This is a genomic window from Leisingera thetidis (assembly GCF_025857195.1).
Taxonomy (GTDB): Bacteria; Pseudomonadota; Alphaproteobacteria; order Rhodobacterales; family Rhodobacteraceae; genus Leisingera; species Leisingera thetidis.
The window spans coordinates 75,001-122,500 of sequence record NZ_CP109787.1 but is presented as its reverse complement, the minus strand read 5'-3'; the positions used below and the strand labels follow the sequence as shown (position 1 = coordinate 122,500).

Annotated in this window: 35 protein-coding genes, 1 tRNA gene, 2 rRNA genes and 1 pseudogene (2 of these 39 running past the window's edge); 8 read left to right on the top strand and 31 right to left on the bottom strand. The window is 62.0% G+C overall.

What is annotated here, in order from left to right; translation table 11 throughout:
• Positions 1 to 1,468, bottom strand: partial view of an NADH:flavin oxidoreductase gene (locus tag OKQ63_RS00555; RefSeq protein WP_264212057.1) — the 5' portion only. Its footprint begins 578 nt before the window's first position; only the first 1,468 of its 2,046 coding nucleotides appear in the window; it begins with the start codon at positions 1,466 to 1,468; its stop codon lies beyond the left edge, outside the window.
• Between the two features lie 126 nt (positions 1,469 to 1,594).
• Between OKQ63_RS00555 and OKQ63_RS00550 the strand changes: the two genes are divergently transcribed.
• A complete protein-coding gene (locus tag OKQ63_RS00550) occupies positions 1,595 to 2,209 on the top strand; it encodes a TetR/AcrR family transcriptional regulator (RefSeq protein ID WP_264212056.1) in 615 nt (204 codons plus the stop codon).
• A gap of 298 nt (positions 2,210 to 2,507) precedes the next feature.
• Here OKQ63_RS00550 and fdhF read toward each other — a convergent pair whose 3' ends face one another.
• From fdhF to ehuR, 25 genes are all read right to left on the bottom strand, one after another.
• Positions 2,508 to 5,282, bottom strand: a complete 2,775-nt coding sequence (gene fdhF, locus OKQ63_RS00545) for a formate dehydrogenase subunit alpha (RefSeq protein ID WP_264212055.1) — start codon at positions 5,280 to 5,282, stop codon at positions 2,508 to 2,510.
• A 3-nt stretch (positions 5,283 to 5,285) separates the two neighbouring features.
• Positions 5,286 to 6,974 (bottom strand): NAD(P)H-dependent oxidoreductase subunit E, encoded by a 1,689-nt coding sequence (locus OKQ63_RS00540; protein ID WP_264212054.1) that lies wholly within the window; start codon positions 6,972 to 6,974, stop codon positions 5,286 to 5,288.
• A gap of 95 nt (positions 6,975 to 7,069) precedes the next feature.
• The gene (locus OKQ63_RS00535; protein WP_264212053.1) at positions 7,070 to 7,978 is read right to left on the bottom strand and encodes a LysR family transcriptional regulator; all 909 of its coding nucleotides are present in this window, start codon (positions 7,976 to 7,978) and stop codon (positions 7,070 to 7,072) included.
• Positions 7,979 to 8,021: 43 nt separating this feature from the next.
• Positions 8,022 to 8,546, bottom strand: a complete 525-nt coding sequence (locus OKQ63_RS00530; RefSeq protein WP_264212052.1) for a winged helix DNA-binding protein — start codon at positions 8,544 to 8,546, stop codon at positions 8,022 to 8,024.
• 482 nt (positions 8,547 to 9,028) lie between these two features.
• Positions 9,029 to 11,659 carry a nitrate reductase gene (locus OKQ63_RS00525; protein ID WP_264212051.1) on the bottom strand — a complete coding sequence of 877 codons (2,631 nt, stop codon included), beginning with the start codon at positions 11,657 to 11,659 and terminating at the stop codon, positions 9,029 to 9,031.
• Positions 11,659 to 11,991 carry a nitrite reductase small subunit NirD gene (nirD, locus tag OKQ63_RS00520; RefSeq protein WP_264212050.1) on the bottom strand — a complete coding sequence of 111 codons (333 nt, stop codon included), beginning with the start codon at positions 11,989 to 11,991 and terminating at the stop codon, positions 11,659 to 11,661. Before nirD ends, OKQ63_RS00525 begins: the two co-directional genes overlap by 1 nt.
• Positions 11,988 to 14,429, bottom strand: a complete 2,442-nt coding sequence (nirB, locus tag OKQ63_RS00515; RefSeq protein WP_264212049.1) for a nitrite reductase large subunit NirB — start codon at positions 14,427 to 14,429, stop codon at positions 11,988 to 11,990. The genes nirD and nirB overlap by 4 nt, the downstream gene beginning before the upstream one ends.
• 4 nt (positions 14,430 to 14,433) lie before the next feature.
• On the bottom strand, positions 14,434 to 16,116 hold the full coding sequence (locus OKQ63_RS00510; RefSeq protein ID WP_264212048.1) for an ABC transporter ATP-binding protein: 1,683 nt from the start codon (positions 16,114 to 16,116) through the stop codon (positions 14,434 to 14,436).
• A 5-nt stretch (positions 16,117 to 16,121) separates the two neighbouring features.
• The gene (locus tag OKQ63_RS00505; RefSeq protein WP_264212047.1) at positions 16,122 to 17,195 is read right to left on the bottom strand and encodes an ABC transporter permease; all 1,074 of its coding nucleotides are present in this window, start codon (positions 17,193 to 17,195) and stop codon (positions 16,122 to 16,124) included.
• 94 nt (positions 17,196 to 17,289) lie between these two features.
• Positions 17,290 to 18,657 carry a CmpA/NrtA family ABC transporter substrate-binding protein gene (locus OKQ63_RS00500; protein ID WP_264212046.1) on the bottom strand — a complete coding sequence of 456 codons (1,368 nt, stop codon included), beginning with the start codon at positions 18,655 to 18,657 and terminating at the stop codon, positions 17,290 to 17,292.
• A gap of 266 nt (positions 18,658 to 18,923) precedes the next feature.
• Positions 18,924 to 20,102: a CmpA/NrtA family ABC transporter substrate-binding protein gene (locus tag OKQ63_RS00495; RefSeq protein ID WP_264212045.1), complete on the bottom strand. Its 1,179-nt coding sequence runs from the start codon at positions 20,100 to 20,102 to the stop codon at positions 18,924 to 18,926.
• Positions 20,099 to 20,683, bottom strand: a complete 585-nt coding sequence (locus OKQ63_RS00490) for an ANTAR domain-containing response regulator (RefSeq protein WP_264212044.1) — start codon at positions 20,681 to 20,683, stop codon at positions 20,099 to 20,101. The genes OKQ63_RS00495 and OKQ63_RS00490 overlap by 4 nt, the downstream gene beginning before the upstream one ends.
• 322 nt (positions 20,684 to 21,005) lie before the next feature.
• Positions 21,006 to 22,379 carry an aspartate aminotransferase family protein gene (locus tag OKQ63_RS00485; protein WP_264212043.1) on the bottom strand — a complete coding sequence of 458 codons (1,374 nt, stop codon included), beginning with the start codon at positions 22,377 to 22,379 and terminating at the stop codon, positions 21,006 to 21,008.
• 28 nt (positions 22,380 to 22,407) lie between these two features.
• On the bottom strand, positions 22,408 to 23,883 hold the full coding sequence (locus tag OKQ63_RS00480) for an NAD-dependent succinate-semialdehyde dehydrogenase (protein ID WP_264212042.1): 1,476 nt from the start codon (positions 23,881 to 23,883) through the stop codon (positions 22,408 to 22,410).
• A 114-nt stretch (positions 23,884 to 23,997) separates the two neighbouring features.
• Positions 23,998 to 24,477: an Lrp/AsnC family transcriptional regulator gene (locus OKQ63_RS00475; RefSeq protein WP_264212041.1), complete on the bottom strand. Its 480-nt coding sequence runs from the start codon at positions 24,475 to 24,477 to the stop codon at positions 23,998 to 24,000.
• A 24-nt stretch (positions 24,478 to 24,501) separates the two neighbouring features.
• Positions 24,502 to 25,494 (bottom strand): N(2)-acetyl-L-2,4-diaminobutanoate deacetylase DoeB, encoded by a 993-nt coding sequence (gene doeB, locus OKQ63_RS00470; RefSeq protein WP_264212040.1) that lies wholly within the window; start codon positions 25,492 to 25,494, stop codon positions 24,502 to 24,504.
• Between the two features lie 3 nt (positions 25,495 to 25,497).
• Positions 25,498 to 26,685: an ectoine hydrolase DoeA gene (gene doeA, locus OKQ63_RS00465; protein ID WP_264212039.1), complete on the bottom strand. Its 1,188-nt coding sequence runs from the start codon at positions 26,683 to 26,685 to the stop codon at positions 25,498 to 25,500.
• 19 nt (positions 26,686 to 26,704) lie between these two features.
• A complete protein-coding gene (locus tag OKQ63_RS00460; protein ID WP_264212038.1) occupies positions 26,705 to 27,694 on the bottom strand; it encodes a cyclodeaminase in 990 nt (329 codons plus the stop codon).
• Positions 27,687 to 28,694 (bottom strand): hydroxyectoine utilization dehydratase EutB, encoded by a 1,008-nt coding sequence (gene eutB / locus OKQ63_RS00455; RefSeq protein WP_264212037.1) that lies wholly within the window; start codon positions 28,692 to 28,694, stop codon positions 27,687 to 27,689. The genes OKQ63_RS00460 and eutB overlap by 8 nt, the downstream gene beginning before the upstream one ends.
• An 18-nt stretch (positions 28,695 to 28,712) precedes the next feature.
• Positions 28,713 to 29,477, bottom strand: coding sequence for an ectoine utilization protein EutA (gene eutA / locus OKQ63_RS00450; protein ID WP_264212036.1), 765 nt, complete (start codon positions 29,475 to 29,477; stop codon positions 28,713 to 28,715).
• Between the two features lie 11 nt (positions 29,478 to 29,488).
• Positions 29,489 to 29,926 (bottom strand): universal stress protein, encoded by a 438-nt coding sequence (locus tag OKQ63_RS00445; RefSeq protein WP_264212035.1) that lies wholly within the window; start codon positions 29,924 to 29,926, stop codon positions 29,489 to 29,491.
• Positions 29,927 to 29,938: 12 nt separating this feature from the next.
• Entirely contained in the window at positions 29,939 to 31,225 is a 1,287-nt protein-coding gene (locus tag OKQ63_RS00440) for a TRAP transporter large permease (RefSeq protein ID WP_264212034.1), read from the bottom strand.
• A gap of 10 nt (positions 31,226 to 31,235) precedes the next feature.
• On the bottom strand, positions 31,236 to 31,802 hold the full coding sequence (locus OKQ63_RS00435) for a TRAP transporter small permease (RefSeq protein ID WP_264212033.1): 567 nt from the start codon (positions 31,800 to 31,802) through the stop codon (positions 31,236 to 31,238).
• 69 nt (positions 31,803 to 31,871) lie between these two features.
• Positions 31,872 to 32,888 (bottom strand): TRAP transporter substrate-binding protein, encoded by a 1,017-nt coding sequence (locus OKQ63_RS00430; protein ID WP_264212032.1) that lies wholly within the window; start codon positions 32,886 to 32,888, stop codon positions 31,872 to 31,874.
• Positions 32,889 to 32,985: 97 nt separating this feature from the next.
• On the bottom strand, positions 32,986 to 34,350 hold the full coding sequence (ehuR, locus tag OKQ63_RS00425; RefSeq protein WP_264212031.1) for a MocR-like ectoine utilization transcription factor EhuR: 1,365 nt from the start codon (positions 34,348 to 34,350) through the stop codon (positions 32,986 to 32,988).
• A gap of 530 nt (positions 34,351 to 34,880) precedes the next feature.
• Here ehuR and OKQ63_RS00420 point away from each other — a divergent pair.
• Entirely contained in the window at positions 34,881 to 36,452 is a 1,572-nt protein-coding gene (locus OKQ63_RS00420; protein ID WP_264212030.1) for an SGNH/GDSL hydrolase family protein, read from the top strand.
• Between the two features lie 218 nt (positions 36,453 to 36,670).
• Here the strand turns inward: OKQ63_RS00420 and OKQ63_RS00415 are convergent, their stop codons facing one another.
• Positions 36,671 to 37,564: a LysR family transcriptional regulator gene (locus OKQ63_RS00415; protein WP_264212029.1), complete on the bottom strand. Its 894-nt coding sequence runs from the start codon at positions 37,562 to 37,564 to the stop codon at positions 36,671 to 36,673.
• A 102-nt stretch (positions 37,565 to 37,666) separates the two neighbouring features.
• Here OKQ63_RS00415 and OKQ63_RS00410 point away from each other — a divergent pair, with 102 nt between their 5' ends.
• From OKQ63_RS00410 to OKQ63_RS00390, 5 genes are read left to right on the top strand one after another with little or no spacing between them, the layout of a single operon-like run.
• Positions 37,667 to 38,515 (top strand): HTD2 family dehydratase, encoded by an 849-nt coding sequence (locus tag OKQ63_RS00410; protein ID WP_264212028.1) that lies wholly within the window; start codon positions 37,667 to 37,669, stop codon positions 38,513 to 38,515.
• Entirely contained in the window at positions 38,512 to 39,675 is a 1,164-nt protein-coding gene (locus OKQ63_RS00405; RefSeq protein ID WP_264212027.1) for an acyl-CoA dehydrogenase family protein, read from the top strand. Before OKQ63_RS00410 ends, OKQ63_RS00405 begins: the two co-directional genes overlap by 4 nt.
• Entirely contained in the window at positions 39,675 to 40,850 is a 1,176-nt protein-coding gene (locus OKQ63_RS00400) for a CaiB/BaiF CoA transferase family protein (RefSeq protein WP_264212026.1), read from the top strand. The genes OKQ63_RS00405 and OKQ63_RS00400 overlap by 1 nt, the downstream gene beginning before the upstream one ends.
• Positions 40,850 to 41,743 carry an HpcH/HpaI aldolase/citrate lyase family protein gene (locus tag OKQ63_RS00395; RefSeq protein WP_264212025.1) on the top strand — a complete coding sequence of 298 codons (894 nt, stop codon included), beginning with the start codon at positions 40,850 to 40,852 and terminating at the stop codon, positions 41,741 to 41,743. Before OKQ63_RS00400 ends, OKQ63_RS00395 begins: the two co-directional genes overlap by 1 nt.
• A gap of 35 nt (positions 41,744 to 41,778) precedes the next feature.
• Positions 41,779 to 42,741, top strand: a complete 963-nt coding sequence (locus OKQ63_RS00390) for a DctP family TRAP transporter solute-binding subunit (protein WP_264213854.1) — start codon at positions 41,779 to 41,781, stop codon at positions 42,739 to 42,741.
• 71 nt (positions 42,742 to 42,812) lie between these two features.
• Here OKQ63_RS00390 and OKQ63_RS00385 read toward each other — a convergent pair.
• A pseudogene (locus tag OKQ63_RS00385) lies at positions 42,813 to 43,385 on the bottom strand (transposase); the annotation flags it as partial.
• An 81-nt stretch (positions 43,386 to 43,466) separates the two neighbouring features.
• Here OKQ63_RS00385 and OKQ63_RS00380 point away from each other — a divergent pair.
• Positions 43,467 to 44,072 (top strand): hypothetical protein, encoded by a 606-nt coding sequence (locus OKQ63_RS00380; protein WP_264212024.1) that lies wholly within the window; start codon positions 43,467 to 43,469, stop codon positions 44,070 to 44,072.
• 256 nt (positions 44,073 to 44,328) lie between these two features.
• Here OKQ63_RS00380 and OKQ63_RS00375 read toward each other — a convergent pair.
• From OKQ63_RS00375 to OKQ63_RS00365, 3 genes are all read right to left on the bottom strand, one after another.
• Positions 44,329 to 44,405 (bottom strand) — tRNA-Met (locus tag OKQ63_RS00375).
• Between the two features lie 46 nt (positions 44,406 to 44,451).
• Positions 44,452 to 44,566, bottom strand: a 5S ribosomal RNA gene (rrf, locus tag OKQ63_RS00370).
• A gap of 199 nt (positions 44,567 to 44,765) precedes the next feature.
• A 23S ribosomal RNA gene (locus OKQ63_RS00365) occupies positions 44,766 to 47,500 on the bottom strand (it continues 96 nt past the right edge of the window).

Here is a 47,500-nt window from a genome sequence, read left to right as displayed (position 1 = left end):
CGGTTTCATGCAACATCATGCAAGGCGTCCCGCCTGTCGCTACAATCACCACGTCCGGATCCAGCGCCATCACATCTTCGGTCTCGGCCCAGGTATTGAAGCGGAACGCAACATCCCGGGCGGCGCATTGCGCCATGCGCCAGTCAATGATGCCGATCATCTCGGATCTGCGCGGGTTCTGTGCCGTCAGGCGCACCTGGCCTCCCGGCTCTGCGGCGGCTTCAAACACGGTCACTTCGTGGCCGCGCTCTGCCGCTATCCGCGCGGCTTCCAGTCCGCCTGGGCCGGCGCCGATGACGACAACCTTCTTGCGGATCGTTGCCGGGGCAATTTCGTGCGGCATGGTGAGTTCGCGGCCAGTGGCTGCGTTGTGGATGCACAGCGCCTCGCCGGCCTGATAGATCCGGTCCAGGCAATAGGTAGCACCAACGCAGGGGCGGATATCAGCCTCGCGCCCCTCACGGATCTTCCTCACCACATGCGGATCGGCCATGTGCGCCCGGGTCATTCCAACCATGTCCAGCAAGCCGCTGGCGACCGCGTGGCGGGCGGTGGCCACATCCGGAATGCGAGCCGCATGAAAAGTCGGCATGCCGGTTGCCTTCTTCACCTCACCGGCAAAGTCCAGGTGCGGCGCCGATTTCATGCCCTGAACCGGAATCACATCAGTCATTGCCGGATCGGTGTGAATGCGGCCGCGGATCACGTTAAGGAAATCCACCATGCCGCAGGCCGCCAGCCTCTTGGAGATCTCGATCCCTTCCGCAGGGGTAATGCCGCCCGCCTGCGTCTCATCCGCCGTATAGCGCAGGCCAACAATGAACTCACTGCCGACCCGGTCCCGCACCGCTTGCAGCACATCCATCGGGAATTTCATCCGGCTCTCCAGCGTCTGGGCGCCGTAAGGCCCGTCCAGATCATTGGTCAGCGGCGACCAGAACTGATCCAGCAGATGGCCATAGACCTGCAATTCTATGCCGTCCATGCCGCCTTCCTTCATCCGCTCCGCCGCATCGGCAAAGTCTGAGGTGATCCGGGCAATGTCCCAGTCTTCCGCCAGCTTTGGAAAAGACCGGTGCGCAGGTTCCCGGTGCCGGGAAGAGCTGACCGACGGCAGCCAGTCGCCCTTGTTCCATCCGGTACGGCGGCCCAGATGGGTCAGCTGGATCATCACAGCCGCGCCATGTTCATGCACCGCGTCTGTCAGGCTGCGAATCCAGGGCACGACCTCGTCCTTGTAGGCGAGGATGTTGTTGAACACCGGCGGGCTGTCACGGCTGACCGCCGCAGATCCGGCCGTCATCGTCAGCGCCACTCCCGCCTTGGCCCGTTCGGCATGATAGGCCGCATAGCGGGCCTTGGGCATTCCCTCCTCGGGATAGGCCGGTTCATGGCTGGTCGTCATGATCCGGTTGCGAAGCGTCAGGTGCTTCAACTGATAGGGCTGCAGCAGCGGATCCTTGGACATGGCCGTCTCTCCTGGGGCGGGTCTTGGTGGTTGCTACGGGACAATATCTTGACACACGTGTCAAGTAAAGGTTCATGCATGTCAGGAAAAGTTGCCCGCCCGGCGCCCCGGTGCTAAGGCTGCTGCATGAACACACAGGACATTCCCCGCGCACGGGTGAGCGAAGACGATTGGCTTGCCGCCGCCTACGAAGTACTGACGGAAAGCGGCGTGGAAGCCGTCAAGGTGATGCCGCTGGCCAAGCGTCTGGGCGTGTCGCGCACCAGTTTCTACTGGCACTTCAAGGACCGCGAAGCGCTGCTCGAGGCAATGATCCGGCGCTGGGAGGACAAAAATACCGGCAACCTTGTGGCCCGCACCGAAGCCTATGCCGAGAGCATCGCCGAAGCGCTGTTCAATCTTTTCGACTGCTGGATCGATCCCGGCCTGTTTGACGCCCGGCTCGACCTGGCGATCCGAAACTGGGCCCGCAACGATACTGGCCTGCAGGCTAGGCTGGACCGGGCCGACACCCGGCGCGAGCAGGCGGTGACGGCGATGTTCACCCGGTTCGGCTATGCGGCAGATGATGCGCTGATCCGGGCGCGCACGATGATCTATACCCAGATCGGCTATATCTCGATGCAAGTGCGCGAGAGCACCGAATACCGGATTTCGCTCATGCCCGGGTGGGTCAAGGTGTTTTCCGGCCTGCCGCCGTCCAAGCGGGATTTGGACCGGTTCCTGTCTCGCCACGCCTGAGCAACCTTTGCTGCTATCCCTGCCCGAACTTCCGGATCAGGCAGCGGGCGGCTCCCACCTGCGGCACAGCCATCAGAGATGCCCGTCCGCAGTTGGGCCGGGCGCCGCGCCCAAGGGCGCGGCGCGGATCGCTTCGGGCAAGGCCCGAAGCGAAAAACCTCAGCAACACCGGCGGGCTCATGCCCCGACTTTGCCTGGCGCTGCCGCGCCGGGCGCCAGCCCGGCGCCACCAGAAAAAACGGGCGCGGAACCCTTAGGTTCCGCGCCCGCCCTGTTTGCTGCAGCCGCTCTGCCGTGATTATTCGGCTGCGATCTGGTTTTCGATCTTTTCGACCTTCACCGCCGAGAACTTGAACTCGGGGATCTTGCCATAAGGGTCCAGCGCCGGATTGGTCAGGATGTTGGCTGCCGCCTCCACATAGGCGAACGGCACAAACACCATGTCCTCGGCAATGGCCCGGTCGGCACGCGCCATGATCTCGATCGAGCCGCGGCGGGTCGACAGGCGGATCATCTCGCCCGGCTCGATTCCCATCAGCTTGAGGGTGCGCGGGTTGAGCGAGCAGTTCGCCTCCGGCTCTACCGCATCCAGCACCAAAGAACGACGGGTCATCGACCCGGTGTGCCAATGCTCCAGCTGGCGGCCGGTGGTCATGATCATCGGATAGTCCGCATCCGGCGCCTCATCCGGCGGGATCACCGATGCCGGGGTGAACCGTGCCCGGCCCTCGGGACGCGGGAAGCCATCGCCGAACACGATCGCCTGACCTGGGTCGGTCTCATGCAGCGACGGATAGGTGATGGTCTCGGTCTCCAGACGCTCCCAGGTAATGTTGTCGAGCGACTTCATGTTCAGCTTCATCTCGGCAAAGACTTCGCTGACATCCTTGTAATCCCAGGGGAGGCCAATGCGCTGCGCCAGTTCCACGGTGATTTTCCAGTCCTCGCGGGCTTCGCCCGGAGGCGCCACCGCGGGGCGAACCCGCTGCACCTGACGGTTGGTGTTCGACACCGTGCCGTTCTTTTCATACAGCGCCGAGGCCGGAAGGATGATGTCGGCATAGTTCGCCGTCTCGGTCAGGAAGATGTCCTGCACGATCAGCAGATCCAGCTTGGCAAAGGCCTCGCGCGCGTGGTCGGCATCCGGGTCGGACATCGCCGGGTTCTCACCCTGGATATACATGCCCTTGATGTTGCCGGCATACGCCTGGTCTACGATCTCGGTCACCGTCAGGCCCTTCTCGTTCGAAAAGTCGCCGCCGCCCCAGACATCCGTGAAGCTCCTGCGCACATCATCCGAAGTCACCGTCTGGTAATCCGGCAGGAACATCGGGATCAGGCCCGCGTCAGAGGCACCCTGCACATTGTTCTGGCCGCGCAGCGGGTGCAGGCCGGCACCCGGCTTGCCGACGTTGCCGGTCATCAGGGCCAGCGAGATCAGGCAGCGCGAGTTGTCGGTGCCGTGAATGTGCTGGGAAATCCCCATGCCCCAGAAGATCAGGCCGGCCTTGCCGTTCGCAAACGTGCGCGCGACACGGCGCAGCTGCTCAGGCGAGATGCCGCAGATTTCCGACATCTTCTCGGGCGTGAACTGGCGCAGGTGCTCTTTCTCGGCTTCCCAGTTTTCGGTCCAGCGGTGGATGTACTGGCTGTCGTAGAGCTCCTCCTCGACGATCACGTTCATGATCGCGTTCAGCATCGACACGTCCGCACCGGGGCGGAACTGCACCATCTCGGTCGCAAACCGGCGCAGGCCGACGCCGCGCGGATCCATCACGATCAGCTTGCCGCCGCGCTTGGTGAACTGCTTGAAGTAGGTCGCGGCCACCGGGTGGTTTTCGATCGGGTTGGAGCCGATCACGATCGCCACATCGGCGTTTTCGATCTCGTTGAAGGTCGCGGTCACCGCGCCGGAACCGACGTTCTCGATCAGCGCCGCAACAGAAGATGCGTGGCACAGTCGAGTGCAGTGGTCGACGTTGTTATGCTTGAAGCCCTGGCGGATGAACTTCTGGAAGAGATAGGCCTCTTCGTTGGTGCATTTCGCCGAACCGAAGCCCGCAATCGATTTCGGGTTTTCTTCCCGCAGCTTGATCAGGCCCTTGGCGGCCAGATCCATCGCCTCTTCCCAGGTCGCTTCGCGGAAGTGGGTCGACAGGTTGCCGGGGTCCACGTTCAGCCCCTTGGCCGGCGCGTCATCACGGCGGATCAGCGGCTTGGTCAGGCGGTGCGGGTGGTGGATGTAGTCGAAGCCGAAGCGGCCCTTGACGCAGAGGCGGCCTTCGTTCGCAGGACCGTTGATGCCCTCGACGTATTTGACCTTGTTATCCTTGACCTTGAGCGACACCTTGCAGCCAACGCCGCAGAACGGGCAGACGCTTTCGGTCTCGGAATCATAGTCCTTGCTGTCGCCGACCTGATTGTCATCCATCACGGTTGCGGGCATCAGCGCGCCGGTCGGGCAGGCCTGCACACATTCGCCGCAGGCGACACAGGTCGACTGCCCCATCGGGTCGGCGATGTCGAAGGTCGGATAGGCGTTGTGGCCGCGGCCCGCCATGCCGATCACGTCGTTGACCTGCACTTCACGGCAGGCACGCACGCACAGACCGCAGGAAATACAGGCGTCCAGATTCACCTTCATCGCAACGTGGCTGTCGTCCAGCAGCGGAATGCAGCCTTCTTCCAGCTTGGGGAAGCGGCTCTCGGTGACACCGTTCAGCTCCGCCATGTCCCACATATGCGAAGACTTGTCGTGCGCCTCTTCCTTCTTGGGCTGGTCGGCCACCAGCAGCTCCATCACCATCCTGCGGGCATTTTCGGCACGCGCGTTGTTGGTGGTGACAACCATGCCTTCGGCGGGTTCGCGGATGCAGGACGCGGCCAGCGTGCGCTCGCCTTCAATCTCGACCATGCACGCCCGGCAGTTGCCGTCGGGACGGTAGCCCGGCTGCGGCTTGTGGCACAGGTGCGGGATCTTCAGACCGCGGCCGTTGGCCACTTCCCAGATGGTCAGGCCCTTCTCCGCCGTGACCTGCTCGCCATCAAGGGTAAAAGTAATCTTGTCGCTCATGGCTCAAACCTCCTCGGGGAAGTGTTTTATGGTCAGACGGATCGGGTTCGGCGCAGCCTGGCCCAGACCGCAGATCGAAGCATCAACCATCGCGGTGCTCAGTTCTTCCAGCAGGCCCTGATCCCACTTCTTCTCGCTCATCAGCTTCACAGCCTTCTCGCAACCGACCCGGCAGGGGGTGCACTGGCCGCAGCTTTCGTCCTCGAAGAAGCGCAGCATGTTCAGCGCCGCGTCGCGGGCCGAATCCTGGTCCGACAGCACGACAACGGCAGCGGAGCCGATGAAGGTGCCATGCGGCTGCAGCGTGTCGAAGTCGAGCGGAATATCGTTCATCGACGCAGGCAACAGGCCCGAGGAGGGGCCGCCCGGCTGGTACGCCTTGAAGGCGTGGCCATCCAGCATCCCCCCGCAGGCTTCGATGATGTCGGTGATGGTGGAACCGGCGGGCAGCAGGTGCACGCCCGGGTTCTTCACCCGGCCCGATACCGAGTAGCTGCGCAGGCCCTTGCGGCCGTTCTTTTCAACCGAGTTCAGGCACTCCGGTCCTTCGCGGCAGATCTTGGCGACCCAATAGAGGGTTTCGACGTTGTGCACGAGGGTTGGACGCCCGAAGATACCCACCTGCGCCACAAAGGGCGGGCGGTGGCGCGGCTCGCCGCGCTTGCCTTCGATCGACTCGATCATTGCGCTTTCTTCGCCGCAGATATAGGCCCCTGCCCCGCGGCGCAGATCGATGTAACCCTGCTCTACGATACCGGCCTCTTCCAGCGCCCTGATCTCGGTAGCGAGGATTTCCAGCACGGCCGGGTATTCATCCCGCATGTAGATAAAGGCTTTCTCGGCCTCGACCGCCCAGGCGCCGATCAGCATGCCTTCGAGGAAGAGATGCGGCGTGCGCTCCAGATAGTAGCGGTCCTTGAAGGTTCCGGGCTCGCCTTCGTCGCCGTTCACGGCCAGGTAACGCGGCCCTTCGTTGGCGCGGACAAAGCCCCATTTGGTGCCCGAAGGGAAGCCTGCGCCGCCCAAGCCGCGCAGGCCGGCTTCTTTGACCTTGGCCTGAACCGCTTCCCAGTCGCCATTGGCACGCAGGTCTTTCAGTGTAGCATAGCCGCCTTCAGCCGTGTAGGCGGCGAAGGTTTCGTACTCGGGGATATGCGCATGCGTGTCGTCTGCCGCAATCGCTGCCTGCACCTTTTCCGGAGTCGCGTGGTCGATGTGGTTGTGGCCGATTTCCAGCACCGGCGCGGTGTCGCAGCGGCCCATGCAGGGCGCGCGCAGAACGCGGACCTGCGAGGCATCGAGACCGTCCTCGAGCGCCTTTTGCAGCTGCGCAGCGCCGGCCAGTTCGCAGGACAGCGAGTCGCAGACCCGGATGGTCAGCGCCGGCGGCGGCGTCTCGCCTTCTTTGACCACATCGAAATGGGCATAGAAGGTGGCAACCTCATAGATTTCCGCCTGCCCGGTGCGCAGTTCTTCTGCCAGCGCCCGGATATGCGCCGCGCTCAGGCAGCCGTACTTGTCCTGAATCAGATGCAGGAATTCGATCAGAAGATCCCGGTTGCGCGGGCGGTCACCCAGCAGTTCCTGAACCTCGCTCAGCGCAATGTCGTCGACCTGGCGGCCTTTGGGCGTTTTGCGGCCCTTGCCTTTGCCGGACTTCCATACGCCCTTGCTATCATCCAATGGTGCCATGGGGTCCTCCAGTCAGCACGTAATTCAGTCCGAAATGCCATCAAGAAAGAATATCGTCAAATCTAGAAAACCGAATGCACGATAAGATTTTATTATCACGCCATTTGCGTCATTTCATCGTCAACAAACGTCGCAACTACCCCTTTCAATGCCTGAATCGTGGTCAGCTCCGGTGTCCGGTCCAGAGTCGCGATACAGATCGGCCGCGATTGCTCCGGCTCAACCAGTGCCAGCACCCGGGTGCCGCCCAGGTCTCCCAGGGCCTGCATCAGGGCCCGCGGCAGAATCGTTGCCGCCGACCCTTCGCGCGCCAGAACCATCGACGCCATGAAACCGTTGGATTCGGAAACGATCTCAGGCTTCAGCTGCAAGTCGGCAAAGATCCGGTCCAGAATCCGCCGGTTCTGCATCTGCTGATCCAGCAGGCTCAGCGGCAGATCTGCCGCCTCGGCCCAGCTGATAGCGTCGCCGCGGCCGGCAACCATGGCTTCCGGAGCCAGCAGAACGTAGCTTTCCTCGTACAGCGGCTGCACCGTTACCAAGTCGCGGCCCATGCTGTCGGCATAGGTAATTCCGGCGTCGATTGTACCATCATAGAGCCGCTGCTGAATAGCCAGAGATGTGGTGACCTCCACCCGGGCCAATATCCGCGGATAGGCATGGTGCACCTGATCCACCAATTGCGCGGCCCAAGCGGTGGCCGTCGGCACCACACCCAGCACCAACGTTCCGGTCACCTCGCCGCGGGACGCCGCGATCTCCTGCTCCAGCGCCTTGGCATCATCGAGGATCGAACGCGCCCGGCGCACGATCATCATGCCTTCCTCTGTCAGGCCCTGGAACCGGTTGGCACGCCGTACGATGGACAAACCCAGCCGTTCTTCCAGATTGCGGATCCGCATTGAGAAGGCAGGCTGAGACATGCCGCAGTCGGCAGCGGCCTTGGCAAAATGCTGATGCCTGGCCAAGGCGGTCAGCAGCGCGAGGTCCTTGAGCTCTATCATGGCTGCATCTTATGCCGCCGCCGCCGGACCGTGCAATGGGACTTCAGAGCTGGCGCTGCGTGTCTGCTTCGCGCAACGCAGATTCATAAAGTTCGCTCAGCTGTTCCAGTGCGTCGGCCGCACTGTCTAGCTGCCCAGCCAGTCCCGGACGCCCAGCCAGCACCCGCTCCAGAAGGCGCTCCCGTTTGGCTTGCATCCTCTCGGCCACCCGGCAGCCGTCGTCAGTCAGGCTATAGGTGACGCCGGAGCGGCCGGCTCCCTGCTTGCGAGTCAGCCCGGCGGCTGCCAGCTTTCGCAGTGAATACTGGATATTGGGAATATCAACCCGATTGGTGGATCGGGCCAGTTCCTTGATTGTTTTCGACTGCCCGCCGTTGCCAATCAGCAGCAGCAAGGTGATCTCAGCCCCTGCCAGCGGCAGGTTGCTCACTTGTGCAAAGCACTCAGCCTGCCACCGGGTCAGGCCTTCGTCAGCACACTGCACCGCCAGTTCCAGCCGGTGCAGCCGATCGGCAGCCGGTTCAGCGGCCTGGCAGGTTAACGGGGTGGGATCGACTTTATTATCCAACGAACAACTCCGGTAAAACTAAACTTTGGGGCCCGCGAGGAGCACAAAAACTGCAGATCAGAATATGGAAGACACCAGAACGCCCGACCTGGCCAAGAACGCAAGCGTGCTTGCGGCACACGGAAGCGCCCGGCCCCTTCCTGAAAACCCAACTCAAATTACTCACAACATATCCAACCAATCCCACAGGACTTCAATACCCGGCTGAGCGATCCGTTACGAATCTGCAGGACTGCGGGAAAAGCTGGCAGGCTTTGCGTCTGGACGAGCGCGCCATGCCGCACCATCAGCATCCTGAAATTTTCCGGGGGGGATCATGCAGCCGCTGGCTCACCCAAACCGGAGTTGGTGAGCGGTTCCTGCGTTGGGAGGCTGGACACGCTCCGCTGCCGACAGCAATGCGCCAACCGGTTCCAACCGATGCATCTGCCCCTGGCCGCCGACCTGGTGCCACGGTATGGAAGCCGCCCCAAACAACTCATTTACTCAGCCGCTTGCCGGGTTGGGAAATTTTCCAGCAGCGAGGCGATTTCCGGGCGGCAGGACCCGCAGTTTGTTCCGGCATTGAGCGCGGCACCAATCTGCTCCACACTCATCAAGCCATCGCTTTCGATCGCATCAAGTATCGTATTCACCCCGACATTGAAGCAAGCGCACAGCGTCGGGCCTGGGTCCGATTTTTCTGCCGGTACACGGCCGGTCAAAACCCAGGGCGCACTTTTTCCGGGCAGCCCGGAAAGGTAGTCGCGCATCACGGCAACGGGTTCCGGGGAAAGGAACAGGGCAGCTTGCAGCTTTCCGTCCTCAAGAAACGCCAATCGCGAAATCCCTCGACGGCTGTCGGTCATCATTTGCAGTTTGGCGTCAGCCATGCCGAACATACCGCGTGCGGCGGCCTCCAGGTCGCGGATTTGGGAAAGGCCGGCCAGTTCGGCCCGGTACCCTGCTGCAGTTCGCGACTGCGCCCAGTAATCCGCCTGCGGAGCCATTGGCCGGCTAGAGACCGCAAAGCCGAACCAAGCGGCCTGCACGCGTTCCGCGGCAACCACGCTGGCTTTGCTTTCCGGCTGCCCTGATACCGGGTCGGTACTGGCAGACACCAGTGTACCGATGCACGCCGAGGGCGCCGTTTCACCAGTCCAGTGGATCGGCACGAACAGGTCTCCCGGCTGCACATCGGTCGTAATGCGCGCGCGCAGGATCGCCTGGCCGTGCGGGCTGTGCAGCCGCAGCAGGTCCGCAGGCCGTATCCCTAGATTATCCGCATCGGCCGGATGAATTTCGGCAAAAGGCTCCGCGAGATGCCCGGACAGGCGCGGAGAGCGCGCGGTGCGGGTCATGGTATGCCATTGGTCACGAATGCGGCCAGTATTCAGGCGGAATGGATACTGACGCCCCGGTGTCTCTGCCGGCGGCTGGTGGCGGACTGGCAGCATCCGCGCCTTGCCATCCGCGTGGAAGAACTGACCGTCTGCAAAGAAACGCCCGCCGCGGCGCCGGCGGCTGACCGGCCATCGGTGCGGTTCGAGGGCGCCATATGCGTCATCCGACACATCAGCCAGCCCCGAGATATCAAAATCGCGGCCCAGGTCCGCCGCAATACCCGAGAGGGCTGCGTGTTCGCGGAAAATCTGCGCCGGGCTCTGATAGTCAAAGGCGGACAGCCACCCCATCCGGCGGCCCGCGTCCGCCAGAATATCCCAATCCGGACGGGCTTGGCCCGGCGGCGGCAGGGCTGCTCTCTGGCGGCTGATGGTGCGGTCGGAGTTCGTGACGGTGCCATCTTTCTCGGCCCAGGCCGCGGCGGGCAGAAGCACATCCGCCAATCGCGCGGTATCGGTGGCAGCGGTTATGTCGCTTACGACGGTGAAGTCGCAGGCCTCGATCGCGGCACGCACGGCACCTGCCTCCGGCATGGTCACTGCAGGGTTTGTGTGAATAATCCACAGCGCCTTGATCCGGCCGTCACCCGCTGCACGGAACATGTCGACGGCTTTCAATCCGTGCTGCCCGGGCATTGCGGGTGCCCCCCAGAACGCCCGCACAGCCGCCCGGTGGGCCGCATCTTCGATGTCCAGATGACAGGCCAGCACATTGGCCAGCCCGCCCACCTCGCGCCCGCCCATGGCATTGGGCTGGCCGGTCACCGAAAACGGCCCGCAGCCGGGTTTGCCGATCCGCCCGGTTGCCAGGTGGCAATTCAGGATCGCATTCACCTTGTCGGTGCCTGTGGTGGATTGGTTTACCCCCTGGCTGAAGATGGTCACCACCTTTTCGGTGCTGCGCCACAGATCGCAGAATTCCGCGGTTTCCTCCTGCGTCAGCCCGGTGACCGAAGCATCGGAGGCGAAGGCGGCTTCCAGCGTCTCGCCCAGCCCTTCGACATGGCGCAAGTATTCCGCATCCAGTGCACCGCCGTCATAGAGCGCGGCCAGCAGCCGGTTGAACAGCGCCACATCGCTGCCCGCGCGCAGTTTCAGATGCATGTCCGCCTGATCGCAGCTGGCGGTGCGGCGCGGGTCAATCACTACCAGCTTTGTGCCGCGCTTTTCCCGGGCAGCCAGAATGCGCTGGTAAAGCACAGGGTGGCACCAGGCGAGATTGGAGCCTGTCAGCACGATCAGGTCAGCCTGTTCCAGATCGTCATAGGTGCCGGGCACCGTGTCAGTGCCGAAGGCCCGGCGGTGTCCGGCGACAGACGAGGCCATGCACAGCCGCGAATTGGTGTCGATATTGGCCGAGCCGAGGAAACCCTTCATCAGCTTGTTGGCCACATAATAGTCTTCGGTCAGCATCTGACCCGAGACATAAAAGGCCACGCTGTCCGGACCATGATCCCTGATTGCCTGCCGGAATTTGCCGGCGACCAGATCCAGGGCACTGTCCCAATCGGTATCCAGCCCGTTCACCCGCGGGGCCAGCAGGCGGCCCTCCAGCCCCAGGGTTTCTCCCAGCGCCAGCCCCTTGGAGCACAACCGCCCGCGATTGGCCGGATGGTCCGGGTCACCGCGCACCGCCAGGCCGCCGTTTCCGTCGGGGCGCAGCAGCACGCCGCAGCCGACACCGCAATAGGCACAGGTGGAGCGGATCTCATCCGGTGCGGGGCTGCTCATCAGGCTGCGCTCCGCTTGCCGGCGGTGATGCCGCCGATCAGAATACGGTCCGCTTCGACGCGCACCGGGTAGGTCTCGATCCGGCCCTCATCGGCTCCCTGCGCTTCGCCGGTGTTCAGGTCGAACACCCAGTTGTGCAGCGGGCAAGTCACGCTTTGTCCGTGAACGATGCCTTCAGACAGCGGTCCGCCCTTGTGCGGGCAGCGGTCGGCGGCGGCAAAGACCTCCGCCGGGCCGGTCCGGAACAGGCCGACACAGCCCGCGGGGGTCTTGATCACCCGGGCACCGCGCAGGGGGATGTCGTCAATATGGCCGATATCGATCCAGTTCATTCGGCAGCCTCCAGGGTGAGATTGGCAAGCGGCGCGTATTGCGCCCGCGCGGGGCTTTCCTGCGCGTGTTCGGCCCAGGGGTCTTTGCGGTAGACGGATTGCGACAGGGCGAACCGGTCTGCCAGCGCCCGGCGGTTCCTGATGTCGTGAACGATCTGCGCCTTGACCCAGTCCAGCCCGACGCGGTCCAGCCATTTGTAGATCCGGTCCAGATACCTGGCGTTCTCGCGGTAGATCTGGGTCATCGCCGAGATGACCTCGATCGCCTCTTTTTCGGTCGCGACCTTGCACAGGAGCTCGGTGCCCTTGATCTCCATGCCGGCCGCGCCGCCCACGTGGATCTCAAAGCCGCTGTCGACGCAGACCACGCCGATGTCCTTGCAGGTCGCCTCGGCGCAGTTGCGCGGGCAGCCGGAGACCGCCAGTTTCAGCTTGTGCGGCGTCCACGATCCCCACAGGTGCTTTTCCAGCTTGATGCCCAGTCCGGTACTGTCCTGGGTTCCGAACCGGCAATGGTCGGTGCCGACGCAGGTCTTTACGGTGCGCAGCCCCTTGGAATAGGCATGGCCCGATACCAGCCCGGCCCGGTTCAGATCGCCCCAGATTGCAGGCAGGTCCTCGCCCCTGACGCCCAGCAGGTCGATGCGCTGCCCGCCGGTCACCTTGACCGTCGGCACGTCATACTTGTCGGCGGCATCGGCAATCGCGCGCAGTTCGTCAGGCGTGGTGATGCCGCCCCACATGCGCGGCACCACCGAAAAGGTGCCGTCCTTCTGGATGTTGGCGTGCTTGCGCTCATTGACAAAGCGGCTTTGCGGGTCGTCTCGGTATTCCAGCGGCCAGTCCGCCAGCAGGTAATAGTTCACCGCCGGGCGGCAGACATGGCAGCCATTGGGGGTGGTCCAGCCCAGTTCCTGCCAGACCGCGGCCTGACTTTTCAGTTCCCGGCCTTTGATCAAGCGGCGCACGTCCTCGTGGGTGTGGCTGGTGCAGCCGCAGACGGGCTGCGCCTGGGGGGCCGCGTAATCACCGCCGAGCGTCACCGACAGGAGCTGTTCGACCAGCCCGGTGCAGGTGCCGCAGGAGGCCGAGGCCTTGGTCTCAGCGCGGATCGCGCCGAGGTCCGTTGCGCCGCCTTCGATGGCGCTGGTGATCTGTCCCTTGCAGACGCCGTTGCAGCCGCAGATCTCCGCCTCAGGCGGCAAGGCTGCAACGGCTGACAGAGGGTCCGCGGAGGCGCCCCCCTGGAAGGCTGGGCCGAAGATCAGCGTCTCGCGCATGTCCTCGATATCCGTGCCGTCCTTGATCAGACCGAAGAACCAGCTGCCGTCAGCGGTGTCGCCATACATCACGGCGCCGACCAGCCGGTCGTCTTCAATGACCAGCCGCTTGTAGACCCCGCGGGAGGGGTCGCGGAAGACGATGTCCTCGCGCCCCTCGGCTTCCGCGAAGTCCCCGGCGCTGAACAGATCGCAGCCGGTCACCTTCAGCTTGGTGGCCAGCTCCTTGACCACGAAGGCATTCGGCAGGTCCAAAAGGCTGTCCGCCAGCACTTTGGCCTGATCGTATAGCGGCGCGACGAGGCCAAACAGATGACCGCCGAACTCCACGCATTCGCCGACCGCATAGACATCCGGGTCCGAGGTCTGCATCTGCGCGTTCACTTCGATGCCGCGCGCAACCTCCAGATGCGCGTCATTGGCCAGTCGGGTCTCTGGGCGGATGCCCACAGCCATCACCACCAGATCGGCCCCCAGAGTCTCGCCGCTGTCCAAGAGCACGGCTTGCGCGCGATCCTCGCCCAGTACCGCCTTGGTCGAGGCCTGGGTTTTTACTGTGATGCCGCGCGCCTCCAGATCCTTGCGCAGCAGGTATCCTGCGGCCTCGTCCAGCTGGCGCTCCATCAGGTGGCCCATCAGGTGCAGCACGGTCACGTCCATGCCGCGCTCCTTGAGCCCCGCCGCCGCCTCAAGCCCCAACAGGCCGCCGCCGATCACCACCGCCTTGCCGCCCTTGGCGGCGGCGGCGATCATCGCGTTGGTGTCGTCCAGATCGCGGTAGGAGATCACCCTCGGCAGATCGTGGCCCGGCACCGGGATGATGAAAGGGGCGGAACCGGTGGCGATCACCAGCTTGTCATACGGCACATGGCCGTTCTCGCCTTCGACAACCTTCATCTCGCGGTCGATCTTCACCACATGCTCGCCGAAGCGGCAAGTGATGCCGCGCTCCGCGTACCACGCGTCCGAATGTGTGACGATGTCCTCATAGGTCTTGTCGCCCGACAGCACCGGGCTCAGCATGATGCGGTTGTAATTGCCGCGCGGCTCGGCATTGAACAGGGTAATGTCATAAGCACTTGGGTCCGCGTCGAGCAGATGCTCGATCACCCGGCCAGAGGCCATGCCGGCCCCGATGATGACGAGTTTCTGGGTCATGGTCTCACTCCGCTGCAATCTTGTCTGCGGCCGGTTTGGGGGCCGGCTTGGCCCCGTGCTCGTATTCCTCCAGGAAATCGAGCACCTCCTGCCGGTAGGTGTAGTAATCCGGGTGCTCCAGCAGCGCCTTGCGGGTACGCGGGCGCGGCAGGTCCACCTTTGTGATCTTGCCGATGGTGGCCTGCGGGCCGTTGGTCATCATCACAACCCGGTCGGCCAACAGGATCGCCTCGTCGACGTCATGGGTGACGCAGATCGCGGTGACCTTGGTGCGGGACCAGACCTCCATCAACACCTCCTGCAGCTCCCAGCGGGTCAGGCTGTCGAGCATGCCGAAGGGTTCATCGAGCAGCAGCAGCTTGGGCGACAGCGCAAAGGCGCGGGCGATGCCAACCCGCTGCTGCATGCCGTTCGACATCGCATGCGCGGGCTTTTCCATCGCATCCCCCAGGCCGACGCGCTCGAGATAGTGTTCCACCACATCCTGCCGCTCTGCCTGAGATGCCTTGGGATAAACCTTGTCCACACCGATGGCGCAATTCTCGCGCGCGGTCAGCCATGGAAACAGGTTCGGCGACTGGAACACAACGGCACGCTCCGGATCAGCACCTTCGACGTGGCGGCGGTCCAGCTTGATCGCCCCCTGGGAGATGGAGTTCAGCCCCGCCGCCATGGTCAGCACGGTGGACTTGCCGCAGCCCGAGTGGCCGATCAGCGAGATGAACTCTCCCTTGTCGATCTTGAGATCGAAATTTTCGACCACCGTCAATGGCCCCTTGGGAGTCGGGTAGACCTTGTAAAGCTGAGAAAAGTCGAGATAGCGTTCGTCAACCATCGACTTTCTGGCCTCGGCGACAGCAGCAGGCAGGCCGTGAACCGGCGTCACATTTGGCAGTAATTTGGTATCCCCGGCCCGGGACTTGATGCCTGCGTCCATCAGGTACCCGGTGACCTCAGCGCGCAAAGCCTTGAAGGTCTTGTCATGGTTCATGGCGCTGCGGTCGCGCGGACGGGACAGTGAAACCTTAAACTCCCTCCCCAGCGATCCATCCGGGTTCAGCGCGATGATGCGGTCCGCCAGCAGAATTGCCTCATCCACGTCATTGGTGATCAGCACGCAGGTCTTCTTGTCCGCCTCCCAGATCATCTCGATCTCATCCGCCAGATTGGCGCGGGTCAGCGCATCCAGCGCCGACAGCGGCTCGTCCAGCAGCAGGACCTCCGGATCCATCGCCAAGGCGCGGGCCACGTTGACCCGCTGGCGCATGCCGCCGGAGAGTTCAGCCGGGCGGCGATGAGTGGCGTGGCTCAGGCCGACCATCCTGACGTAACGGTCCACCTTGGCCTGTTTTTCACCCTTGGGCAGGCCGGGAAAGATGGTGTCCACCGCCAGCCCGACGTTGCCCGCCACCGTCAGCCAGGGCATCAGCGAATAGCTTTGAAAGATTACGCCGCGTTCGGGGCCGGGGCCGGTGATTTTCTGCCCCTTGAAGGTGACGCTGCCGGAGGTCGGCCTCTCCAGCCCGGCCATCAGGTTGACCAGCGTCGTCTTGCCTGTTCCGGAGAAACCGAGAAGCACCAGGAATTCGCCCTCCTGAACGCTGAGGCTGATGTTCTTCAGCACATCACTGCGGTGTGCGCCTTCGCCGAAGCTTTTGCAGACATTGGTGAATTCTAGAATGCTCATGACGGTCACCGGTTGTTCGAGAAGGTGAACAGCGACTGCAGCGCGAACATCACCCGGTCCAGCAGGAAGCCGATGATGCCGATGGTCAGCACCGCAACAATGATCTTGGCCAGCGACGAGGAGGAGCCGTTCTGGAATTCGTCCCAGACGAATTTGCCAAGTCCGGGATTCTGCGCCAGCATCTCGGCAGCGATCAGCACCATCCAGCCAACCCCCAGCGAAAGCCGCAGCCCGGTGAAGATCAGCGGCAGGGCCGAGGGCAGCACCAGCTTGGTCACCTTGGCATAGGTGTTCATTTTCAGCACCTTGGAGACGTTGACCAGATCCTTGTCGATCGAAGCAACGCCCAGCGCCGTGTTGATCAGAGTCGGCCACAGCGAGCACAGGGTGACGGTGATGGCAGACACCAGGAACGACTTGGCGAACAGCCCGTCGCCCGAGGCTGCAACGGCCGAAACGATCATTGTAACGATCGGCAGCCAGGCCAGCGGCGATACAGGCTTGAAGATCTGCACCAGCGGGTTGATGGCGGCATTGGCGACAGGCGAGAGCCCGGCGAGGATGCCCAGCGGGATCGCCACCGCAGAGGCTATCAGGAAGCCGAAGAATACGGTCTGGATCGAGGTCCAGATCTGATCATAAAAGCTCGGCGCGCCGGTATAGGGGATATGCTTGGCCTGGTCGGCCTTGCCCTGCCTGATCAGCCTCTCATTGCGCTGCTCCACCCGCTCATAAAAGGCCGCTTCCTTGACGGCCTTGGCCTGCGCGTCCTGATGCAGACTGACGGCTTCCTCCCAGACTTGCCCCGGGCCGGGAATGGCGCCCAGCGAGGTCTGAACCCGTGGCGCCAGCGCACCCCAGAGCAGCAGGAACGCGATGATGGCCAGCAGCGGCACTGCCAGCAGGCGCCAGATTTCCTTGATCTGGGCCTTGGGGTTGTCGCCGGCAGCGGCTTTGATGAGCGGCGTGATCCAGGCCAGGCCCAGAACCTGGAACCAGGCGTCGGCCCTATTGATGCGGGTGAAAAGCCGCGCACGGCGGGCTTCGGAACTGAGCGATGCGGGGTCGGTGGCGGTCATGGCGGGATCCTTTGGTAAGGGTCAGCATTGAGAAGAAGGGCGGCGGCGGCGCGCGGCAGAACTTTGGCCGCTCTCCCTTCCTGCAGCGGGCAGGTCAGCCCTGAACGGCGTTGCCGGTCACGGTCTGCTTGCCCTTGAGGCCGATCGGCAGGCTTTCGAGATATGCGTTGGGATGTTTGCCGTCGTAGGGGATGCCGTCGATGATATCTGCGGCCGGGGTCGGCACCTTGTAACCGTCGCTGTCCCAAGGAAAACCGGCCTCATTTGCCAGCCCTTCCTCGACCAGCAAGCGGGCGGCCTCCAGGTAAATGTCCGGCTTGTAGACGGATCTGGCGATCTCATCGAACCAGCTGTCGGGCTTGGGGTCCGGGATCTGACCCCAGCGGCGCATCTGGGTCAGATACCAAACCGCATCCGAGTAATAGGGATAGGTCGCGTTGTAGCGGAAGAAGACGTTGAAGTCCGGCACCGCGCGCTTGTCGCCCTTTTCATACTCGAAAGTGCCGGTCATCGAATTGGCAATGACCTCGGGATCGGCGCCGACGTATTCCGGTCGGCTTAGAATCTCCACCGCAGCCGGGCGGTTCGCATTTTCGCTCTCGTCCAGCCACATTGCAGCGCGGATCAGCGCCTTGACGACGGCCAGCGTGGTGTTGGGGTATTCCTCGGCAAACTCGGCGGTAATGCCAAAGACCTTTTCCGGGTTGTTCTTCCACAGCTCGTAGTCGGTGATGACCGGCACGCCGATGCCCTTGAACACCGCCTGCTGGTTCCACGGCTCGCCCACGCAGTAGCCGGAGATGGTGCCGGCCTCCAGCGTGGCGGGCATCTGCGGCGGCGGGGTCACCGACAGAAAGGCCTCGGCGGCGATCTGGCCTGTCACATTTTCCGGGCTGTAGTAGCCAGGGTTGATGCCGCCCGCTGCCAGCCAGTAGCGCAGCTCGTAATTGTGGGTCGAGACCGGAAACACCATGCCCATGTTGAAGGGTTTGCCCTTGGCGTTGAAGTCCTCGATCACCGGCTTCAGATAGGAGGCAGAGATCGGATGCGCGATCTTGCCGTCCGCATCGGTCGGCAGGTTCGGCTTCATCATCTCCCAGACCTCGTTGGACAGGGTGATGCCGTTGCCGTTCAGATCCATGGAAAACGGCGTGATGATATGCGCCTCGGTGCCATAGCCGATGGTCGCCGCCAGTGGCTGCCCCGCCAGCATGTGGGCGCCGTCCAGGGTGCCGTCGATGACGCCGTCCAGCAGCACTTTCCAGTTGGCCTGCGCTTCCAGCGTGACAAACAGGCCTTCATCGTCGAAAAACCCCTGCTCGTAAGCAACCGCCAGCGGCGCCATATCCGTCAACTTGATAAAGCCGAAGGTCAGCACATCCTTTTCCAGATCAAGCGTTCTGGCCACTGCCGGTCCGGTCAGTGCGGTGGAGGCCGCAAGCGCCATGATGAGTGTCTTCATCGGGTTGTTTCCTTTTCCTTGCTGTGTCCGGCCCAGGGGGCGGAACAGAAAAAAGCCGCTGACACGCACCGCCTGGAGGAGTGGCGGCGGGTCGAGCGGCTTTGCTCAGTGAAACCCGGTCTTCGGGAAAATCTGTCAGGCGGGCGCCATTGCCTGCCTGACCTCAGTTTGCCTTCCGGGCCGCCGCGCGCCAAAGAATTCTTTCGCACTTGCGGCACAAAATGCCGCATTGCGGCATCAGCCTGCGGCGGGTGCCTGCTTTTTCATCAGCATTCCGCCTGTGGATCAAAAACACGGCCATCAAAGAACCGGTTGGTCAGAAGATTGAACGGGCCCGATTCCCCCGCCACGACAATTTCGCCCGCCAGAGCGCCTTCCAGTTTGGAGGATGCCGAGGGTAAATCTGCCCCGGTCCGGCTAAGCGCGGCCCGGTAGACATCGCTGCGGAACACCCGCCCGGCGGCTTCCACCGCCTTGCTGCGGTCAATCCCGTTGCGTTCGGCAAGCTGCAGCGCGATCCATTGCGCCTGGCTTTGCCATGGGAATCCAGCAGCGCCGCTATGAAATTCGACGAATCCGGCGGTCTGACGCTGCTGCCCCTGCGGCGTAACTGTGAACTTTCCCGAAAAAGCGCGCTCGATTATCTCGGCCGGAAGATCAAGATACCGAGGGGAGGAAAGGATCTCAGCCGCCAGTCCGCGCGAAGACGGGTCTGACAACCACCGTCCCGCGCGCCACAGTACCCGGATCAGCCGCGAAGAAAGGTCACTTTCGGTTTCGGCCCATGTGCTGCGGACGGCCAGCACCTTTTCCGGTGCAAAAGACCAGATCGCCCGCCCGGGCAGCAGCAGCACAGCAGCCCCCTGTTCGACCGCCATCGACCCCCAAGGCTCTCCGACACAAAATGCGTCGATTTCTCCGCTGCGGATCGCATCTGCCATCAGCGGCGGCGGCACCGTAACGATATCGGCCTCCTGCGGTGGGGCCAGCCCCAGCGCTGTCAGCCAGTATTTGAGCAGTTCGGCGTGCATCGAAAAGGGAAACGGCACGCCGATCCGCAGATCCCTGCCTGCCGCAGCAATCAGATCACGCCCGGCCGCCGCCGCATCGTCAAACGTGAATCTATGGCCAATCGCGGCCAGTTTTCGGGCGAGACGGCGGCTGACGCCAATGACAGTGCCATTGACGGACAACACCGACAGAACCGAAAACTCCGCATTGATGCCCCCCAGTCCAAGCGCGGCTGCCACCGGGACCGGCGCCAGCATCTGGGCGGCGTCGACCTGGCCAAAGGCCAGCATGTCGCGCAGAGATGACCAGGACGGCGCTCGGCGCAGATCCAGCGTCAACCGCTCTTCGGCAGCAAAACCTATTTCCTGGGCAATGATCAGCGGGGCGGCATCGGCCAGCGGGACAAAACCGGCTGGGATCACGGTGCCGGTCATGACAGGAGCCCAGCCGCCGTCACCAGCGCCTGTGCCACGTCGGCCAGCCGCTTGTTCTGACCCATCGCGGTCTTACGAAGCAGCGCATAAGCTTCGTCTTCGCCTATCCCGCGGGCTTTCATGATCATGCCTTTGGCCCGGTCGATCACCTTGCGCTCTTCCAGCGCGCGCTTGGCCTCGGCCAGTTCGATCCGCATGCGTTGGAACATCCGGAAGCGGGCGATGGCGGCATCCAGAACCGGTTTCAGCCGGGCTGGCTGCAACCCGTCGACAACATAGGCCGAGACCCCCGCCTCGACCGCAGCAGCGGACAGCCCGTCTTCGCTGCGGTCCACGAACATTGCCACCGGCCTCTCCTTCGGACCGGTGGCCAGCGCCAGCTCTTCCAGCATGTCCCGGGAAGGGTTTTCGATGTCGATGAGCACCACATCCGGGTCGCGCGCCTGTACCCGCCGGGCAAGGCCTGCCGCCTCGGAAATCACCTGGATGTCGAAATTTCCTGCCTCGCGCAGCCCGTCCACGATCATGAAAGCGCGTTCACGATCCGCTTCAACGACAATGATGGACAAGGCATCGGGCATGGCAGGAACTTCGGCTGTTCCCCAGCGAACTGTAAAGTCAGCCGGCGGCCTGCCCCCTGCGCTCAGGCTGTTTCTGCTTAAACATTGGGCGGATCGCCTGACCTTTTTGCGGCCGCGAATCAAGACACCTGGACAGGACCGGGGAACATGACGCCGGAAACCGGCCGGCAGAGACCGCGGCAATGCAGTTGCTTTCGTGTCCTGGCACTGGTGCAAACAGGTGCAGCGCAAAGGCATCAGCCAGCCCCGACGCTGCCTGATGCCAATTTTGCATCTGGCTGCCATCAGCCTCCCAGCTGGGGCAGCATCCCGGGGAACGCGGTCAGCCCAGCACGGCCCGGACCGCCCGCAGCGTCGCAGCGACCACCTGATCGGCTTCTGCACGGCTGAGGCAGAACGGCGGCGCAAAGCCCAGAATATCGCCCTGCGGCATGGCGCGCGCGATGACTTTGTCCTGCTCCAGCAGCTTGGCCGAGATCTGCGGCCCGATCTTGTCAGCTGTATCAAAGAAAGTGCGGCTGTCCTTGTCCTTCACGAACTCCACGGCACAGAGCATCCCGGTCCCGCGCACCTCGCCCACGTTGGCATGGCCCGACAGAGCCTCCGCCATGGTGGCGTTCAGGTAGGCGCCCACCTCGCCAGCGTTCTGCACCAGATTCAGATCGTCAATCAGCCTGAGGTTGGCGACGCCGGCAGCGGCCCCTATCGGGTGCGCCGAATAGGTCCAGCCGTGGCCGATCGGGCCGTTTTCGTCTGTGCCCTGCTCCAGCACCTTCCAGACCTTGTCCGAAACGATGGACCCCGACAGCGGCGCATAAGCCGAGGTGAGGCCCTTGGCGATAGTGATGATATCAGCCTCGATCCCATAGTGGTCCGAGCCGAACATGCTGCCCAGACGCCCGAAACCAGTGACGACCTCATCCGCAACCAGCAGGATATCGTGCTTCTTCAGCACCGCCTGGATTGCCGCCCAATAGCCCGCAGGCGGCGGCACGATGCCGCCGGTGCCCAGCACCGGCTCGCCGATGAAGGCGGCAATGGTGTCGGCACCCTCACGCTCGATCAGCGCTTCCAGCTCCGCCGCGCAATGGGCCACGAACTGCGCTTCGGTCTGGTCCAGATCCGCGCGGCGGTAGTAATAGGGGGCTTCGGTGTGGATCACCTGCTCCACCGGCAGGTCGAACTTCTTGTGGAACAGCTCCAGCCCGGTCAGTGAACCGGTCACAAGCCCCGAGCCGTGATAGCCGCGCCAGCGCGAGATGATCTTCTTCTTTTCCGGGCGGCCCAGGATGTTGTTGTAATACCAGATCAGCTTGACGTTGGTTTCATTGGCGTCCGAGCCGCCGAGGCCGAAATAGACCTTGGACATGTTTTCCGGCGCCCGGTCCAGGATCATCTTGGCCAGCGTGATAGAGGCCTCGGTGCCGTGGCCGACGTAGGAATGGTAATAGGCCAGCTCCCGCGCTTGATCAGCAATCGCCTCGGCGATCTCCTGGCGGCCATAGCCGGCGTTCACGCAATAAAGCCCGGCAAAGGCATCCAGCAGCCTGTTGCCGTCGCGGTCTTCGATAAAGACACCGGAGGCGGTCTTGATCACCCGGTTCGGGCTTTCACCGCGGGCGTGCTGGGCCAGATGGGTCGAGGGGTGAAAGAAGGTCTCGCGGTCCCACTGGTCGAGTTGGTCGTTCTTCAGCATCTTGCTTCCTTTCTCCTTCGCGAAGGCCTCAGGCCCAGTCGCGGCAAACGTATTTGATCTCGGTGAATTCCTCCATGCCCAGCCGCGCGCCTTCGCGGCCCAGGCCGGACTGTTTGGTGCCGCCAAAAGGGATCGGCGCGCCGGTCACCTTTGTGCGGTTCACCGCCACCATGCCGTATTGCAGCGCCCGGCTCAGACGGTAGATCCGGCGCGGGTCGTGGCTGTGGACATAGGCCACCAGGCCGTATTCGCTGTCATTGGCGCGCGCCACCACCTCTTCCTCAGTGTCAAACGGTGCGATGGGCGCCACAGGACCAAAGGTCTCCTCGCGCATGATCAGGGCATCGACCGATACATCGGTCAAGACAGTTGGTTCATAAAACAGCGGCCCCAGCGAATGCCGCCCGCCGCCGCAGGCCAGCGTGGCACCCTTGGCCAGTGCGTCCGCTACATGCTCCTCCTGCTTTTGCACTGCCTTTTCGTTCATCAGTGGTCCGAGGTCGCAATCCTCCAGGCCCTTGCCGATGGTCAGGGCCTTGGCGGCTGCGGTGAACTTCGCGCAGAACTCGGTATACACGGGCCGCTCCACAAAGATCCGGTTGGCGCCCAGGCAATCCTGGCCGGAGGTGGCAAATTTCGCCTTGATTGCCTCATCCACCGCCTTGTCCAGATCGCAGCCCTTGAAGACGATCACCGGCGCATGGCCGCCCAGTTCCATCACCAGCCGTTTCACAGTGTCCGCTGACTGGCGGTAGAGGAGCTTGCCGATATTGGTGGAACCGGTGAAGGACAGCGCCCGCACGCGGGTGTCGCGGGTCCAGGGTTCGACAACCGTAGGCGCGTGGCCGGTCACCACGTTGAATACCCCTGGCGGGACGCCTGCACGCTCTGCCAGTTCCGCCAGTGCCAGGGCGCTGAACGGGGTCTCGGCAGAAGGGTGCGCCACCACGGTGCAGCCCGCCGCCAGCGCGGCGGCCGCCTTGCGGGTCAGCATGGCAGAGGGGAAGTTCCAAGGCGTGATCAGCGCCGCCACCCCAACCGGCTCGCGCCACAGCTCGACCTCGGCATCGGGCAGGTGGCTGGTGACGCCCTCGATATTGGGGCGCTTGGCCTCCTCGGCATAGAACTCCACAAAGGCGGCGCCGTAATCGATCTCGCCGCGCGCTTCCGTCAGCGGTTTGCCCTGCTCCAGAACCATGATGCGGGCCAGGTCTTCCTTATGTTCCAGTTGCAGTTCGAACCAGCGGCGCAGGATCGCGGCGCGCTCTTGCGGCAGCAGCCCTGCCCAGGCCGGGAAAGCGGCCTGCGCCGCGTCCACGGCAGCAGAGGATTCTTCTGCCGACAAACTCGCTACATGGCCCAGCTCAGCGCCATCCGCCGGGTCGCTGACCGGGAAGGTTTCGCCATTGCCTGCGGCGCACCATTTGCCATTTATGTAGGAAAAAGAGCGCACCAGCGCCTTATCGGAAATGTCCGCACGGGCAGAGAGAGCGGTCTCGGTCATGATTGTCCTCCTCACGTCTTGCAGAGGACTGTGCCCGTTTCCGAAAGAGGAAGTGACTGAAGTTGCCGGGGCTTGCAGAGAAAACAGCTGCCAATCAGACGCTTTCGCGTTGGATCACTCCTGCGCCAGCAAAACATCCAACGGCGGTGCGCCCGCACCTTTTACCGGCTTGGTCACCACATAGGTGAAATAACGGCTGAGGCCGATGCGGGCGTCCAGCATCTCGTCGATCAGCCGCTGATAGGCGTCGATGTCGCGGGTGACGATCTGCAGCAGGTAATCGAACCCGCCGCCCAGCGCCCAGCAGGCGGTAACCTCGTCATAGCGCTGCATCGCCGCCTCGAACGCGCGGAAGCTGGCGGCGGTGTGATCGGCAATCTCGGCCGCCACAAACACCGTCACATGCGGCGCCAGTTTCTTCAGATTGATGCGGGCGCTGTAGCCTTCGATCAGCCCGGCCTGCTCCAGCTTTTTGAGCCGGTCCCAGCACGGAGTCGGGGACAGGCCGATCCGGTCGGCCAGCGCGGCCTTGGTGATGCGGCCCTCGGTTGAGAGCACACGCAGAATGTCAAGGTCGCGCTGGTCCAGTTGCATTGGTTCCCTTCCTTCAGCCCCCGTTCAGTCCCCGGCCACGCCGATGACAGCAACACAGTCGCCGGACTGGATCAGGCCGGGAAAATGGCGGCTGATCACCAGCCCGTCCCGGCGGGCGCGGTATTCCACCGGCGGCTGGCCGGTGCGGTCCAGCGGCCAGACCCGGGCCACCAGATCGCCTTTGCTGACCGTTGCACCCAGATCCGCCATGATCTCAAACAGCCCGTCGCCCTCGCTGAACAGGTAGCAGTTGCCGTCAGGCATCGTGATGTTCACGGTCTCATCCAGCTGTATTTCGCCCTGCAGGATGCCGAAATGGATCAGTACGTTACGCAGGCCCTTCTTGGCAATTGCATTGGTGCGCGCGGAAGAGGAGCCGCCGCCGCCCAGCTCGGTGGTGACCAGAACCTTGCCCATCTCCTCGACCGCGGTGTCGTACATGCCAACGCTGTCAATCTCCAACAGCTGCACCGAATACGGTGCGTTGAACGCCTTCATTGCGGCAAAGCAGGCGTGCTGTGTCGCTGTGTCCTCCAGGATATGGGCGGCGGCAAAGGGCACGAAATCCAGCGTCTTGCCGCCGGAATGGAAATCCACCGCCAGATCCGCCATCGGCAGCAGCACGGTCTGGAAATAGTCGGCGATCTTCTCTGTCACGGTGCCGTCCGGACGGCCTGGAAAGGCGCGGTTCATGTTGCCCTTGTCGATGGGCGAGGTGCGGGTACCGGCGCGGAACGCGGGATAGTTGAAGGCCGGAACGATGATCAGTCGCCCGGTTACGTCCTCCGCGCGGGTGGCGGCGGCCAGCTCATGCAGGGCAATCGGGCCTTCGTATTCATCCCCGTGGTTGGCACCGGTCAGCAGCGCGGTCGGTCCCTCGCCGTTCCTGATCACTGTCAGCGGGATCATCACCGCGCCCCAGGCCGAGTCGTCGCGGCTGTGGGGAAGCCACAGGTGGCCGTGGTGCACCCCGTCCTGGTCCAGCGGGATATTGGGGGAAATCGGATTCGGCTTCATGGCTCAGTCCTTCACGAACATCTTGCGCGGCACATCGGACAGGCACTCCGGACCGTTTTTACCGATGCGGATGCTTTCGGTGATCTCAAAGCCCCAATCCTCCATCCACAGGCCGGTCATGAAGTGGAAGGTCATGTTTTCCTGCAAGACGGTGGTGTCGCCGGGGCGCAGCGACATGGTGCGCTCGCCCCAGTCCGGCGGGTAGGAGACGCCGATCGGATAGCCGGTGCGGTTGTCCTTCTCGATGCCATGTGTCTTCAGCACCTTGAAGAACGCCTTGGCGATATCCTCGCAGGTGTTGCCGGCCTTGGCCATTTCCAGCCCCGCCTCCATGCCCTCCAGCACCGCCTGTTCCGCGTCCAGGAAGGTCTGCGTCGGCTTGCCCAGGAACACGGTGCGCGACAGCGGGCAATGATAGCGGTGCACCACGCCCGCAATCTCGAAAAAGGTGCCCTCGCCGGAGTTCATCGGCAGGTCGTCCCAGGTCAGATGCGGCGCGGCGGCATCAGGCCCCGAGGGCAGCAGCGGCACGATGGCAGGATAATCGCCGCCAATGCCTGTGGCCTCGTCATAGCGCAGCGCGGCGTCATAGATATCGGCCACCAGATCGCATTTGCGCATCCCCGGCTCGACCTTGTCAAAGATCCGCTGGTGCATCCGCCCAACGATCTTGCCCGCCTGCCGCATGTAGGCGAGCTCGGCCTCCGATTTCACCGCCCGCTGCCAGCCGACCAGCGCATTGGCATCGGCGAACCGCGCATTCGGCAGATGTGTCTGCAGGGAAGCATAGGCCGCGGCGGTGAAATAGTAATTGTCCATCTCGACGCCGATGCTGCCGCCGTCCAGCCCGCGGTCCTTCAGCTGCGCCGACAGGTAATCCATCGGATGCCGCTCGGCCGACTGCACGTAATGGTCCGGGTAGCCGATGATATTGGCGGGATCCATGTAGCAGGTGCGCAAGGCACCGTTGGCGTCCTGGCCGCGGCCGTACCAAATCGGTTCACCCTCCAGGCTGACAACAACGCATTGATGCACATAGAAGGACCAGCCGTCATAGCCGGTCAGCCAGTTCATGTTCGAAGGATCGGTGACGATCAGAAGATCCAGCCCGCGGCGGGCCATCTCATTGCGGGTCTTGTCCAGGCGCTCTTGATATTCAGCGCGGGGGAAACACAGCTTGGGGTTTGCCATATGCTAAGGTCCTGATTGGTCAGCTGGTGATGGTGGTTCCGGCGGCCGCCGCGTCTGCGCGGGCACCGGCAAGGGTGGCGATGGCGGTGTCCTGCACGCCGGTTCCGGTCAGGTCGCAGACGGTGATATCCATGTCCGACGCACGGCCCGGCTTCTGGCCCGCAATGATTTGGCCCAGTTCCGCGAATTGGCCTGTGTCCGTAACCGTGCCCGCAGCCAGCGCCGGGCGCAGCTCGCCCTGTTTCACCGATTGCGCCAGCCGGTCCGCGGCAAACAGCGTGGCGGCCGGGATCACATCCGGCGCCAGTTCCGTCTTGTAATCGGCGTCCGAGCCCATCGCCGTCACATGCTGGCCCGGGCGCAGCATCGCCCCGAAGATCAGCGGCTCACAGGAGGGCGTGGTGGTCACAACAATATCCGCCGCCGCCATCACATCCGCAATGCTGCCGGTGGTGACCTCAATGCCCAGCTTCTCCGCGCAATCGCGGGCGCAGGCTTCGGCCTTTGCCGCATCCCGCCCCCAGATCACCGCCCGTTTGATGCCGCGCACCAGCGTCAGCGCTTCCAGCTGCAGCCGCGCCTGAATGCCGCTGCCCAGGATACCCGCAACCGTGCTGCCGGCGCACGACAGATATCTGGCCGCCACCGCGCCAGCCGCAGCCGTGCGCACATCGGTCAAATAGCCGTTGTCCAACAGCACCGCCCGCACGATGCCGGTTCTGGCATCAAACAGCACCATCAGCCCGTTGAGGCTCGGCAGCCCCAGCCTGGGATTGTCAAAGAACCCGGGGCTCATCTTGACGGCAAAGCCGTCCAGCCCCGGCACATAGGCTGTCTTCACATCCACCTCGCCGTTATGCTCCGGCACGGGAAAGCTCAGGATCGGCGGCATCTGCACCTCCCTGGTGGCGAGCAGGCGGAACGCCTCCTCCACGCAGGCCACCGCATCGCCGTCCAGCGCGATGGCCTGGCGCAGATCAGCTTCGGTCAGGATCTTGATATCAGGCATCCGCGCCTCCCTTGGTCTCAGCCGCCGCAGCCACATCCTCACCGTCAATGATGTGTCTGTGCAGCGCCATGTCTATGTTCTGGCCGCTGACAAGCGACACACAGCACCCCGGATTTTCGATCCTGCCCGCCAGCAGCGCCGCAATGCCGACACTGCCGGAACCTTCGATCACCTGCCGCTCCTGGAAATAGGCATGGCGGATGGCCGCGGCGATCTCCGCCTCGGAAACCAGCACCACATCATCCACCAGCGCCTTGGTCATCTCGAAGGTATAGGCGTTGTCCAGCCCGATACCGCCGCCCAGGGAGTCGGCAAGGGTCGGCAGTTCCTCGACCTGAACCGGCTTGCCGGCCTGCAGGCTGGCATGCATTGCCGCGCCGCGCTCCATGCTGACGCCGATCACCCGGATCGCCGGATTCACCGCCTTCATCACCATCGCCACGCCGGAAATCAGCCCGCCGCCCGACAAGGGCACCAGCACCGTCTCCAAATCCGGCGCCTGTTCCAGCATTTCCAGCGCCACGGTGCTTTGGCCTGCAATGATACCGCGGTGGTCGAAGGGCGGCAGCATGGTCATGCCCTCTGCCACCAGCCGGTCCACCTCCACCTGCGCGTCATCCTGCGAGTGGCCTTTGATCCGCACCTCGGCGCCGTGGGATTTGATGCCTTCGACCTTGTTTCGCGGCACCAGCTCCGACATGCAGATGACGCAGCGCACCCCGGCCTGCGCCGCCGCATAGGCCAGCCCGCGCCCGTGGTTGCCGGTGGAGACACCCACAACCCCCGCCGCGCGCTGCGCCTCGGTCAGCGACAGCACCGCATTGGTTGCGCCGCGCAGCTTGAAGCTGCCGGTGATCTGGCTGTTCTCCAGCTTCAGCGAGACCTGCCCGCCGGTCAAAGAGCTGAGTGACGGCGACTCCACAAGGGCGGTCCGCCGGATGCGCCCGGCAATCCGCGCCCGGGCCTGATAGCTGTCCTGTAGGGTGATTTTCTTTGTCATCGGACTTGCCTTGCCTGGTTAGAGTTCAAAAAGCCGGCCGTAGCCCGGCACCGGATCACTGATCCCCGCCAGACGCAGGCAGCGCCACACCATCGCCTGGTTGGAGGAGACCACCGGCCTGCCCAGATGGTCCTCGATCCGCTGCACGCAGGCGGCGGCGCGCAGCGCGGTGCAGGACAGGAAAAGCGCATCCGCCTGCCGGTCACAGGCAGCAATCCCCGCCTCGATAATGCTGTCTTCGGAGATCCGCGCCATCTGCCGGTCGTCAGTCAGGCCGAAACAGGCGGCATTGACCACCTCCGGCCCATGCGCGGCAAAATACTGCGCCAGCTCATCCGTCACCTGCGCGCTGTAGGGCGTCAGCACCGACACCCGCCTGACCCCCAGCGCCTTGAACGCGGCAAAGGCGGCAGAGCTGGGGGTGACACAAGGCGCGCCCGGCTTGGCGGCGTTCAAATGGCGGCTGACCGCATCATTCCCCAAGACGATGGAGGCCGCGGTGCAGCCATAGGCCACCACATCCACCACTTCCTCCGGCAGGATCTGCGCCGCGGCGCCTGTCAGCCGCGGGCCGGTCTGCAGCAGTGTTTCCTTGGTGGTCGGATTCTCGAAGGCGATGCGGTTCACGTAGACGCCCACCCGGTCCGGGTCGCAGATCCGGGCAAAGTCGCGCTCCGACGTGTGATCGGTCGCCAGCGCCACCAAGGCGATCCGTTTCTTCACGGGGCGATCGTCCAGCCGGGCCGGAACGCGCGAGGGCGTGGAATGGATATCAGGGGCCATTTTCAGCTTTCCTAGACAACAAGAACCGGGATTTGCGCCAGGCTCGTCACCTTGTGGGAGACACTGCCCAGCAGGACCCCCTCCAGCGAACCCAGCCCGCGGCTGCCGATCACGATCAGGTCATGCCCGTGTTCCCTGGCAAACCCCGTGATGGTGCGCGCCACCGGGCCGCTTTTGACAAAGGCGCGGGGGCATTGAACGCCGCCCGCCGCCGCCAAAGCCTTGCCGCGCTCGGCCACCTCCCTGGCGTGGCTGCGCATGATCTCGTCCAGATCCTCCGGATGATCGGGGCGCACCATATGCATCGATGCCTCCAGCAGCGAATGATGCCGGTAGACCGTCAGCAGAGTCAGCTCCGCCCCGCACAGCTGCGCCAGCCCTGCAGCCTTGGCCAGCGCGGCCTCCGCCCCTTGCGAGCCGTCGAAGGGCACCAGAATGGATGTGAACACTTCCGCGCCTCCTTATTTGGCAAAGGCCAGGTCACGCAGGAACAGCGCAATCTGCGGGAAGAAGATCAGCGCCACCGACACCCCCAAGAGCATCAGGATGAAGGGGGGCGTGCCGCGCACCACCTCGGCATAGGGGCGTTTGAACACGGCAATGGCGGTGAAGATATCGCAGCCGAAGGGCGGCGTGGCGGAGCCGATCGCAACCTGCAGGGTGATGATGGTGCCGACCAGCACCGGGTCCAGCCCCACCGATTTCACCACCGGTGCAAACACCGGCACCAGCACCAGGATCACCACGATGGGATCGACAAACATGCAGCCGATGAAGAAGGCGATGGAGATCACGAACAGCACCCCGATGGCGCCCATCTCGGCAATACCGATGGCGCCGAGGATCTGCTGCGGCACCTGCGCGAATGAGATCACCCAGGAAAACGCCGCCCCCGCCCCCACCAGGATGAACACGATGGCGGTGATCAGCCCGGTCGATTTGGCGGTGTCATAGACATCCGCCAGTGTCATCGAGCGGAACACGATCACCTCCAGCACCAGCGCGTATAGCACGCAGGCCGCCGCCGCCTCGGTCGGGCTGAACACGCCGCCGTAGATGCCGCCGATGATGATCACCGGGAACCCCATCGGCCACAGCGCCTGCCGCATGGTCTGAAACCGCTCGCCCCAGGTGGCCTTGGGCTCGGTCGGCACGTTGTTGCGCACCGCATGGATGTAGGCATAGGCCGAAAACAGCAGCAGGATCAGCAGCCCGGGACCGATGCCGGCAATGAACAGCTCGGCAATCGAGGTGCTGGAGACCACCCCGTAGATGATCATCCCGATCGAGGGCGGGATCAGGAACGCAATGTCGCTGGCATTGACGATCAGGGCCAGCACAAAGCTGTCCTTGTAGCCCGCCTGCAGCATCCGCGGACGCAGCGGCGAGCCGATGGCAACCACCGTCGCCTGGGTCGAGCCGGACACCGCCCCGAACATGGTGCAGGCGGCGGCGGTGGAGATCGCCAGCCCGCCGCGGATATGTCCGACATAGGCCATCACCACATTGATCAGCCGTCCCGCCGACTGGCCGCGGGTCATGATATCGGCGGCAAAGATGAACATCGGCACCGCAATCAGCGACGCGGGCCGGATTCCCGCCAGCATCTGCTGCACCATGGTCTCGGTCCGGGCCAGATCGCCGAACAGCATCAGAAAGCCGATGAACGCGCCGGCAATCAGCGGGATCATCATCGGAAAGCCCAGCAGCAGCAGGACAATCATGGTCAGGAAAATAGTTGCAGCCATCGGTCCGCCCTCAGATTTCGATTTCTTCCGCGTTCCCGTATCCCTCCTGCACACGGGTCGAGAGGTAGATGCCGGGAGAGGTCAGGTTGCGCACCGCGGTCAGCAGGTACTGCATGCCGGTCATGAAGAAGCCGGCAGGCAACCAGACCAAGATCACCCAGACCGGGATCTGCAAGGCCGGCAGCAGCCGCCCCCTCGCCGCCTGCGCGCCGATGTATGTCACCGCGTAAAAGCACAGCAGGAACATGAAGCCGGCGGTGACCAGCGAAATCGCCACCATCAGCGCCTTGCGGGCCCCCGGCGGCAGCGCGTCATACAGTGCCGACATCCGGATGTGGCGGGCATGGCGCGCGGCATAGCTGATGCCGGCAAAGGTGATCAGGATAATCAGAATCCGGTTCAGCTCTTCGGTAAAGAAGAGGGAATTGCCCAGCGCAAACCGCCCCACCACATTGGCCACGGTATTGGCGGCCATCAGCAGGACACCGGCAGCCAGCAGGAACGATTCGGTGCGGCTGATGGCGCTGTCGATCACCCCCAGAAATCCGGGCAGCGCTGACGCGTGTGTCTGGTGCATGGTGTCCTCCCAAGGTCCGGGTGCTGCTGAGCGGGCAGGACCCGCTCAGCACTGATTTGAGGGCGGGCGTCAGTTGGCGGTGGCCGCCAGATCTGCCTTCAGCTGCTCCAGGATCGCCGCACCGCTGCCGCCGGTCATCTCGACGAACTTGGCCTCGACCTCAGCCGCCGCCTCCTTGAAGCAGCTGCGCTGATCGTCGTTCAGCACCGTCACCTGCATCTCCGGCTTGGCCTCCATGATCTTGGCCAGCTCGCTCTCGGCCGCCTGCTGCTGGTAGACCACGGTGTGGTCATAGGCCGCCTGCGCCGCGTTCTGCACCAGCTGCTGGTCCCCGGCGCTAAGGCCGTCATAAAACTCCTTGTTGGCCATCACCGCGGTGGTGAAATTGTTGTGGCCGGCATAGGTGATGTAATCGGTGACCTCAAAGATCTTGGTCGAGTAGAGGAAGAACGTCGGGTTCTCCTGCCCCTGGATCACATTGGTCTGCAGCCCCCCATAGACCTCGCCCCAGGGCAGCGGCGTCGGGGTGGCGCCAAAGGCCTTGTAGCTTTCGACCAGCAAGGGGTTGGTCATCACCCTGAACTTCACCTCGTCCAGATCGGCGCAGGTGGTGACAGGCGTCTTGGTGGTCATTGCCACTTCGCCCTCGGGGAACATGGTCAAGAGCTCCAGCCCCTGATCGGCATAAAGCGGCTTGAACATGCCGTTGATCGCCTTGCTCTCCTTGTAGAAGCGCGCCAGGTGATCCTGATCGGTCGGCAGCAGGTAGGGCACAAAGAACACCTGCGCCTCCGGGATCAAGGAGCCGGTAAAGCCCGGCGACTGATCCACGAACTGCAGGATGCCGTCCTGAGTTTGCTCCATGATGTCCGCGGATTCGCCCAGCGTGCCATAGGGGAACAGCTGGACCTCGTGATCCGATTTCGCCTCGATCTCTGCCTTGAACTTCTGCGCATAGACGCCCTGCACATCGGTCATCGCCTCTTCAAAGGCATAGCGCCATGTGTCCGCCTGCGCCGCACTCCCCGCCAGGGCAATCCCCGCCGCCGCCAGGGCGCCGAAGCTAAGTGTGACTGTCTGAGCCATGATTTCCTCCCAAGTCTCACCGGTGCCTGCGCACCGCTGCGACAGACTTGAGAGGTATTGTACTGCATGTCAATTTTTTTATTGATGCAGGACAATATCAATAAGTAAAGGGTGCCACTCCCTCCGGCGGATGGTTCAGCATCCCCGCAATCAGGTTCAGGGCCTGCCGGAAACGCTCTTGGTCCTGGATACTGCCCAGCGAGAGGCGCACGGCATTCTGCGGCGGCGTCTTGGGGGTCAGGAACGGCGCGTCCGGCGCCACCGCCACCTTCAGTTCCTGCGCATAGGAAACAAAGCTGCCGGTGGTCCAGCCCTCGGTCAGCGGCAGCCACAGGTGCAGCGCCGACGGATGCCCCTGCCAGCGCCAGTCCTGCAGCACCTCTGTGGCGATGGCATAGCGTTCCGCCAGCGCGTGCCGTTGCCACTGCGCCAGCTCCAGCGCGGTGCCGTCCTGCACCCAGCGGGTTGCCAGCTCGCACATCAGCGGCGTCGCCATCCAGCCGAACACGACAATCCGCCCGGTCAGCGCCGGCAGCAGATGCTCCGGTGCCGCCATATAACCCGCCCGCAGCCCCGACACGGTGCATTTGGTGAAGGTCGTCAGATAAATCGTCCGCTCCGGCGCCAGCGCCGTCACCGGCACCGGGCGGTCTTCGGCGACCGGACCGAATGCATCGTTTTCGATGATGTGCAAATCGTGCTTGCGGGCAACTTCCACCAGCTCTCTGCGTCGCGCCTCAGGTATCATCCCTGCAGTTGCGTTGGCCAAAGAGGGCAGCAGAAACAAAACTTTGGCGGAGTTCTCCCGGCAAAACCGATCCACCGCACCCGGACAAATTCCATCTGCATCGGTTTCAAGACCAGCAAGGTTCAGACCCAAATAGGAACAGCCCGATACCAGCAGGTGGTGAGTGATCTTGTCCGAGATAACAGTATCGCCTGGCCGGGTCAGTGCTGACAGCGCGGCGGACATGCCGTGGCTGACCCCATTGGTCATGATGATCCGGTCCGGCTTCACCTCAAGACCGCAATGCTGCAGCCATTGCGCGCCCGCGGCCCGATGCGCGTCATGGCCAATGTTCGGGCGGCAGGACAGGTAATAGCTAGGGTCCAGCCCCTCAGGCAGATCCCGCAGCGCCTGCTGGAACCGTTCGGCATGCTGCTGCGAGACAACAGGGCGCGAAATCGACAGATCAAAGCCGCCGCCTCTTTCGGAGCTCAGCCGAAACGGCTGATCGTTGGGCTGGTCAGGATCCAGAACGTAGCTGCCCCGCCCGACCTGGCCATCAATCAGCCGCTGCCGCCGCAGACTTTCGTATGCCTTGCTGACCGTGTGGACGCTCAGACCCAGCTCTTCCGCCAGCTTACGGTGAGTCGGAAGCTGCGTTCCCTTTGGAAGCCTGCCATCCGAGATTGCCTTGGCAATGGAGAGCGCAAGGCTGGAATGCAGGGGGGATTTCAATGTCCGGGGATCAGGGCGCCATATTGTCATGCTACATTTGTACAATTGAATACCCCCATTCGCAATACAATTGCGTGCAGTGCTTACCTGCCCGCGCGATGCCAAACCGTTCTATGAAACGGGCCTGCTTTCACCGGCGGCGGCCCGCAACAGTAATCTGGTTGTCTTTCAGCTGCGGCAGATGGCCGAGTGTCAATCCACAGCAGATCGCTGCGTGACGGAAACACCCGGGACAACCTGCAGTCCTGATGCAGACAGCGGCGCATTATACTGGCCGGCCAACCGGGGCGCGCGGTCCCGGGGAGGCATGCCTCAGCAATGCGGCCCGGAGAACCGCCGGCTTGGGCAAGCCCCCTTAAGCTCCGCTGGATCGAGAATCATTGCCATGGATAGAGCGGAATGGCACCATGAGTGTGGAAGGCGATTGCGCAGGGCAAGCAAAACCGCACTGTTTGGTTCAAACCGCGCCCCTTCCTCTATCAATCTGACGAAATCGTGCGCTGCCCTGGCGGTGCCGGGAAAGTAAGTTGATGAACCCGTTTTCACGTATCTACTACTTCGGCGACAGCCTGACCGATGAGGGCAACGCAGTGGACATTCTGGCGTCGGTCATCGAGCCAGTCATCCTTCTGGACCTGATCATCAGTTTTGGCGGCATTCCATCGCCAGCCGACCGGGACCGGCTTCAGGCACAGGCCGAAGTCCAGGCGAGACAGACCGTGATCGACAGTTTTTCCGAAGTCGGCACCATGGGTGCGGTCACCAACGCACTGACCCATGCCAGCTATGCCGCCAGCCTGGGCGGGTTCGAAGTTGTGAACTATGCAGTCGCGACGGCGACAGCTCTGGCTGATGGTCTTCTGGAAGACATGATTGATCTGGAGGCTCAGGTTGCAGATTTCACAAAAGACGCCTCTGGCGGCGTTCCGGCGGACTCGGCCGCGTTTCTTCTGATCGGCGGCAATGATTTCACTGACTTGCTGGGAACGGTTCAGGAGCAGCAAATCCTCACCCAAGCTGAGTTCCTGGCCCTCGCAGGACCGGTGATGGAAGGCCTGATTGCGCAAATCGGCAGCGCCGCGAACACCCTCAGCGCAACGGGTGTCGGGACAGTGTTTCTTGCGACCCAGCCGGCGGCAGGCTTTTACCCGGAATTCGATACGCTCTCCCCTGCGCTCACCTCCTTCGCGGACCTCCTCATCGACACATTCAACACTATGGTAACCGACGAGATCGGAATTCTTCGCAACGCAGGGACCGATGTACGGATGGTCGATCTTTTTGCTGTGTCGGCAGCACTTACCGAAGATCCTGCAGGATTCGGAATTCTCGCAGACCGGACTGATTACCTAATCGCCGGAAGCGCCTTTGACAGCGACCAGGTCCTTGCATGGGATTCGATCCACCCGGCCGAGACCGTGCATCAGGTCTGGGGCGCATATGCCGAATTCGTCATGCGCGGCGGCACGGCGGAACTTCTGGACGAGGGCGCAACCAGCCTGAGCTCAGGTTCTCAGGCAAATGCTGTATTCGCGCTCGGCGGCGATGACACCATCAAGGCCGGCCGCGGCAACGATGCCGTGGTCGGCGGCAAGGGAAACGACGAAATCTCCGGCGGCCGGGGCAGCGACATTCTTCTTGGCGGAAGCGGTAATGATATCGTGAACGGCCGCCGTGGCAACGACATCATCAGCGGCGGAGACGGCAACGACGAGATCCGAGGTTCCGCAGGCGAAGACAAAATCGTGGACGGCCGTGGCGACGATCTGATCTTCGGAGGTGCGGGCAACGACACCTTCATCTTCACAGAAACCGCGCTCATCGGCGGCGGCGCTGGCTCGCGCGACACATTCCGCGGCGGGACCGGTGCGGATACGCTCTACCTTGTACTGGATGACGCCAGTTATCTCGAGTTTGAATCCGGCAACCGTGCCGGGGTATTGAACGAACTCGGCATCACCGTTTTCGGGATCGAGTTCATCCATGCCATAGACGGCCGCGGCGGTATCGGCTCAGCATTTGATGGTTTTGACTGGCTCCCGTCTGCCGACTACTGGGGAGCCGTCTCTGCCCCGCCGCCCAGCGAGGCACTGCTTGTCTGATCGCAGGACAGACACACCTGTTGCGAAAAACTGCAACGAAGCCTTCTCAGGACGTCATGTCAAATTGATCCAGCCCAAGCTGCGGAATCGCTCACTGCAGGTTCGCGGCAGAGTTTTGAAACCAGCTCTCCATTCAGAGTTGACGGCCATCTGATAGCCGCAGACCGCCACACTCCGGGACTAAATACCCAGCCCGCACCGAACTGAAGCTATTTTTGCTACTTTCGACCGCCCGCCCCTTCGTCAATGAGCATTCCGATCAGCAGTTGAGCCGATTGGGGCAGTGCGCCTTGGCTTCTCATCAAAATGGAGCGGTCACGCAGTGCCCAGGCATCTTCCAGAACCAGCAGCCTGATGTTCATGGTTTGCAAATGCCGCTGAGCCGCGGATTCAGGCACGACCCCAATTCCAACTCCCGCCTCGACCAGACGGCACATGGCTTCAAAACTCCGCACCTGAATCCTCAGGCTCCGGTCAAATCCGCTGCGCCGGAGCTGGCGCCGGAGAAAGTCCAGAAGCGTACTGCCTTCGTGCAAGCCTATATGCTCAAATTCAAGCGTCTGATCGAGAAGAATGCGATCCCGGCCGGCCAATGGATGACCGGCGGGCACTGCCAGCATCAGCCGGTCAGTTGAGAATCTTACGGCTTCCAGGTCAACGTGCCCGTGGGGGCCTGAAATGATCCCGATGTCTGCGGTCCCATCTACCACAGACCGGACGATCTCTTGTGTCAGCCGTTCCTGAAGATCGACTGTCACGCCCGGACGCGCTGCCAGGAACCGCGCAAGAATTTCCGGCAGAAACTCGGTCACAGCTGTCGTATTGGCAAAAATCCGGAGGTGGCCGGCCTCCGCGTTGGTCATTTCATCCGCCAGAAAATCCAGCTGCCTCAAGACCAGCCGGGCCTGGCGCAAGAAGGTCTCCCCAGCCGGTGTCAGGCTGATCCCTTTGTTGTTTCGTACCAGCAGCTGCTGTCCCGCCTCCTGCTCCACGGATTTGATGCGGGCGCTGGCTGCAGGCGGGGATAAAAAGGCGCGCGCTGCGCCGTGGGTCAGGTTTCCGCACTCGGCGATTTTCACAAACAGGCGCAGGTCTACAAGCTCAATGTTCATTTGCGTTCATCTATCACGAATACAACGTTATTGAAATGCGAATTTGCGGAATTCAGAAGCTGTGCAAGGCTTCTTGCCAATGATGAAGTAGCGGAGGCTAGAATGAACACCGACCGTCTGGAAAAGTGGATCGGCCGCACACAAGCCTATAATGAACGGATTGCCCCTTTCCCCTCGAATGCGCTCGCTGCCACGCTGGATCGAGATGATCCGGAGTATGCGGACGGCACCCCGCTGCCGCCGCTCTGGCACTGGCTTCACTTCCTGCCGGTCTACAAGCTTTCCGAGGCCGGTTACGACGGCCACGCGGCGCCCGGTGGGTTTTTACCCCCGGTTTCCCTGCCGCGCCGGATGTGGGCGGGCAGCCGCCTGACCTTCACCGCGCCGCTCCGGATCGGAAGCACCCTGCGCAAGGTATCGCAGGTCAAGTCCATCCAGGCCAAGCATGGGCGCAGCGGCCAATTGGTTTTTGTCACTGTCAGCCACCAACTATTTGACGGCGAAACTCTGGGCGTCGACGAAGAACACGACATCGTCTACCGCGAGGAGCCCGCCCCGGGCGCAATTGCACCAGCCCCGCCGCAAGCTCCTGCGGATTCTGACTTTTCACGAGAGATCCACCCGGATCCGGTGCTTCTCTTCCGCTACTCCGCGCTCACCTTCAATGGGCATCGCATCCACTATGACCAGCCTTTCTGCGTTACCTCCGAAGGCTACAAGGGGCTGGTGGTCCACGGACCGCTGATCGCAACACTACTGCTGGATCTGTTGCGGCGTCAGCGGCCGGGTGCAGTGGTGAAGAGTTTTCAGTTCCGGGCCCTGTCGGCCATTTCCGATACGGAAAGCTTTACCGTGCATGGCTCCGTCGGAGCTGACGGCACGACCGTTCAGCTTTGGGCGCAGCGTCAGGACGGCGCACTTGCCATGCAGGCGGAGGCAATCATCGCATGACACATGACGCTCGAACAAACCACCAGGAAATCCGTGACGCCATACGGGCGCTCTGCGCAACCTTTCCGCCCGAATACCACCGCATGATAGACGAAAACCGCGCCTACCCCGAGGACTTCGTCAACGCACTCACCCGTGACGGCTGGCTGGCTGCCATGATCCCCGAAACCTATGGCGGATCGGGGCTTGGCCTGACCGAAGCCAGCATCATTCTTGAAGAGATCAACCGGGCCGGCGGCAATGCCGGCGCATGCCACGGCCAGATGTACAATATGGGCACCCTGCTGCGGCACGGTTCCTCCGAGCAGAAGCAACGCTATCTGCCCGGCATCGCCCAGGGCAGGCTCCGGCTGCAATCGATGGCCGTGACGGAGCCTGCCGCCGGGACCGATACCACAATGATCAAAACCACGGCGCGCCGCCAGGGCGACCGTTATGTCGTGAACGGCCAGAAAGTCTGGATCAGCCGTGTACGGCATTCCGATCTGATGATTCTGCTGGCGCGCACGACGCCGCTTTCGGAAGTCGCAAGGAAGTCCCTTGGCATGTCGATCTTCCTCGTCGATCTGAGGCAGGCCATCGGCAACGGGCTGGAGGTGAAGCCGATTGCCAATATGGTCAACCATGAAACCAATGAGCTGTTCTTCGACAACCTGGAAATTCCTGCGGAGAACTTGATCGGCGAGGAGGGAATGGGGTTCCGCTATATCCTGGACGGGCTGAATGCGGAACGCACCCTGATCGCGGCAGAATGCATCGGTGACGGCTTTTGGTTTCTCGACAAGGCAGCACAATACGTGACCGGTCGCGAGGTCTTCGGGCGTCCCATCGGGCAGAACCAGGGGGTGCAGTTTCCGCTGGCCGAGGCCAAGATCGAGCTTGAGGCCGCCAATCTGATGCGGTTCCGGGCCTGTGCCCTGTTCGATGCCGGACAGAAGGCGGGCAGCGAGGCCAATATGGCAAAATATCTGGCTGCCAAGGCCAGTTGGGAAGCGGCCAACGCCTGCCTCCAATCCCATGGCGGTTATGGTTTTGCCACCGAATACGATGTGGAGCGCAAGTTCCGGGAAACGCGGCTCTATCAGGTCGCACCGGTCTCCACCAATCTCATTCTCTCATACGTCGCCGAGCATATGCTCGGCCTGCCGAGGTCCTTCTGATGCTGCCGCTTGATGGAATAACCGTTGTCAGTCTGGAACACGCGATTGCCGCGCCGTTTGCCACCCGTCAGCTGGCAGATCTGGGTGCCCGCGTCATCAAGGTTGAACGTCCCGGATCCGGGGATTTTGCCCGCAACTATGACAGCCGGGTCAACGGGCTGGCCTCCCATTTCGTATGGACGAACCGATCGAAGGAAAGCCTGACCCTGGACGTCAAGCATCCCGATGGCGCGCAGATCCTGCAAGAGCTTGTGTCAAAAGCCGATGTCGTAGTTCAGAACCTTGCCCCCGGTGCGGCGGCGCGGCTGGGGCTCAGCTACGCTGATATGCGCAAGACCAACCAGGGCGTCATTCTGTGCAACATTTCCGGCTATGGAGGCTCCGGGCCGGACTGCCACCGCAAGGCCTATGATCTGCTGATTCAATCCGAATCCGGCTTCCTGTCGACCACCGGCACCCCTGACTCCCCCAGCAAAGCGGGCATATCGATCGCAGACATTGCCGCAGGCATGTATGCCTACACCAACATTCTTGCGGCCCTGTTGCAACGCAACAAAACTGGCCTGGGGTGCGAAATAGACCTTTCCATGCTTGAAGCCATGACGGAATGGATGAGCTACCCCCTCTACTATTCCTACGACGGTGCTGCGCCGCCTGCCCGTGCAGGCGCCAGCCACGCAACGATCTTTCCCTATGGCCCCTTTCCTGCCGGAGATGGCCGAACGGTCATTCTGGGGCTTCAGAATGATCGCGAATGGACGGCCTTCTGCACGAGCGTCCTGCAACAGCCAGCACTTGCCAGGGATCCCCGCTATGCCAGCAACAGCGCACGCGCCGCCAACAAGGAAAGCCTGGCCCGGGTAGTCACCGATTGCTTTGCCGGTCTCACCGCAGATCAGGTTCTCGACCGGCTCAACCGCGCTGGTATCGCCAATGCCCGCCTGAACGATATGAAGGAGGTCTGGCAGCACGTTCAGTTCGCGGCACGGGACCGCTGGCGGGACGTGGACACGCCCGCCGGCCCGGTCCCTGCCCTGCTGCCGCCAGGGGGCATAGGAATGCCCCCCCGCATGGAAGCTGTGCCTGCGCTCGGTCAGCACTCCGGCAGCATCCTTGCAGAAATGGGCCATTCCGCTGCTGCCATCGCCGCCTTGCGCGCCCAAGGGGTGATCTGATGACTGACTTGAATTTCGCCCGCAGCTTTCTGTTCGTGCCCGGAGACCGCCCCGAACGTTTTGCCAAAGCCGCTCAATCCGGTGCGCACGCCATGATCATGGACCTTGAGGATGCTGTAGCGGATGCGGCCAAGGCGGAAGCCCGCAGAAACATCCGCGCCTATCTGGACGAATCCCATCCTCAGAACATCCTTGTCCGGATCAACAACGCGGAAAACCGCGGGTTCGCCGCTGATCTTGACGTTGCGCAGCACGAAGGACTGGCCGGAGTGATCCTGCCAAAGGCAAACCACGCGCAGGTAGCCGACTTGGCGCGGCACTTGTCCCGGCCCGTCTGGCCCTTGATTGAAACAGCCCAGGGTGTGAGCGAGGCGGCAGCAATTGCCGGGCTGCCGAACTGCGGACGCATGCTGCTGGGCACGATCGACCTGTCCCAGGAGATGGGACTGGACATGGAACACCCTGGCGGGCAGGCAATGCTGGACCACGCCCGCTATCAGCTGGTGTCCGCTGCCTGCCGTGCCGGACGCCCCGCACCAATTGACGGTGTTTTTCCCTCGCTGGAAGACGCCCAGGGTTTGAAAGCTGCCGCAAAGCACGCTGCGGCCATCGGTATGAGCGGCATGATGTGTATCCACCCCCGGCAAATCGAGGCAATCCACGCCGCGTTTTTCCCCACGGATACTGAGATTGAATGGGCCGGGGCCGTCCTCGCAGCTTCCCAAACAGAGAAAAGCAGTTTCCGGTTCCGCGGCCAAATGGTGGATAAACCGGTGCTGGCGCGCGCAACAACCATCCTGTCACGCTTGCCGGATGATGGAGGAGATCCGCGTCCTGAGGCAGATTTACATGTGAAACTGCGACTTGATCAAACCAAAGGGAGAAAAAGATGAATGTATTGAGAACGCTGCTGTGTACCGCACTGCTCATGGCCGGTACACAGGCCAGCGCGGACGCCTGCGACGAAGGCGAAATCGTGGTGAAGTTCAGCCACGTCACCAACACCGACAAGCACCCCAAGGGGATTGCGGCCGCACTGTTGGAAAAGCGCGTGAACGAGGAAATGAACGGCACCATGTGCCTGGAGGTCTATCCGAACTCCACGCTCTACAATGACAACAAGGTGCTGGAAGCGATGCTGCAGGGCGACGTGCAGCTGGCGGCGCCGTCCTTGTCGAAATTCGAGAAGTTCACCAAGCAGTTCCGCCTGTTCGACCTGCCGTTCATGTTCAAGAACATCGAGGCGGTGGATGCGTTCCAGGGCTCGGAGACCGGCCAGGCGATGCTCGACAGCATGCAGCGCCGCGGCCTGCAGGGGCTGGCCTACTGGCACAACGGCATGAAGCAGATGTCGGCCAACAAGCCGCTGCTGGAACCGTCGGACGCCAACGGGCTGAAGTTCCGGGTGCAGTCCTCGGACGTGCTGGTGGCGCAGATGGAAGCGATCGGCGGCTCGCCCCAGAAGATGGCGTTCTCGGAAGTCTACGGCGCGCTGCAGCAGGGGGTCGTGGACGGGCAGGAGAACACCTGGTCCAACATCTACGGCAAGAAGTTCTTTGAGGTGCAGGACGGCGTGACCGAGACCAACCACGGCGTTATCGACTACCTTGTCGTAACATCTGTGGACTGGCTTAGCAGCCTTGAACCGGATGTCCGCAAGCAGTTCCTGGAAATTCTGGGCGACGTATCCAGAACCCGGAATACCGAGGCCACGAAAGTGAACAATGAAGCGAAGGCGGCAATCATCGCAGCAGGCGGCACCGTGCGCACGCTGGCTCCCGGGCAGCGTCAAGCCTGGGTCGCCGCGATGAAGCCTGTCTGGGAGAATTTCTCCGCTGACGTGGGGCAAGACATGATCGATGCGGCTCAAGCAGTCAACAAGGGCCTTTGATGATCTTGCAACTGCCCGGAGTGCCCTACTGTGCTCCGGGCACAATGCGGCTGGATAGTGCCCCATGGCGTTCACCGTGATATTCGGTGCGGGCCTGCTTGGTCAGGATGCCACGGTGGCAGGCTGATGACGGGATCATCGCCCATTGACGCGATGGTTTTCAGTGTCATGCAACAGGCGCGCTGGACAGCCCACCCATCGTTTTGCTCCAGCAGCAACGCGCCGACCAGGCGGACGATGGCGTCATCGTTCGGGAAGATACCGGCGACATCCGTGCGCCGCTTGATTTCGCCGCTCAGACGCTCAATGGGGTTCGTCGAGTGCAACTTGGCACGGTGTTCCTTGGGAAAAGACATGTAGGCCAGCACGTCGTGCTCGGGGTCGCCCATGACCATCGCAAGTTTCGGCACCTTGGGCCGGATCTGATCGGCGACGCTGCGCCATTGGATGCTGGCGGCTTCCTCGGTGTCCTGGGCAATAGCTGTGGCGATGAAGGCGGAGACCACTCTGCGCCCGCTCTTGCCGGCACGGGCCGCAATATTTCTTTGAAAATGGACGCGGCAGCGCTGCCAGGTGGCGCACAGCAGCTTCGACACCGCGGCCCAGGTGCCCTCATGAGCATCCGAGGCCACTGACGTGCTCCCCGCAGAGTCCGCGGTTATTAGTGTCTGACGTCAGCGCCAATGGGACAGTTTATACGAGCCGACCGGAGGAGCATTGATGCCATGCTTTGCTTCCTGCAATTCGGTCAGATCAATGCGGAAGCCGACTACTTACTTCTTTCTGCGATGATCTCCAACGGAACACGGCTTAAGGATTGGCTAGAAGAACACACTCACGGTCCCGTGGTGGCTTTTGACTACGAGTGGAAACCAACTCGGCAGCTGCGAGGGTGCATAGTTTATTCCAAGACTGAGTATGACGCGCTCACTGCACAGGTGAACGATGGTGATACGCAGGCACCGCTTGCCATCCCGTATGGATTGTTTGCTCTAGATTCGAATTGGCTACCAGAACCAACTAGCTCAAGCGCACTAAAGGCGCTTTCCGACAAGTCGATGCCACTGGCGATAGGGAAATCCAAAAAGACGACACGACGCTGGTTGACATCGAACCGAAATAAGGTCGCTGCGGAAATCGCTGTGAAGTTAGAGGTGCACAAACATTACGAAGGCATCGCAAAGTACATCGAACATGATCCTTTAGATGACTGGGACGCCGTACGAGCAAAGGTAACGAACGCAATGTCCGTATCGCTTTTCCCTGAGTTAAGTGAAGATGACATCAAAGCTCTGGATGAGCTGATCAATAAGAAATCTGACTCGGATTGAATTCACACTCGAAACGAGCCAAAAATCGGCATCCACTCGTATTGATTGGGCAATTATGGCTCATACAGCCAACGCCCGCTCCCGTACTCGGCTGGCTGCCGTTTTCCGGACGCCTTCTCGGCACGGCGCACTGTTACTCCGCGGCCACAATCCGACTTGTCTCCTTGTGCTTCCACAGTGCTTCCAGCCGTGAGGGAGACCCAAACGCAAGAAACGCCCCTTAGGGCGCTATCGTACTGTTATTACAGTGATAATTTGGTTGCGGGAGCAGGATTTGAACCTGCGACCTTCAGGTTATGAGCCTGACGAGCTACCTGGCTGCTCCATCCCGCGTCAGGTGTATTTCGCATCGTTTTGAGAGATATTTGGATTTTACTAGGTTTGGCGGTGACCTACTCTCCCAGGGCTTGAGCCCAAGTACCATCGGCGCTGCAGTGCTTAACTTCCGGGTTCGGGAAGGGACCGGGTGTTTCACTTGCGCTTTTGCCACCAAACCGAGAAAAATCCACTTGCCTCCGGCAAGTGGATTTGGCGGCAGGCAGCGTATTTGCAAAGCAAATGCGCGTTGCCGCACCTGGGTTGCGTCACGAGACGTTTCCACGAGCGGAAGGCAGTACAATCAACGTTTGTCCAAGTTTTGTTTTGGGATGTGTTTGCTTGTTTGGTTCTGAGTAACACTGTCTGTTACTGGATCAAATCAAGCCTGTCGGGCGATTAGTACCGGTCAGCTGAACGCATTGCTGCGCTTACACCTCCGGCCTATCGGCGTGGTGGTCTTCCACGGCCCTCAGGGATACCTTGTTTTGAGGGGGGCTTCCCGCTTAGATGCCTTCAGCGGTTATCCTGTCCGATCATAGCTACCCAGCACTGCTATTGGCATAACAACTGGTCCACCAGTGGATCGTTCACCCCGGTCCTCTCGTACTAGGGGCAACTCCTCTCAAGTATCCTACACCCACGGCAGATAGGGACCGAACTGTCTCACGACGTTCTAAACCCAGCTCACGTACCTCTTTAAACGGCGAACAGCCGTACCCTTGGGACCTGCTCCAGCCCCAGGATGAGATGAGCCGACATCGAGGTGCCAAACACTGCCGTCGATATGGACTCTTGGGCAGTATCAGCCTGTTATCCCCGGCGTACCTTTTATCCGTTGAGCGATGGCCCTTCCACGCGGGACCACCGGATCACTATGGCCGACTTTCGTCTCTGCTCGACTTGTCAGTCTCGCAGTCAGGCTGGCTTCTGCCATTGCACTCAACGAGCGATTTCCGACCGCTCTGAGCCAACCTTCGCGCGCCTCCGTTACTCTTTAGGAGGCGACCGCCCCAGTCAAACTACCCGCCACGCAGGGTCCCGGATCCGGATAACGGACCGCGGTTAGACATCAAGAGTGCGAAGGGTGGTATCTCAAGGGAGGCTCCACCGGAACTTGCGTTCCGGCTTCGATGCCTACCACCTATCCTGCACATCACAATCCTGATGCCAGTGCGAAGCTGTAGTAAAGGTGCACGGGGTCTTTCCGTCTAACCGCGGGAAGCCTGCATCTTGACAGGCAATTCAATTTCGCTGAGTCGATGTTGGAGACAGCGGGGAAGTCGTTACGCCATTCGTGCAGGTCGGAACTTACCCGACAAGGAATTTCGCTACCTTAGGACCGTTATAGTTACGGCCGCCGTTTACCTGGGCTTCAATTCGGAGCTCTCACCCCTCCTTTTAACCTTCAGGCACCGGGCAGGCGTCAGACCCTATACGTCGCCTTGCGGCTTCGCAGAGCCCTGTGTTTTTAATAAACAGTCGCCACCCCCTGGTTTGTGCCCCCGGATTCCACTTGCGTAGGACCCGGGCCTCCTTCTCGCGAACTTACGGAGGTATTTTGCCGAGTTCCTTCAACATCGTTCTCTCAAGCGCCTTGGTATTCTCTACCAGTCCACCTGTGTCGGTTTAGGGTACGGTCTGATGGAGGGCTATTTCCAGGGACTGATCAGCAGCCCATTCAATCCGATAAGGATGAACTACCGTCACAATCCGTCACATCCTCCTGGCCCACGAATATTAACGTGGTTCCCATCGCCTACGCCTTTCGGCCTCGGCTTAGGGGCCGGCTTACCCTGCTCAGATTAGCTTTAAGCAGGAACCCTTGGACTTTCGGCGAGAGTGTCTCTCACACTCTTTGTCGCTACTCATGTCATCATTCTCACTAGTGATCTCTCCACGGGATCGCTCACGCGCCCGCTTCATCGAAAGCTCCTTGCGTCCAATCTTTCCCGGAGGAAAGTAAGGACGCATGGACCTATGTCACACTACGCTCTGCTACCATGCACTATGTGCATCCTCGGCTTCGGCTCATGGCTTGAGCCCCGTTACATCTTCGCCGCAAGACATCTTGATTAGACCAGTGAGCTGTTACGCTATCTTTAAAGGATGGCTGCTTCTAAGCCAACCTCCTGGTTGTTTTGGACGTCTCACCTGCTTTCCCACTTAGCCATGAATTGGGGGCCTTAGCCGGAGGTCAGGGTTGTTTCCCTCTCCACGACGGACGTTAGCATCCGCCGTGTGTCTGCCATCCAGTACTCCCGGGTATTCGGAGTTTGGTTAGGATCAGTAAGCCTGTGGGGCCCCATTACCCATCCAGTGCTCTACCCCCCGGGGTATTCGGATGACGCTCTACCTAAATAGATTTCGCAGAGAACCAGCTATCTCCGAGTTTGATTGGCCTTTCACCCCTAGGCACAGCTCATCCCGATCTTTTTCAACAGATGTGGGTTCGGCCCTCCAGTGCGTGTTACCGCACCTTCAGCCTGGCCATGCCTAGATCACTCGGTTTCGGGTCTGATCCCACGAACTCATGCGCCCTATTAAGACTCGCTTTCGCTGCGCCTCCGCCTAGCGGCTTAAGCTTGCTCGTGAGACCAAGTCGATGACCCATTATACAAAAGGTACGCTGTCAGCCCTCAAGGGGCCTCCAACTGATTGTAGGCGTTCGGTTTCAGGTACTGTTTCACTCCCCTCGCCGGGGTGCTTTTCACCTTTCCCTCACGGTACTGGTTCGCTATCGGTCAGTAAGGAGTACTTAGCCTTCGGAGGTGGTCCTCCGATCTTCGAACAGGATTTCACGTGTCCCGCCCTACTTAATACGTCCCTCAGAGCTTAGAATACGGGGCTGTCACCCGCTATGGCCATGTTTCCCAACATGTTCTTCTCACTCATCAGGCTCGGCTGGTCCGCGTTCGCTCGCCGCTACTAACGGAGTCTCTATTGATGTCCTTTCCTCCGGGTACTTAGATGTTTCAGTTCCCCGGGTTTGCTCTTATAGACCTATGTATTCAGTCCATAAGTACCTGGTTAAGCAGGATATAGGCAGCCTTGCGGCTGTTATATCAAACTTTCAGGTGGGTTCCCCCATTCAGAGATCTTGGGATCAAAGC

Coding starts and splice junctions, on each gene's coding strand:
- OKQ63_RS00550 (WP_264212056.1), top strand. CDS start 1,595: ATGAACACACAGGACATTCCCCGCGCACGGGTGAGCGAAGACGATTGG.
- fdhF (WP_264212055.1), bottom strand. CDS start 5,282: ATGAGCGACAAGATTACTTTTACCCTTGATGGCGAGCAGGTCACGGCG.
- OKQ63_RS00540 (WP_264212054.1), bottom strand. CDS start 6,974: ATGGCACCATTGGATGATAGCAAGGGCGTATGGAAGTCCGGCAAAGGC.
- OKQ63_RS00535 (WP_264212053.1), bottom strand. CDS start 7,978: ATGATAGAGCTCAAGGACCTCGCGCTGCTGACCGCCTTGGCCAGGCAT.
- OKQ63_RS00525 (WP_264212051.1), bottom strand. CDS start 11,659: ATGAGCAGCCCCGCACCGGATGAGATCCGCTCCACCTGTGCCTATTGC.
- nirD (WP_264212050.1), bottom strand. CDS start 11,991: ATGAACTGGATCGATATCGGCCATATTGACGACATCCCCCTGCGCGGT.
- nirB (WP_264212049.1), bottom strand. CDS start 14,429: ATGACCCAGAAACTCGTCATCATCGGGGCCGGCATGGCCTCTGGCCGG.
- OKQ63_RS00510 (WP_264212048.1), bottom strand. CDS start 16,116: ATGAGCATTCTAGAATTCACCAATGTCTGCAAAAGCTTCGGCGAAGGC.
- OKQ63_RS00505 (WP_264212047.1), bottom strand. CDS start 17,195: ATGACCGCCACCGACCCCGCATCGCTCAGTTCCGAAGCCCGCCGTGCG.
- OKQ63_RS00500 (WP_264212046.1), bottom strand. CDS start 18,657: ATGAAGACACTCATCATGGCGCTTGCGGCCTCCACCGCACTGACCGGA.
- OKQ63_RS00495 (WP_264212045.1), bottom strand. CDS start 20,102: ATGACCGGCACCGTGATCCCAGCCGGTTTTGTCCCGCTGGCCGATGCC.
- OKQ63_RS00490 (WP_264212044.1), bottom strand. CDS start 20,683: ATGCCCGATGCCTTGTCCATCATTGTCGTTGAAGCGGATCGTGAACGC.
- OKQ63_RS00485 (WP_264212043.1), bottom strand. CDS start 22,379: ATGCTGAAGAACGACCAACTCGACCAGTGGGACCGCGAGACCTTCTTT.
- OKQ63_RS00480 (WP_264212042.1), bottom strand. CDS start 23,883: ATGACCGAGACCGCTCTCTCTGCCCGTGCGGACATTTCCGATAAGGCG.
- OKQ63_RS00475 (WP_264212041.1), bottom strand. CDS start 24,477: ATGCAACTGGACCAGCGCGACCTTGACATTCTGCGTGTGCTCTCAACC.
- doeB (WP_264212040.1), bottom strand. CDS start 25,494: ATGAAGCCGAATCCGATTTCCCCCAATATCCCGCTGGACCAGGACGGG.
- doeA (WP_264212039.1), bottom strand. CDS start 26,685: ATGGCAAACCCCAAGCTGTGTTTCCCCCGCGCTGAATATCAAGAGCGC.
- OKQ63_RS00460 (WP_264212038.1), bottom strand. CDS start 27,694: ATGCCTGATATCAAGATCCTGACCGAAGCTGATCTGCGCCAGGCCATC.
- eutB (WP_264212037.1), bottom strand. CDS start 28,694: ATGACAAAGAAAATCACCCTACAGGACAGCTATCAGGCCCGGGCGCGG.
- eutA (WP_264212036.1), bottom strand. CDS start 29,477: ATGGCCCCTGATATCCATTCCACGCCCTCGCGCGTTCCGGCCCGGCTG.
- OKQ63_RS00440 (WP_264212034.1), bottom strand. CDS start 31,225: ATGGCTGCAACTATTTTCCTGACCATGATTGTCCTGCTGCTGCTGGGC.
- OKQ63_RS00435 (WP_264212033.1), bottom strand. CDS start 31,802: ATGCACCAGACACACGCGTCAGCGCTGCCCGGATTTCTGGGGGTGATC.
- OKQ63_RS00430 (WP_264212032.1), bottom strand. CDS start 32,888: ATGGCTCAGACAGTCACACTTAGCTTCGGCGCCCTGGCGGCGGCGGGG.
- OKQ63_RS00420 (WP_264212030.1), top strand. CDS start 34,881: ATGAACCCGTTTTCACGTATCTACTACTTCGGCGACAGCCTGACCGAT.
- OKQ63_RS00415 (WP_264212029.1), bottom strand. CDS start 37,564: ATGAACATTGAGCTTGTAGACCTGCGCCTGTTTGTGAAAATCGCCGAG.
- OKQ63_RS00410 (WP_264212028.1), top strand. CDS start 37,667: ATGAACACCGACCGTCTGGAAAAGTGGATCGGCCGCACACAAGCCTAT.
- OKQ63_RS00405 (WP_264212027.1), top strand. CDS start 38,512: ATGACACATGACGCTCGAACAAACCACCAGGAAATCCGTGACGCCATA.
- OKQ63_RS00400 (WP_264212026.1), top strand. CDS start 39,675: ATGCTGCCGCTTGATGGAATAACCGTTGTCAGTCTGGAACACGCGATT.
- OKQ63_RS00395 (WP_264212025.1), top strand. CDS start 40,850: ATGACTGACTTGAATTTCGCCCGCAGCTTTCTGTTCGTGCCCGGAGAC.
- OKQ63_RS00390 (WP_264213854.1), top strand. CDS start 41,779: ATGGCCGGTACACAGGCCAGCGCGGACGCCTGCGACGAAGGCGAAATC.
- OKQ63_RS00380 (WP_264212024.1), top strand. CDS start 43,467: ATGCTTTGCTTCCTGCAATTCGGTCAGATCAATGCGGAAGCCGACTAC.